The following is a 57,671-nucleotide window of genomic DNA, read 5'->3' on the forward strand; positions in this document are numbered from 1 at the left end:
CCAGCCAGAGCCTTCTCAATCCGTCCTTCCTGAATCAGGTAAATAGGCAGATAGGCGTGATCGCTCCCAACATCCAGCAACTTTGCCCCATCCGGCACAAAAGCAGCTACTCGCTCCAAGCGTTGGGAAATAGTCTTTTTTTGCATTGCTCACTCTTTTCTAAACATTCTTCTATTTAGTATATCATTTCTGTATCATCAAGTGAAATTATTTTGTTTTAGTCACTTGTACCTTCTATATAAATTAAGCTTCCCCATCAAATCGTTTAACAATTATAGAATAATGAGTTTTTTCTTAATAGCAAGAGGATTAAAGTAATCGCCTTCAACATTATAAGCAATATCCCACCTCTTATCGGCAGTGCATTTCCTCAAGGATAAATTTGAGTAAGAAACTTACTCATCTTCTGGAAACCACATTTTACCAGCTAGTTCCAAATAACCATAAGGAGCTTTTTTGTATAATCACCTTTTAAGTATAATTTCATTCGTCCTCGTCATCCAACTCCACTTCACCATGGATTTTGATGTATTCTTCATTCCTGCGGTCGTCTTCTTCCCAGATTGGGTCTCTCACATCGACCAAAAAGGGAATTTCTTCCAAACTCAGCTCATTAGCCTCTTCGTAACTCATCGAAAGGGTATCCTCATGCCGGTTTTTAAATTCCTCCACACTTAACCAGCTCTCTTTATCATCTTCGCTAATCTGACCATCAATGGCAGTCGCAATTTCAATCGCCATAATATAGAAGGCACGTTTATCAACAGTGAGAAGATCAAGGTGGGTAGAAGCTAAACGTAGACAGTCTCCTTTTTCTCGATAGTCTGTTGCTGGATTATCTTCAAAATCTAATTCAAGATTTTCATATACATGACTTCCAAATTCGTTGGTAATCCCTTCTTTCAACCGAACATTATTCCATCTACTATCATGCATCCACTTATTTAATTTTAAGTGAATAGTTGGGTCTGTTTTAAATGGGCGAGTATTTCCAAAATAAGAAAAATCTACTGGCTTACCATCTTTAGATTCAAACCACATTCTCTTCGCTAGTTCTAAGTAATCAAACGGAATTTCTTTGGTGTAATCACCTTTAATATAAATTCTCACTCATCTTCCTCATCGTCATCCAGCTCTACCTCTCCATGAATTCGGATATACTCCTCGCGCTTCCTATCCAATTCTTTCCAGAGTGGCTCATCAATGGCTTTCATAGCCTTTATCTCTTCTAAACTAATATCAACCGCTTCATCGTAGGTCAAATTCAACAGGTCTGCATGTTTCGTTTTAAATTCTTCAATACTCAGCCATGTTTCTTTGTCGTCTTCGCTGATTTGACCATCAATAGCAGATGCTACCTCAACCGCCATGATATAGAGAGCTCGCTTATCAACCGTTAGAATATCCTTATGAGTCGTGATGATTCGAAGATAGTCTCCTTTTTCTCGTCCATCACTTTCATAAGAATCTTCAAAATTTAAATTTAAATTTTCACGCTTAAAAGTCGCCCAAGAGTCTTTTCCTATTCTAAAATCAGCCATTCCCCAACGCTCATCATTTGAAGAAAATTTATCTAGAGTTAAACTCAAATAAAAATTTTCATCAAGTGCATAAGAAAAACCAACTTCCACACCTTTGCGTTCTTTGAACCACATTTTCCAAGGATATTCCATACAGACTTGGTAAATACTAGTTTCGTAGTTACCTTTAAGATATAGTTTCACTCATCTTCCTCATCGTCGTAAACTCGTTCGCCATGGATTTTGATGTATTCTTCACGAAGGCGTTCTTCCTCTTCCCATAGAGGGTCTCTTACTGGTATCATTGTCTTTAATTCTTCCAAACTAATTTCAACCGCTTCATCATAAGTCAGTGAAAGAACATCCTTATGATATTCCTTAAATTCTTCTACACTTAGCCAACTTTGCTTATCGTCTTCGCTAATCTGACCATCGATGGCAGATGCTACTTCAATAGCCATAACGTATAAAGCGCGCTTGTCAACCGTCAAAATATCTACATGAGTTGAGGCAATTCGAAGAAACTCCCCCTTTTCGCGGTCGTCGGAAATAAAGGCATTTTCAAATTCAAGTTCAATATCTTCATATTGCAAGGACAACCAAGGATTGCTCGGAATTATAAAAGGAGCCTTATCCCATCTTTCGTCAACTGAAGCCCATTTGCGCAACTCTGCTCCGAAATAAAAATCATCTTGCAGCATCTCATCATCACCAACGTTGGAGTAACTTATTTTCTTACCATTCCGTTCCTTAAACCACATCTTCCAAACTAGTTCTCTAGTAGTAAATGTTATTTTTTTAGCATAATCACCTTTGATATATAGTCGCATATTGTCCACCTAGTTCCCGTAATAAATTCGATAACCCTTAAAAATCCTATTAATTATCTCTTCCTTTGTACTTGTATCAAGTTTCCTTAGTTGTCGATTCGTATTTACCCAATCCTCTATAGATTTTCTTCCGGAAATTGTGTTTACTTCTATATATTCATCAAGCGAATACCCCGACTTTCCACTTCCAGATTGAACCTGGAACACTCCATCACCATTAGTACCACTAGTTGGCTCCCAATCCACACGAAGCTTCACTTTTCGATTTCCTACTCGGGCTTCAATTAGTTTACCACCCTTACCAGAAATGGTCTTACTCGTCGGTTTATTGGCCTGCCAGCTGTTATAGTTACTAGCTGCACTGAGGGTAACTCCTAAATTCGCTGTATCAATTTCATAAAGAGTTCTAGCAACTGACAAAGTCCCATCTACAACTAGGCCTTCTGCAGTAATATACCCTGCTTCTACAGCTGCTGCTGCTACTAGCGCCGAGCCACCTCCAGTTAGTGGAGCCCACTCCAAAGCAAAAGCTGCTCCTAGAGAAGTACCAGCATAAATACCAAGACCAGCTAAAATTTCTACTACTCCCTTAGCCAAGTCAACAGAATTAGCTTCAAAATTTTCTTGAATAAGTTCTTGGTATTTTTCATTGACCATTCTCGTATAAGCACTATCATACTTTCCATTTTTTAGTACAGAAAAGTTATCATCTTTTTGATAATGACGATCCTTATAAGCTCTAAAATCAAAAATATCAATTATATTGCCTTCATTGTCAATCTTTAGAGTATGATTATAATCATCAACAATCTTATCCCATTCTGAACTCGGTTTCCCCTTTAACTTTTCCTTGAGTTGACTACGATAATAGGCATCCCCTTCATCCGATAACATCATATTCCGAGAAGCTGCTCGAAGCAGTCTTTCTTTAGGCTCTAGATATTTTTTCTTCGAAATAGTCTGAATCTTCTGAGCCTTCATCTTAGCAAACCAACTCATATCTATTCCATCAGTAGAGTAATTACCCTCACTGTCTACCAATACCTGACTAAGCTGCGTCGCTCCTTGGATAGCCAAGCCCAAAACCTGCAGACTATCTGTGAAATACTGAGACACCTGAGCCACAAACCATTCCAGCTTGTCAATTTTTTCCTGAATTTCCCGAATACCGATATTTAGCTGGTTTTCCAGCACTGTCAGAGCATTCGTCTTGGACAGATTGTCAGCTAATTTCCCTGCAACGCCATCGCTAATCCGGCGAAGTATAGATTGATACTCTGCCAGCTGAGCTTGGGTTTTCTCCAACATCTCCTGTTTTGCTTCCAGCTGTTCTTTCAGCAAGTCAAGATCCAGTATTCCATACTCAGATACGGTGGAGTCAGCATATTTATAAGAATTCAGCTCCTCCTGAATATCATCAATAGCAGCTTGTAGCTTTTTGATAGCAGGAATTATAATTTCTGTAAATAAGCCCTTTCCCGCTGTATAAGCCGCTCCCTGCAGCTCACCCGACTCCAAAGAGGCAATCAAGTGATCGCAGCCACTAGATAGACGATCGGTCACCTGATTAGCTACCTGCAGGTTGCTAGTCATCGCTTGGATAAGCTGTGCTGAATCTGTTGCACTATATTTCACTCCCATGGCAGACTATTCCTTTCTTTGGTCAGTTTTTCTCGCTCTTCTTCAAGAGTCTTTCTTGTTTGACGACCGAGTTTTTCTAGTTCATCCATCTGAATATCCACATAGTTCTTAACCTGTTGGTTAAGATGCTGAGTCTCTGCTAAATCATGACTGAGGGCAGCAGTATTTTGCGGATACTCATAAAGTAGATTTTCCATTCGATTCGTCAAATATTGGAAATCCGTCGCAAAATTTACCAGAGAATCTTCGTATTGATGTTTGAGAGCCATAAATTCATCTTCTTTTTCGTCAACTTTGAGAATTTTTTCGTAAAGTGCTTGGCGTTCTTTTTCGCTTTTATCTACCTTCATTTTAACTCTCCCAGCGCTTAGCCTGCTCTATATCGCGTTTCTCAATTTTTGCAGCAATTTCTGGAAATTTATTGGCCTGAGTTAGGACAGCCGAACTGAAGTCACTGATAGCCTGCAGCATTTGATTGCAGGCTTGACAGCCAGCTTCCATTCCAGCAATCCCTGTTGTGTAGAAAAATTTGACTTGTTGATTTTGTGCATTGCTAGTATCAACTCCAACTAGCTCGCTAATAGCAGATCCAGCTGAAATAGTGCTTGATTTAATTTGTCCCATCCTTGCTTCTCCTTTTGTTTATGGAATTATCAACATACCTTTTCATTATATCACAATTCCTCAAAATCATAGGTTCTAAGACAAAAAAGAGGCTGGGACAAAAGTCCCAGACTCTCAATTGTCTTTGGATTGTAGAGCAAGACGCAGTGGTTGAGTGGGCTCTACTACGCTGATTTCATCAGCTTTTACAGCCCTACTCAACTATGCGGAGGTGGGACGACGAAATCGAATTCTAACGAATTACCGATTTCTGTCCCACTCTCTCGCCTTATTATGTTCAGCAAACTATCAATATAGTAGATAATTGCTCAATAGCCAGCGGTTGCTGAGCAACCACTCGGAGTTGGAACTATTTATAATGACTTGAAGCTCTTTAAATCTGAAACTAGATAGTAGAAAGAAAAGCAAAACATTAAAAATTTCGCACAGCCCCACCACACTTACTTGTAACTAGTCCTTCCACAAATTCATGGCATTGAGGAAATCATCCGAAACCGTTACATTCTGCGGATTGCTTGCTTCACGTTCCGCCCGTTTGGCTTCTACCTGAGCTGGGCTTGTAATGCCTTCTCGCCGCCAATTACGCAAGATAGCCTGAATATATTTCCAATTGGCCTTGCCATTGAAAACCGCTTCGCGTAAAGCAGCCTTGACCAGCTCTGGATTGGTTTGATCGTCCTTAATGGTCTTGGTTAAATCCTCAATTTCAAATGGAGTCAAAAGACGCCCCAGCTCCTGCTGGAAGGTTTCGACCAGTTCCTTGAGAAGATTGCCATCAGATGCCGGCCTTGACCCAGTAGGACTAGAAGTCTCCAAAAGCTCATCTAGCTTTTCTAAGGCTGGTGAAGCATCAAAAATCGCTTCAATTTCCCCATTCAGTTCGATGGTTCTGTACTGGAGCAAGCCTTTTTCTGTCAGATGGGACATGGAACGATTGACCTCGGATAAGGTCTTGCCAATATGCTCCGCAATCTGACTAGGCGCAAACTCCTCCAATGAAGTAGTATTTTGCAGATAGAAAAACTGCCAGACCAAAAAATCATCACTGGAATCAAAAATGTCTTTAAAATGCAAAAAGAGGGCACTTGGAAGAACCAAGTTGCCGTTTTTGTAAGCTGCTAAATAAGTCATAGTACCTCTTTATAAATAAGCAAAGAAGGATGCATCATTCTCTGGACTTTGCCAATCAAATGGCGTTTCTTGATAGACTGCATAATTGACCCAATTACTGAAAAAGAGAGCTGCCGCCAAACTCCAGCGCAGACAAGGAGTCGTATTTACATCATCATTCTTGAAGTAATTCTCAGGAATATGAGGATCCTTGCCCGCTTCCAAGTCACGGAAATACTCCTTGGCAAGGGTATCACGGTCGTACTCCATATGACCGAAGCTATACACCTCTCGCAAGTCTCGGCTCGCCAAAACAGACAGGCCCGTGTCTTCTCCCTCGGAGAGAATTTCTAGATTGGTCAGATTCAGAATGTCTTCCTTCAGCACCTCTGTATGCCTTGAATGAGGAGTGATAAATTCATCATCAAAACCTCTGAAAAGCAGATTATTGCTTGGAGTTGACTGCTCGTAAACACCTGAGAGTTTCTCTTCCATCTGGTGCTTATCCACGCCATAGCGGGCATAAAGGCCAGCCTGAGCCCCCCAACAGATATGTAAAGTCGAAAAGACATGAGTCTTGGACCATTCAATCACCTGCTGGAATTCCTCCCAATAGTCTACCGCCTCAAAGGGTAGATGCTCTACTGGCGCTCCTGTGATAATCAAGCCATCAAAGAAACGATGTTTAACCTCATCGAAAGTCTTGTAAAAGGTCTGCATGTGCTCCGCTTGGGTAGTCTTTGATGTATGAGAAGTCATATAAAGAAACTCAATGGTCAGCTGCAAGGGCGTATTGGCCAAATGACGCAAAATCTGAGTTTCCGTCACCATTTTCTGGGGCATGAGATTGAGTACCAGAATATTCAGAGGGCGAATATCTTGGTGGTCTGCCCGGTCATCATCCATGACAAAGATATTCTCAGAGCTTAAAATTTCAACTGCTGGAAGCTTCTTATCAATCTTGATAGGCATGAAAATATCTCCTTTTGTTTAATATACTCATTATACTCAAAGGAGATATAGTTTTCAATTATACTTTTTCTCTAACTAGATATAGTAATAAGCTATACCTTTAGTAGTGCATCAATACCTTGTAGTCATAATCGCCGATTGCTTCGCGGCCCTTAAGCTCATCCAACTCGATAAGGAAGGCACAGCCAGCAACGATACCGCCAAGACGTTCAATCATCTCAATAGTTGCCTTAACTGTCCCACCAGTCGCAAGAAGGTCATCGACAATCAGAACGCGTTGACCAGGTTTGATTGCATCCGCATGCATGGTCAGAGTATCTACACCATATTCTTTGGCATAGTCAGCTGAAACGACTTCGCGAGGAAGTTTACCAGGCTTACGAACAGGGGCAAAACCAACTCCTAATTCAAAGGCAACTGGACAGCCTACGATAAAGCCACGCGCTTCTGGACCAACGATCATGTCGATCTGCTTGTCAGTCGCATACTGGACAATTTCACGTACAGCGTAGCTATAGGCATTCCCATCAGCCATCAAAGGGCTAATATCACGGAAGAGAATGCCTTCCGTTGGGTAGTTTTCAATAGTTGCAATATAATCTTTTAAATTCATAATGTTCTTTCTTTCAAAAAATTTTTACTCTCTATTATACCATGTTTTATTTAAAAAGGCTCTAGCAGACTTTCAATTATTTTTAGATATGAAAGATTTGTAAAACAAGGAGGCCTTTCCCCTAGCAATCCATGAGATAGTCGTAAATCTCCTGCACAGTGCCCAGAGCCATAAGTTCTTGTTCTTTGACCAGGCGCTTGAGGTCTTGGTAAATGTGACTACTGTCAATTTCTTTCTTTTCAGCTTCCTTATTGACCGTCATGACGCCTTCCGTGATGCTGACAAAGCCCAGCTCTTCAAAAATCTGAATCATTTTGACCAAGAGAATAGGATCAATTTTCAGGTAAGCTGCCAGCTCCTTGAGTTTATAGCGAACATCAAACTCGGGGAACTGATAGATTGTCTTGTAAAGTTTAGCAAATTGCTCACGAGTACCATAACCGGTCAGATAGTATGGCTTGGCAATTTCATTCTTAAAGTAAATAGCTTCAAAATCCTGATACTGAAGAATCTTCTTCAAGACCTGCAAATTATCTGGCAGGTCATAAACTACAACTGCTCTGCTATTTGTCAAATCCGGCAATTCCTCTGTGAAACGCAAGACTGGAACCTTGTCAGGCAGTGTCGCATTTTTTCCGCGGATATTGAAAAGCTGAACGCCGTCCACACGGGCATCTACCAGCATGAGCTGGAGACTGGTCTGTCCATTCCATTTATTGACAGAGAGGCTGACAGCCAGCTCCAGATTCTTAGTCTGGGCAAACTCTGTCGCCAGGCTTCCTTGCCCAAAAGCTACTACTTCAAAAGATGCATCTGCCTGAGAAATTTTCAGTTTGAGATGGCTATTGCCAGCCCCCATAGTCCGTGCATTGTCCACTTTAAAGTCCTTGAGGTAAAAAAGTGGCTTCTTATTATCCATACCAAAAGGCGCCAGTTTTTCGAAGCTTTTGAGCGTATCCAGGGTCAGTTCTGGCAGATGCAGCTCCTCATCTAAATACAGAGCTGTTTTGCCAGTTAAATCCAAATCATTTTCTAAGATATACTCTGTCAAGATATCAGCAAGCTCCGCCAGCTTGTCTGCTTCAAGAGTCATTCCAGCCGCTCCAGCGTGCCCACCAAAGGCTAGAAAGAGATCACGGTGACTGTCCAAGGCCTCAAAAATATTGACCGCTTCAATACTGCGGGCGCTGCCCTTAGCGATTCCATCCTCAATATTGAGCACTATAACTGGCTGATGCAGCTCTTCCAGCAAGCGCCCAGCGACAATCCCTAGCACACCGGGATTCCAGCCTTCCTTGGCCAACACCTGCACTGGTCTCTTAGGGTCCAGCATGGTTTGTGCTTCTTTATAAATCTGCTGGACGATTTCCTTGCGCTCGTCATTTTTCTGGTTAATCATGAGAGCAATGTCACGAGCTTCTTCGTCGTCAAAGCCTGTCAAAAGCTCAATAGCTGGATTAGGATCATCCAACCGTCCCAAGGCATTGAGTCTAGGGGCAAGCTGGAAACCAACTGTTTCTTCATCCAGTTCATCTGGCTGAATACCAGCGATTTTGAAGAGCTCCTGAAGTCCCACTCGCTGGGTATTTTTGAGAACTGAAAGACCATATTTGACTAAGATCCGATTTTCCCCCGTCAGACTGACCATATCGGCAATGGTGCCAATGGCAACTAAGTCCAAAAGTTCGACTTGGACTTCTTCCAACAAGGCTGTTGCCAGCTTAAAAGCCACCCCACAGCCAGCCAGATGTTTGAAAGGGTAATCCGCTCCGCTATGTTCCGGATGGACGATCGCATAGGCATTTGGCAGCTCCTCGGGCATGGAGTGGTGATCCGTCACGATGACATCGACGCCGAGAGACTGGGCCAGCTCGATAGCTTCAAGTCCAGCCACTCCATTATCCACTGTAATAATGAGCGAGATGCCTTGATTTTCAATAAAATACTTGTAAACACTGCTATTAGGACCATAGCCATCCGTAAAGCGATTGGGCAGATAGACCTGACACTCAGCCCCCAGCTGCTCCAAGGCTTCCTTGACAATAGATGCCGAGGTCATGCCATCTGCATCATAATCGCCATAGATCAAAATCTGTTCGTAGTTCTCAATCGCTGCGCGAATGCGCTCCACTGCCCGCTCCATATCATGAAGGTCATAAGGGTCGTGAAGCTGGTCTAAACTAGGCTCCAAAAATTCCTGCAAGGCCTCTTCAGTCTGCACACCTCTTTGGTAAAGAAGACTGGCGGCTGCGGGTTCTAACCCAGCTTTCTTAGCCTTTTTTAAAAATTTTTCATCTGTAAAATTAGTGGCAAACTGCCAGTCATATTTTGAGCTAATCATGATAAGTGAAACACTTTCTCCGTTCAATCTTGTCTGAATATTATAACATGAAAAGACTGGTTCAACCAGTCTCAAACTTTCTATCTACGAGCAAGGCCCTCAAGCTCACTCATCTAAGTACAGCCCCTTAGCAACGCTTTGGTCAATAATTTCCTGAGCCAATTCCCAAAGAGCTTCAGAGGTTTCTTTGATAAAGGATTTCTTAGTGATGACCTGAGACTTGGTCAGTCCATGAGGGTTGTCATGAGGCTGAGCGACTTCCAAGTGATTGAGTAGGGGGACCAAAGCATCCATCACTCGGGCATATTTAGCTTCTATGCTATTGCCGGTCTCAAATTCCTGCCAAAGCTCTAAAAAGGAATCCTGCTGATCTGACGGCAGCTTGTCTAAACTAATTCTCAAGGACTCAAGCTCTCTATCGTAAGAATCGCTCTTGCCCACGTCGTCAAAGATAAAGGTATCGCCAGCGTATATTTCGCCCAAATCATGAATCAATAACATAGACAAGACTTTTTCCAGATTGACTTCTTAGGGGATATATTCTCGAAAGACTAGCGCCATAGGCGCTCCCTGCCAACTATGCTCCGCAGAATTCTCAAAACGATAGGCATACAAGGTCCGATTGTTGCGATGAGTGGCTTTCAGCTTTTCCAGCTCATTGGTAAAAGCCAGCTGCTGTTGTAGACGTTCAAACATAGGGAAAATTCTTTTGAAATGTTTTTATTATTATATCACAATATCCTCAATATGATTGTCAAGATTTGTCTGAAATATAAAAATGACAGTTGAAATAATTAGTGATATACTAAGACAATAAAGGTTAATTAATTGCAAACTTTGAAAGGAATAATAATGACCTATCTTTTAAAAGTAGAAGATTTTGTTAATATAGAAGAAAATAAGAGTTCCTTCGTTATCAATGATATGGTTGCTATTTGCAAGCGAAATAATAATCCCAATCGAGACTATTTATTTGTTAATAAATATCAAGCTAAGCATTATCCTGTTAAAGCCCATAACACGCTGCAGCTATTTTACGAACTCTATCGAGAAATAAAAAGGCAAATTCCTTCTGACAAGCGTATTTTGGTTGTTGGGTTTTCTGAGACGGCTACTGGAATCGCCCAGGCAATCATGCATATGGCCTTGGAAAATAAAGATCTGAAAACTGTCTTTTATTTACAGACTACTCGAGAAAGCATTAATACGGATATCCAAAATATCTCTTTCGAAGAAGAACATTCACATGCAAGCACACAAAAACTATATTACAGATCAGATATTCCTGACTACGATACTGTTTTGTTTATCGAAGATGAAATAACAACAGGAAATACAATTGTTAACTTTATTGAAAAATTTCAAAAAATTAAAGACGGTATTTCTTTTGCAGCCGCTTCTATATTAAACTGGCAAAATACAAAGAATCGTAAGATTTTTCAAGAAAAAGGAATCAAAAGAATATACCTAGTCAGTGGTAAAATGAGAGATAATACTCCTCTCATAGAGCTGAAAGAAACAACACTGGAAAAACCAAGACTAACTTCAGACGTTCACTATCATTTATCTGACAACCTCAATCCTCGAACAGGTCTCACTAAAGAAGAGTTTTTAGTCTTCCAAGAAACTGCTCTAAATCGATTGACTTCGCAAGTCTCTCGGAAATCTAAAGAAGAAACAATAGCCGTCATTGGAACTGAGGAAAACATGTGGTTACCAATTAGACTAGCCCAAGAACTTGATGCAGAGGTTCGCTCCACCACAAGAAGTCCTATTTCCCTCTCCAGTGAAGACAACTATCTTTTCCATAACGGCATAGCTTTGGCCAGTGCTTACGAAACGAATAGAATGACTTTCCTTTATGATATTGAACGTCATTATGACCAAATTATCATCGTCTATGAGGTTATGACTGATGCATTTCGAACAGCTCTTCAAAATAAACTGCAGCCCTTTAGTAAGCAAACATTAATTTTTGTTAAACAATAAGAAAGGCTTTTATGAATTTAGTAAAAACTAGTTACCCTGAATCCGATGTAACCATCCTCTTACAAGATGTGCGTGGAAAGGTTCCTGTATTAGACACTGCTGAAAGAGAAAAGTTAAATCAACAGGGCGTTCACTATTCCGAAATGCTACCTCTAGAATATGCCCCAACAGAGCGCTATATGAAAATCTATCAAGAAAGCCTCGCAACTCTTTCTTTTGAGACTGCTAACGCTATAGCAAGTCTTTCTGAAAAGATTTTCAAGAAAAAAGGAGAAAATCTTGTTTTAGTTTCCTTAGCAAGGGCAGGGACTCCTATAGGTATTCTAATAAAAAGGTACCTTCACTATAAGTATCAGCTTGATGTGCCACATTATAGTATTTCTATCATTAGAGGTAAAGGGATTGACATAGCTGCCATGAATATTATAGCCAACAAGCACCATCCTAAAGATATTCAATTCGTGGATGGTTGGGTTGGAAAAGGAGCAATAAATACTGTCCTAGAAGAAGCCTGCCAGAGGTTAGCAGAGGAAAATAAACTCTTTTCCGAACTTGATCCTACTCTAGCTGTACTCAGTGATCCAGCTTCGGTAACACCGCTTTATGGTACTCGTCAGGACTTTTTAATCCCTAGCGCTTGCTTAAATGCTACTGTCAGCGGCCTCGTCAGCAGGACGGTCAAATTAAAAGAAATGAGTGACGACGAGCTTCACGGAGCCGTTTATTATGCAGAAAACGAAGCTTACGACCATTCATTGGAATTCTTAGATAAAGTGCAATCCTATTTTGACCAAGTTCAATTAGATTATTTTAATCCTTCACAAGAAGAGCTCAATGAGGATTTCAAAGGATTGGACGAAGTTAAGAAAATCGCCCAATCCTACAACATTAGTGATATCAATAAAATAAAACCAGGAGTTGGTGAGACAACTAGAGTTCTGCTTAGGCGCCTTCCAGACAGGGTATTAATTCGAGAAAAGGCTAATCAAAAATACCTTAAACATATCCTTCAATTATGTGAAGAAAAGCAGATCCCAATCGAATATGTCAACTTACAGAAATATAATGTTTGTGGCATTATAAAGGAAGTCGCTGATTTATAGTTTATCTCTTGACAAAGACCATTTTATAAATATACAATGGTATCTATAAAGCAGGGGAGAGCAGACTTTAATAAGCTATCTCCAGTGATTTAGGAGGTACAAAGCAAACCATCTGCACTCTTCGTTTAACTTTTATACAAAGAAGACAAAAGATGTGACATTATAATCGTAGAAAGCAGGTATATTTCATGTCGACCAGTCTGCAAAATCTGCCCTTTGAACTTTGGCGTTCAATCACAGAACGAAAAGGAATACAAGCCACTTTCGCTCCTGTTTTTACACGATATATCGGGGTTGAAAATCAAAGTAAATATGATAGTGTATTAAAAACTATTTTGGTAAAAGCTCAAGAGGATTCAACTCACACTATTTACTTTGACGGCCAAATCCCAATGGATGCAGATTTTGATTTCATTAACAGCATAAAAAACGAGCTTGCTTCAATGGAAGTTAGTCAAATAGCCAGTCAGGATATTACACTCTTTGAAGATGCAGAGCTCAATCACCAATTTCTGATTTCTCTTGAATATATAACAAACCTTGCTATCCGTCAAGAAAATTTCCTGAATAACAGCGTGAGAAATAATTTTATATGCAAAATGCTACTCTATGCATACTTACATATTTTTAGCTTATCCTATCAAGATAGAGATTACCTTACAAACAAGTGCATCTACTATGGTAGTATTTCAAGACACGATATATATTTCTTGCTGTTACTAAATCGCTTTGGATTTGATGTCATTTATATCAATCCACTAAAAGATGATGAAAATTTTGCTCAAGTTGACTCTGATCAAATCAGTACTGTCCATAAAAACACTCAAATCCTGCCTATCCAAAGTTGGACAGAAAGAGCTAAAAATGGACAGATTATAGAGGAAAATCGTTCAATTACACTGGATATAGAAACACAAATTGAAGAACAGTTATTTACAAATTCTGGCATTTATAGGCCTTGGCAGTTCCGAAATGGAACGACAAGCCCCATTTTTTTCAATTCAACTTTAATTGATGTAGAACAAAATTGGAACGCACCTGCAAAAGTTCGGAATGGATTTAGGACCGTTGAGAAAACAGTCTATGTCCCACATTTCTTTTTTGAAATAGAGGGAGAATATAATCCAATTGACAAGTATGCCCGCTTGGTCAATATCTGCTCTTCGTCTGACAATACGCTCGTTTTAACATCCAATGGTGATGAACTGATTACTCACGAAATTAATGATTCCGATAAGTATCAGCTTATGTTTTGTCAACTCAGTAATGGAAGTTTTGATATTGAGGAGATTATGAAGCTCCCATTCTATCGCTATGCTCCTTATAACGATGAAACAGAAAAATTCCTTCTCAATAAGATTAACGAAACCATTGCTGATACTCGACTATTCAAACAACCATTGACAGTATCCAAAGAAGAAATATTAAACTTTGCATTGTTGATTCTACAGTTGGATAAAAGAGTAATTCGACTCATAGATAGCTTTGATTTTACTGGCTTTATACCCAAGATTGTATTTTTCTTGGAAGGCGAAACTCAGTTATCAAAAAATACTTGCTATGTCCTTGCCTATCTTGGAAAAATTGGTTTTGACATCATCATTTTTTCACCTGCCGGCTTATCTGATCTGAACTCTTATATTAATGCAGAGTACTTTAACACTATCAGATTAGATGTTATAAACTATGAGCAAAGTTTTCAAGCTATTCAACGAAAGCAGAAAAAACAAAATTTCTTCAGTAAACTTTTTAATTAAAGAAAGGAAAACAATATGCCTATCAACACAGGAAGTTTTGATTCGACTCCCCAAGAGATTGAATCAACTGAACTTGAACTTGCTAAACCAGAAGTCCTAGCTGACAATTTAGCCTATAAGCAGAAGCTGAGATCACTGCCTGAGGTTCAGAACCTCACCAATGAGATTGATATTACTAATGTCAACTCAATTATGGCTTTCGGTCAAAAACCGAGTGAAGGGATTTCTCAAATATCTGATGCTCTACTATCTTCTATGCGGAGAGTAGATGCAGAGGAAGCTTCTCGAATGCTCGTCCAACTCACTAAAATCATGGATAAATTCGATATTAAAGAAATTGAAAATCCAGAAAAAGCATCTGCTCTGCAAAAATTATTTGGTAAAATAAGGAATAATATTGATAAACTTTTTGCTAAATATGAAGATATGGGTAAAGAAGTTGATCAGATTTATACCATATTGAAGCAATATGAAGTTCAGATTCACCAAACCCAAGAAAATTTAGAAAAACAATATAAAACGAATGTGGCCTACTATGAAGAATTAGAAAAATATATTGTTGCTGGTGAGATCGCTCAAGAAGAAATTGAAGCGTACAGTAAGCAGGTCTTAGCTCGCACGGATATGACAGAACAAGAAAAACAAACTCAACAGCAAAAACTGAGCATGATTAAAGACATGCTCGCTCAACGAACTTATGACTTGCAAATTGCTGAAAACGTGGCCATGCAAACCTGTCCTATGATTCAGACCATGCAAATGTCTAACTTTAATCTGATGCGGAAAATCAATTCTTCCTTTATTATCACATTGCCAATCTTCAAGCAATGTTTGGTTCAAGCTATTCAATTAAAAAGACAGGAAATTCAAGCTAAGTCTATCAAACAATTGGATGAAAAAACCAATGAACTTCTAATTCGTAATGCACAAAATACTGCTAATCAATCTGTTAATATTGCTCGTATGGCTGGTGGAAGCTCTATTCAAATGGAGACTCTTCGTACAACTTATGAGACAATCAAAAAAGGAATTGAAGAAACCAAGCAGATCAATAATCAAATTGCTGAAAAACGAAAAAGTGATTCTATTGAGTTAGAACATATAAAATCTGACATGGCTGAAAAAGGTTTTATAAGCGGTCATTGATATCACTTAAGATATGGTAGCAAAAACTCTTACTTGGCTTCCCTTAAGCTAAAGAGTTTTAAAAATATTATGATTCAGAAAGGAATATCTATATGGATTTCACTCATTTAAACTCTGGCAGCTCTGCTGCTCCTCTTAACCTCTCTAAAGGGAGCGTTTTAGATTTAACAAAGCAGGCTCCTGCATTAAAAAATTGTATTCTAGGTGGCGGATGGGATATGGCTGTTGCTGGACCCACTGCTGACCTTGACTTAGCTGCCTTCTTAGTTGAAGAAAACGGCCGCGTTGCACAAGTACCAAATGATGTTATTTTCTTCAATAATATGTCTGCAGCTGGAATTCGTCTTGAAGGTGATAACCGTACTGGAGAAGGCGAAGGCGACGATGAACGAATCCAAATTAATCTTGATGCAATTGAACCTCGAATTAAGAAAATTGTCTTCTTCATTACTATTTTTGATGCAGTCACTAAACGTCAGACTTTTGGCATGATTAAAAATGCTTTCGTCCGCCTCCTAGATGCCGATAATAACGAACAGGAAATCTGCCGCTATGAATTGAGTGACAGTTATTCTGCTGATACTTCTGTAACAGCTTGTTCCCTTAGTCGGACAGCTAATGGCTGGGCCTTTGAAGCAATCGGTGAGGGAGCTATCGCTGACCTCAACCAACTCTTGTCTCGCTATATGTAATTAAGAAAATAGAAAGGAAAATATTATGGGACTTTTTGGTAAATTATTCGGTGGAGATGAGCAACAAACTCAAGCTCCTGCTGCTAACACACCTATTCAAACTGCCAGTACGGAAGGGCGCGAAGTTACACTTGATTTAAATAAAGGAGGCATGCTTAACCTTGCAAAAAATGACTTCCTTAATCTTTCTAAAACGGATTTCTCTTTAGAAAATATCCGAGTATCAGCAGGATGGGATGTTAAGACAAGTTTCTTTGGCTCCGACTTCGACCTTGATCTTTGCGCCTTCCTTCTTGATGCTTCTGGTCATTTGACCCGTTCAGTTAATGGTCTTGTCTATTTCGGTAAAAAGAAATCTCAAGGTATTCAGTTAGATCATGATAACCTTACTGGTGCTGGTGACGGTGATGATGAAAACATGTTTGTGAATTTCAATAATATTCATCCAGATGTGGCTCAAATCGTTGTAGCAGTTGTTATCTATTCCGGTAAAAATCGCAAACAATATTTTGGCCAAGTAAAGAATGCCTACGTTCGTTTAGTTGATCAGGCACAACGTCCTGAAAAAGAAATCGCTCGCTTCAATTTATCAGAAGATGGTGGTAAAGCGACGGCCGTTAAATTTGCTGAACTTACACGCACTGTCAATGGTTGGACTTTCAAAGCAGTTGGAGAATACCTAAACGCTTCAATCCAAGACATTGAAAAATCTTACCGTTAATCAGAAAGGAATCTCTCATGGCTATTAATTTCACCTCACTTGGCGGACCTGCCAACCCTACTCCAACACCCACTGAAGTTGCTCCTACAACGGGAGGTGTATCTCTTGATTTAGAAAAAAATACTATCCTGGACTTAGCTAAAGCTGCTCCAGGCCTTACAAAAGTTGACTTATGCGCTGGTTGGGATATCTCTGCCGGCGGTGCCGATTTTGACCTTGATATTTCTGCTTTCCTATTAAATGAAGCAGGTAAAATTACTTCTGCTAGTGATGTCATTTTTTATAATAACAAAACTGCTCCTGGGATTTACTTAAATGGTGATAACCGTACGGGTGCAGGAGATGGTGATGATGAAGTTATCAGTTTGGATTTAGCTACTCTCTCACCAAGTATCCATAAAATCATTTGTGCTATTACCATCGATCAGGCTATCGCCCGCCGCCAAACTTTCGGCATGGTTAATAATTCCTATGTTCGCTTAGTTAATGTCGAGAACAATTCTGAACTTTGTAAATTCCAGCTGAAAGATGATTATTCGACCGATACAGCTGTTGTCTTTGCAGAACTCGTAAGAGATGGTTCAACTTGGGCTTTCCACACCATCGGTGAAGGAAAACAGGCTGATTTAAATGGTATAGCTGCACTCTTTAGCTAAAGACAAACAGTAGCCATATCAAGTTTTATTGACATGCGAAAAAGAGACTGAACACTATTGTCTCAGCCTCTTTATTTTTAGAAAGGACAAATAAACCAAATGAATAACTTTAAAGGGCTAAGCTCAGCTGAGGTTGCAGCAAGTAAATCAGCTCATGGTGACAATAAACTTTCCAGTAAAGAAGCCAATTCACTTCTCTCCATTTTTATTGAATCATTTAAAGACCAGTGGATTTTGATTCTACTTGCAGCCTTAGGTCTCAAAATTATTTTCAATTTTATCGGTATGATTTTTCCAGGTATTGGCGAGGCAAATTGGTACGAAGCAATTTCCTTAATTTTCGCCATTCTCCTGTCAACAGGATTTTCTGCCATCTCACAATATCAAAATGAGCAAAAGTTCAATACATTACAAGAAGAAGCTAGCAAAACTAATGCTAAAGTCTATCGTGATGGTAAACTTAAAGAAATTTTAGTAGATGATATTGTCAAAGGGGACCAAATTCTACTTCAAACTGGTGATAAAATTCCTGTTGATGGTATTATTCTTTCTGGGGAATTAAAGGTAAATCAAGCTGTCTTGAATGGAGAAAGTGAAGATGCTACAAAAATCGCTTTAGGTGATCATGTAGAACCAGATAGTCAGGACCTCTTTACAGAATTAAAAATTTTCCGTGGAACTGTCGTAACATCTGGTGAAGCTGTTATGGAAGCAACTGATATTGGTGACCATACTGTTCTTGGAAGCATCAATACCTCTCTCCAAGAGGATGGAAAAGATTCTCCATCAAAAGAGAAATTGAATAAACTAGCAGAAAATATTGGTGTTCTTGGATACAGTGCTGGTGCTGCTTACTCTGTCATCAATCTTATTCTTGGTTTACTCGCTTTAAATACCGCAAATAATTTGAACCTTTCATCTATTTTCTTATTAGTCATTGAAACAATCCTCTTTGCAGTGACTATCATTATCATGGCTGTTCCAGAAGGGTTGCCAATGATGCTGGCTCTTGTATCTTCTATGAATTCAGGCCGCTTGTTAGCTCAGAATATTCTAGTTCGTCATCCTGATACTATTGAAACAGCTGGTTATATGAATATCCTTTTTAGCGATAAAACTGGAACAATTACAGAAGGGAAACTATCTGTTGTTGATTTCTTCCTTGGCGATGGAACTCTTTATGAGACAACTGATGAGAGTTCTGCTGCTGATTTCTCTAGTATGTCTGAAAAGTTACTCAAGCAAGTTATTCATGGTATTGGTTTGAATAATGACGCTAATGTTGCAGACGGTATAGCTGTCGGAAGTAACGCAACTGACCGTGCTCTTTTAGATTTTCTAATCAACCGTAATCTCTTAGATTTCGATACAAACACTATTGCTGAAAAAGAACAGTTTAATTCTGCTAAAAAATATGCTAGTGTTACAACTAAGTCAGGCGAAATTTACATCAAAGGAGCACCAGAATTTATTTTAGACGATTGTCATTTCTATCTTGATAAAGACGGAAATAAGACTGCTTTTACTGCAGCTGATAAAGATAAATTCTCTGCACTCTCTTTGGAACAGGCTAATCGTTCTATGCGTCTTCTTGCTATTCTTAAAAAAGAAGGCTCAGATAAAATCTTGATTGCTATTGTATGTATTCGAGACAATGTAAGAGATTCTATTAAACAAACTGTTGAAACAATGAACAAAGCTGGAGTTCAAGTAGTTATGGTTACAGGAGACCGTAAAGAAACAGCTATTGCCATTGCTAAAGAAGCTGGAATTGTTACCAGTGATACAGATTTAATCCTAACTCATGATGAGCTAGAAAACCTCTCTGACGAAGAATTAAAAGCGCAACTCCCTAATATGAAAGTAGTAAGCCGCGCCTTACCTATGGATAAGAAGCGCTTAATTGAAGCAGCACAAGACCTTGATATGGTTTGTGGTATGACTGGTGATGGAGTAAACGACTCACCTGCTCTTAAAGCTGCTGATGTTGGTTTCTCTATGGGAGACGGAACTGAGGTTGCCCGTGAAGCCTCTGATATTGTTATTTTAAACAATAGTTTGACGTCTATCGAAAAAGCTGTGCTTTACGGCCGGACAATGAGCAAATCAGTTAGCAAATTCATTATTTTCCAGCTGACAGTTAATGTAACTACTATTGCTATGTCTCTTCTCTCTCCTCTTTTTGGTCTGAAAGAGCCATTTACAATCATTCAAATCCTTTGGATTAACCTTATCATGGATACACTAGCTGCTTTAGCATTTGGTGAAGAACCTACCCTAGATCGTTATATGAATGAAAAACCAGTGGCTAAAAAAGCTAATATCCTAACAAAGTATATGAAGTCTGCTATTGGAGTTGCTAGCATTTTCATTACTATTGTTTGTCTTGCTATTCTTAAAAATGTAGCTGGTATTCAAGATTTTATTACTAATGGAAGCGGAAACTTTGAAATGGTAACTACCTTCACTTTTACTGTATTTATCTATGCGATTATCTTCAATTCCCTCAATACTCGCAGTACCGGACTTAATGTTTTTGAACATATTTCGGAAAACAAAAAGTTCTCTATTGTTATGATTTCTATTGCTATCGCCCAATCTTTAATCATTCAGTTTGGTGGGCAGGTCTTCAACACAGTTCCTATGGATATTGAACACTATATTGTAGCTCTTGCTATTGCTGTTCTGATTATTCCTATAGACTTTATTCGAAAAGCTCTTACAAAAAATAAATGTTAGTTATAGAAAGGCTGAAACACTAGTGTTTCAGCCTTTACTTATCGGCTCTTTTAGTGAAGTGACTATGAATACTTCATGAACAGGGAAAATTTATCCATGACAATAATCTACTAGATTCTTTATAAATGCTTCCAAGACTAGACTTATCGGCTCTTTTATAGTAAGATTGGTATAGTTTGATGAATTACACACTTTGATAACTAAAATTTATTCTCTTAAGTCATTTAAGTTTGACCAAAAATTTAAGATAATCAATCTAACTTTAATAAGCTTTAAATATAACTGCTTGAAATTAAAAAAGAAATTTTTGTTTTCTATTAAAATTTTACACCTATCAGTCCCAAAAAAGAGAGGAATATTATGCTTTTTGCTACTGATTTAGATCGAACCATCATTTATTCTAATAAGTTTGTTGAAAATTATCAGACTGTGTCTTGTGTAGAACATCTAGCCGGACGTGAAATCTCCTATATGAGCCATAGAGCATTGGAATTATTGGCTCAAGTCAAAACTCGCTGCGATATCCATTTGGTTCCAATTACAACTCGCTCGCTAGCGCAGTTCTCACGCATTATCCCCCTACAAGACTGCCCTTATGCTGTTGTTGCTAATGGCGGAATCATTCTGCATAAAGGTCAACCTTTAAAAGTCTGGCAGGAACACATCGAAAGAACTCGACAAATACAAGCTTTAGATTATCCTAAAATCTTAGACATTTTAACTAAATATCAAAAATACTTAACTAGAACTCCATCTTTGGTTGACAATTTATTCTTTTTTACTAAAGTTACCGAAGATCAGGATATCGTTCAAGAGTTTATCTTGCCAAGTCTTGAAAAAAATTTAAAAAATTTAGAATGGACTTTCACTCTTCAAGGGCTTAAACTTTACATCATCCCTAAAGAAATTTCTAAAGAAAACGCTCTTTCTTTTTTACAAGACTATCTTAAAGAAGAATTTCTTATTACTTCGGGTGACGGAAAATTAGATGCTGGATTCTTATCTTTGGGCGATATAAAAATGATACCAAAGAACAGTGAAGTTTACCAGCTTATCGATAATAAAGATGACTATATGATAGTTAATCAAGGAATAGAAGGCGCTGAGGATATTCTTTCAGTAGTCCTCGAACAAAAACTTAAAAGTGTTGAATGGAAGATTTGAATGAAATTTACTTATGATTCTATACCCCTATTTAAAGAAGGATGCCAATTTAATCAAAATTCCCCTAAAGATTTATTGCAATATGCAATAGCTGGACTTCTTTATATGCCCGCTCATCGAACTCAGATAGTTGATGAAATCATTGCCGGCCTCCATCCTTGCTGTAGCTCAATCTGTCTAGATCTAGAAGATTCTATCGGAGATGGAACTGTTCACCAAGCTGAATCACAGCTCTTTGAGACTTTAGACAAACTGAATCAAGCCTTGGAAACTGGCCAGTTAGATTTTGATTCGCTTCCTTTAATTTTTATCCGAGTCCGTTCTTCCAAACAATTTAATCAGATGCTCGAACACTCTTCTCCTGATATTTTTAGATTAGTTTCTGGATTTAATTTTCCTAAATTTGATTCCACTACTGCTGCTGCCTACCTTCAAGTTTTCGACAATTTTAGCAAAAGAACAAATCAAACATTTTACATAATGCCAATTCTTGAAAGCGAAAGCATCATGAAAAAGAATACCCGAATGGAAGAACTTCTTTTTATATCAGAGTTATTAAAACCCTATACAGAGAAAGTTTTAAATATCCGTGTGGGAGCAACTGATTTTAGTAATATTTTCGGTATTCGTCGTAATGTTCACCAGACTATCTACGATGTTAAACTTATTGCTGACTGTCTAACAGATATCTTAAATATTTTTTCCGCAGATTATATCTGTTCAGGACCAGTATGGGAATACTTTAATAGCCAATTTCAAGACGGGAATTGGGCTCATGGATTGAAAAAAGAGCTAGAGTTAGACAAACTTAATGGATTCATTGGAAAAACTTGCATCCATCCTTCTCAGCTAAGCCTTATTGCTGAGAATAACATTGTTAGTTTAGAAGACTACCAAGATGCTCTGACCATTCTTAATTCGAATCAACAACAGATTGGTGTATCAAAAGGATATAAAGAAAACAGAATGAATGAAATGAAGCCTCATAGCAAATGGGCAAAAAAAATTATCCAGTTAGCTACAGTCTATGGAATAGCTGAAGGAGATAATTCACTGAAATCGTAGAAGGACATACAAAAGTGTTCAGCCCAACTTTTTATTTGACTTGAATTGTCAAATTAAGTGCACAATTTTACCATAAAATACTTCATAAGGAGTTTTCCAGTTGAGACACTTTCATGGTCTATTATTTAGTTTGTCTTCCCACAACTGAATGGTGTGCTCGTCAATGAATGCTAAATCACTCCCTTTGGGAAAATATTCTCGTAGTAATCCATTGGTATTCTCATTAGTCCCTCGTTGCCATGGCGCATGAGGGTCTGGAAAATAGACCTCTACCTTTAATTTGTCAGTCAAGTCTTGATGATTCGTGAATTCTTTTCCTCTATCGGGAGTGACGTTTTTTTTCGGCAAGGGCTCCAACATTTGCACCATAGCCTCTATGACAAGTTTGCTTTTCTTAACAGCTACCTTCTTGATTTTAAGAAAACGAGAATAACGGTCAGTTAGAGTCACTAAACAAGCTTTTCCAGTTTTCCCTGCAACCGTGTCTGCCTCCCAATCACCAATCCTAGTTAGCTTGTTTGCTTCTTCGAGTCTTTCATGAATGGTATGAGAAATAGGAATTTTCCCTCTGTTTTCAACATGACCTTTCGTATGACGTGTTTTCCCACGGTGACGGAGTTTGCGAATCACACCACGAGCACCATGTGAAAGCTTGTAGTCAAAGTGACCGCTATAGATGGCTCTATAAATCGTTTGATAACTAATAACAGATTTCCCATATTCTAGACACAAACGGCCTTCTATTTCTTTAGGAGACCATTGGCAATCGAGAAAAAGGTGCTCGACGGTATTGCTTAAATGATGATCTATTTCAAGCTTTCTCTTTCGCCCACAGTGTGATTTTGCAAGTTTATAAGATGCTTGTGCTTTGTTGGGAGAATAACTTCCTGATTTTGAATGTCGCTTCCACTCCCGACTAATGCTGGAAGAATGACGATGAAGTAATTTTCCAATTTGAGAAAAGTTTAGTCCTTTTGTACGGTAAATCAGAATACTTTCGCGCTCATCTATGATAAAATGGTGATAGCTCATAAGATTTTCTTTCGTAACTAGTTCGTTCAATTCTATTTTACTAGAAAATCTTATGAGTTTTTATTGTACACTTATATTGTATATTCAAGATATAAAGAAATAGTAACTATTCATCTTAAACATACCAAATTCTTTAGCGATAAATTTAACCCTTCCTTCGCCAGCGGATCACTAATTCTGAAGTCAGATGAGTCAGGATAATCGTCAGAAGGAAGACCCAACGGCCCTTTTCCCACTTGGTCAGATGCTGGAAATTAAGAAGAAAAAAAGATAACTCAATGAAGATGGGATGAAGGAAGAAATAAAAGATACTTAGGTCTTTTAAATGTCTCCAGTTTTTTTCTTGCTTCCATCTAGTTTTTAACAGCCAATTGAATAAGAAAAAACTAAACGGAATAAGAGCAAAGAAAAAGTTTTTATCTAATCCCTGCCTGAAGTAAATCAGCACTCCTTCTGCTACTAGCAAAAGACTTGATAGCAGAAGTAAAATCCTGCATTTTTTGTGTAATAACTCTATATGTCTATAATCAGCTAGAAAGTAGCCTAAATAGATAAAAATAGGCGTATAGAAGAGACCATTTCTGCTAGTAAAAAATAGCTTAGCATAAGCATCATACCAGTCTGTTAGAAGACTAGGAGCCAGATAGGCGTGATAAGTCTCAATGGCACCTAAGGCATATAGAACCAGTAAAAGGACAAATGTTTTCTTGGGGCCTAATTTCTTATATAAAAAATGGACCAACAGCAAACCTAAGAGAAAGGCAGGAATATACCAAAGCTGATAGCATAAACCGATATACAAAAGCCCAGCCAATAAGGCTAATGGAGCATAATGTTTCGGAAGTGGCAAGGTCCAAAAATAGGCCAAGGCATAAGGAACATAAATCCCGCTCCACAAAAGATACTGCTTCAAAACACGCTTAATATAGAGCTTCATTTCCTGCTTCTTAGCCAAGCTGGATTTAAGCATAAAAGCTGATGAAATCAGGAAAAAGGGCACTGCCATACGACCAAACATACTTTTCTGAGTAAAATGCAGGACTTCATTCTCAAAAAGCCTCTGACAATGCACCAAGATTACCAAAATTGAAGCCAGATACTGAAACAAACTGAGCATGGCGTAGTTGACCGGCTGCTCAGGCTCTCTGACATTTCTTTCTGCCATAAATAGTTCTCCCTAGGAAGATTGTGTTAATAAATAGATTTAGTGCTTGCTCAGCCAAACATGCTGAAAGGCAGCGATGTCCCGATAAGGTGATTGGTTGCAGACAGCCAGCTCCATCTCAAGCATCTTTTCAGCCCAGTCAGGGGCCGTTTTGTAGTCATTGGATTGCAGCCCGTAAAAAATCCGTACTCCCTGATAATCCTCAACTTCTAATGGCAAGCCTGAGATAACTTCCTGAACCTGATAAACCTTAGCAGCTCCCATGCTGTGGGTTTGATATTCCTGACCCGCTAAAAGATGCTGGGCCTTCTCTGTATCATTTTCAAAAACCACCGTATGCATAATGCGTCCAACCTCGTGATGCTTGACCAGAGAAATTTTGCCGTCCTTTTTTAAGAGGCGGGAAAATTCTGTCAAATAGAGAGCAGGGGCAGACACATACTCTAAGACATTATGACAAACGATGACATCAAAAGACTGGTCTGGTAAGGTTTGCAAAAGATCCAAGCTACCTTGCAATTGCTCATAAGAAAAGTCCTGCTTGCGCTCAGCAATCATTTCTGAGTTGGGCTCGATGGCGGTCACTTGGTTCTTTTCCGCTAGAAAATCAGCCACAATCCCAAAACCGCTACCGAAATCTAGGATTTTCTGGCCCTTCAGCGTCTCTAGAAAGGCAAAAACAATATCATACTGAAGTTTGCCCCAAGGTGCCTGCAGATGTGCCTTGTAAACTTGTAGATTAGCTGTCATAAAACCTCACTTATAGTTAAACATATTGGCTGCCATCTTGTCGGCCATTCTTGGAAACAGTGTATACAGCTTGTGGGCTAGATTGAGAATGCCAGGTAAATTGATTTCCCGCTTCTTTTTGCCAAAGGATTTGACAATTTTTCCTGCTACAAAGTCTGGCTCTAGCATATACTTGTCCACTGCTTTCACATAGGAACCATCAGGATCTGCCTGATCGAAAAAGGCTGTTTTGATAGGACCGGGATTAACTGTCGTGACATAGACCCCAAAAGGCAGAAGCTCCAAACGCAGGGCATTGGAAAAACCAATAGCAGCAAACTTGGTCGCTGAGTAAAGACTGGACTTGCTACTGGCAATGAGGCCGGCCATACTAACGATATTGACGATATGTCCTTGACCTGCCTGCTTCATGCGAGCTCCAAAGATACGGGACAGGTTCATCAGGGCAAAGGTATTGACCTCAAACATGGCCTCGATATCGCTTGAGCTGATTTTGTCAAATTCTTCAAAAATCCCATAGCCAGCGTTATTGACTAGGACATCGACATGACCGTACTGGCTGTCAATCCGCTCAGCAAAGCTCTCCAAAGCCGAGCTGTCTGTAATATCCAGCTCCACTAGGTCAAGATTGTCTTTTTCTCCATAGAGTTTTTCCAGCTTGTCCTTGCTCCTTCCAACCAAAATCAGTCGGTCATGGGGCAAGAGCTTAACCATTTCCTGAGCCAGCCCACCGCTAGCTCCTGTAATAATGATGGTACGCATTGTTATGCCTTTCGTCTTGTTAATATCAATGAAATCTTTTTCCAGCTAAATAGTCAGCATAAGCTTGATCAATGACCGGAGCAAAAAGATGATAATCCTCCCAGCTACCTAAAAATTCCAAAGGTAGGTCGTACAAGTCATTGACTACAAATTCAGAATAATCCTTCATGTACTGATGTTCATAGTAGTTGTTCACAAAATCCTGAAAGTCCTTTTTGACATCCATTGTTCCCAATTTGCCATCACACCAGTCTAAAAGATAATCCACACCCAAAGTATGCTCGTCTTTGACACTTTGGAGTGATGTTTCTTCATCAGGAGTCATCATTTCCTTTGCGTCATGCTGGATTAGCCAAGTCACGAAGAAACCAATATGATTCGCAGCCCAACGATGAATCTCTCGGTAATCATCTTGTGTCAATTCCTCATTTTGTAATTGGTAGCTGTGAAGATAGTTGGTTAAGGCATCCTCAACATACCAATCAGCTTTATCCAATAAACGATTTTCAACTGCCATCCTATATTTCTCTCAATGAAACTGTCCTAAATTGGAAAACTATAACTCCACCTCTTCCAAGTCCTTAACCACATGGACCTTTTCAAAGACAGCGCTGGCATCGCGGCGCATTTGGCTAATGTCCTTAGCTAGAAAGCGAGCACTGATATGATTGAGCAGGAGACGCTTGGCACCGGCTTCCTTGGCTACTTCTGCAGCTTGCATATTGGTCGAATGGCCATGTTTACGAGCCATTTTCTCATCTCCCTTGCCATAGGTCGCTTCATGAACCAGCACATCTGCCGCCACAGCCAAGCGAACACTTGAATCGGTCTTTCTTGTGTCACCCAAAATAGTAATGGTCTTACCCGGTCGAGGGGCTGAGATATAATCAGCCGCGATGATTTTGGTCCCATCATCTAGGACGATATCCTGACCATTCTTGACCTTACCAAAGAGGGGACCAAAGGGAACACCCGCCTCGCGCAGCTTGTCCGCATCCAGCGTTCCTTCCAAATCTTTCTGCATGACCCGATAACCCACACAGAAAATCGTGTGGTCTAGCTTATCCGCATAAACAGTGAACTTGTCCGTTTCCAGAATCTTGCCCAGACTGTTTTCATCAAACTCATGAAAATCAATCCGATAAGGCAGACGGGAACCAGACACGCGCAGGCTTGTCATCACAAAATTCTTGATACCGACTGGGCCATAAATTTCCAAATCCGTTTGCTCTTCATTAGCCTGAAAGGAGCGACTGGATAAAAAGCCCGGCAAGCCAAAAATATGATCGCCATGCAGATGCGTGATGAAAATCTTGCTGATTTTGCGCGGTTTAATCGTTGTCTCCAAGATCTGGTGCTGGGTACCTTCACCGCAATCAAACATCCAGACCTCATTGATTTCCTCCAAAAGCTTGAGGACAAGACTGGACACATTGCGAGCCTTGGAGGGCTGACCGGCTCCGGTTCCTAAAAATTGTAATTGCATGTTATTCTTTCTAAATGATATAAATCATGGCAGAGCGATTCTGCGAGTGATAGTATTTTCTGCCAGCATAGGACTGGGCTAGCTGATTAACTTCATCTTGATTGTAGCCCAGAACTCTTTGGCTGCCATCCGCCAGCTGCTGCCAATCGGTCAAAGCAGTCAGCGCCTGACTTTCCACGACTTGAGACTCAGGTCTGAGAGGTGCCATTTTTATTCTCCCAGCTTCTTCGTAAACCAAGTACTGTGGAAAGACTTGGGCGATTTCGAAAAGCAAGTCAGCTGTTACCGGCTCTGGGTTTTCAGGGAAGACCAAGCCGATTTCCTCGCTCTCATAGCAAAATCCGTAGGACTTGCCAGAAAGATTGAGGCGGACAAAAGGCTTGCTTTCCACAAAGCTAGGCTCCGCATTCCATAAGTCCAGCGCTTGGCTAATTTCTAGAAAATAGGCTGTAGCGGCTTCTGGACTTTTCTTTTGATAAAGCTCAGCAAAGTACGCATTGATAACGCTGGGCGGCGGTGTGATAAAGCTACGCTTCTGCTCTTCTGTCAGATCAGCCAATACTTGCTCTAAGTAGACCCTGTCTAGGCTAGTAAAACCGCCGTATTTCAGGGCCAAATCTATATAATCAGTCATAAAATTCTTCCAGTTTCCATTTATTTTTCTCGGCAATCCAGCCTGAAATAGCTTCGACGTCGTCTATGTATTCTCGATGTCCGATAATTGCGACTTTCTCTAAATCATGAATCTTGTAGGCCTTAGCCGGCGCTACCTTGATGGTAAAAGGCAAAAAGAGCTCTTTCATCCGCTCCAGCAGGACTTGCTGCAAAAGAGTTCTGCTATTGTCCGCCTTAGCCGAAATCAAAGAATAAGGAGTCAGGGTCGGGGTGAAATCCTCTGCCTTATCCGCTTTGTTATAGAGAGTCAGCCGGGGAATATCCAGCATATCCAGCTCTTTCATGATGTCAAGGACAGTCTTTTCATGCTCCTCATGATGAGGGTCACTAGCATCAATAACATGGACCAGCAAATCGACATTTTTACTCTCTTCCAGTGTGGATTTAAAGCTAGATACCAGCTCTGTCGGCAAATCCTGAATGAAGCCAACTGTGTCTGTCAGAGTGACATTGAGCTGGCCACTGAGGTTGATGTTCTTAGTCGTGGCATCCAGCGTCGCAAAGAGTTCGTCCGCCTCATACTGGCTCTTACTGGTCAAGCAGTTCATGATCGTAGACTTGCCAGCATTGGTATAACCGATGAGACCGATTTTGAAAATGCTGGACTCTAGCCGCTTTTCACGAACGGTAGCCCGATTTTTCTCCACAGCCTTTAGCTGGCGTTCAATATCATGAATCTGATTGCGGACACTGCGTCGATTGAGCTCCAGCTGACTTTCACCAGGACCGCGAGAGCCAATGCCACCTGCCTGACGACTGAGCATAATGCCCTGTCCAACCAAGCGAGGGAGCAGGTACTTGAGCTGGGCTAGATGCACTTGCAGCTTGCCCTCATGACTCCTAGCCCTCATGGCAAAAATATCCAAAATCAGCTGCATACGGTCAATGACCTTGACCCCCAAGCCTTCTTCTATATTAACATTTTGCCGAGGTGTCAGACGGTTATTGACAATGACGGTCGAAATCTCTTCGGCATCAACCATCTGTCGGATCTCTTCTAACTTACCAGAACCGACAAAGGTCTTGCTATCATACTTTTCTCGCTTCTGGCTATAGGAGCCGACTACCTCAGCTCCAGCAGTCTTAGCTAGACTTTGCAGCTCCTCCATGGATAGGTCAAAATTCTCCGTGTCTGGTAGTTCCACACCGACCAGAAAGACACGCTCTGTTTTTTTCTCTGTTTCTATCATTTCATATCCTTACTAAGACTTGGTCAGCCAGTTACTTGTCCAAAAAACTCTTGATGTCTTCCATAACCTGCTCTTTGTAGTCTGGATTTCCCACCTGGTAAAAGCTCACGGCCATCCGATTGCGAAACCAAGTCAGCTGTCGCTTGGCGAAACGGCGGGTATTCTGTTTGAGCTTGTCCACGGCCTCTTCTAGACTCATCTGACCTTCAAAGTAGGGGAAAAGTTCCTTGTAGCCGATTCCTTTGCTGGCTTGACTAGTTGGAGCATTCTCAAACAGACAACGGGCTTCTTCTAAAAGTCCGGCTTCTATCATCAGATCAACCCGCTGATTGATTCGGTCATAAAGGCGTTTTCGCTCATCATCTAGGCAAATCAGCAGGGCCTCATAGTCTGGCTGGCTGTTTTCTAGCGAACCTCCTAGATGAGCAATCTCCAGCGCCCTCATAGCCCTGCGCCGATTTATCTGAGGAATCTCGATACCCAGCTCTGCTATTTTCCCAAACAAAGCCTCATCTGACCAAGTATCCAGCTGCGACCGATAGGCCAGAATCTCCTCGTGCGAAACAGAGCCGCCCAGATGATAGCCTTCGAGCAAGCTCTGGATATAGAGCCCTGTGCCACCGCAAATGATGGGAAGCTGACCTTGAGCCTCAATCTCACGAATTGCTTGAGACGCCTCAGTCACAAAATCATAGGCCGAGTAGCTTTCTATAACCTCCCGCACATCCAGCAGATGATGGGGGATACCCTCCTGCTCCTCAGGGCGAATCTTAGCCGTGCCAATATCCAAGCCACGATAAACCTGCTGGCTATCCCCGCTGATGATTTGACCATTGAAGCGCTTGGCTACCTCGATACTCAGAGCCGTTTTTCCAACTGCCGTCGGCCCCACTATCACAATTATTTTGGTTTTCATCTTTTTTCCTTGAAAAAATTTTAATTTTTCGTTACTATTAATTATAACATAAATAATAAAAGTTCAGAAAAGGAGAAATCACATGGCTAAAGGATTTGGAAAAGGCGTTCTTACAGGTGTAGCAGGTACCGTCGCTGCTCTTGCTGGTGCAGTCTATGCCTTTAAGAAAAAGTCATCGAACCTGAGGAGCAAAAAGCAGCTTTCATCGAAGAAAACCGTAAGAAAGCCGCTCGCAAACGTGTAGCACACTAAGCCTGCACATTTTACAAAAGAGAGTGGGACAGAAATCGGTAATTCGTTAGAATTCGATTTCGTCGTCCCACCTCCGCACAGTTGAGTAGGGCTGTAAAAAGCTGATGAAATCAGCGTAGTAGAGCCCACTCAACCACTGCGTCTTGCTCAACATTCCAAAGACAATTGAGAGGCTAGGACTTTTGTCCCAGCCTCTTTTCTTTTGTAGAAAACAGCAATCAGGATAACTACTACAGCTAAAACAATTAATCTTTTACATCAGTCTCTTTCTTAGATGGCCGAATGCCATGAGAGCTAAAGATATAATTGCTTAAGAGCGAAAATACTAACAAGCCAAGCACAAAAAACAAATCATAAGTGGGCTCAGAAGACAGGGACACGAAGGGAATTGCAAGACACAAAATTGTGACATAAAAGATTTTCAACTGCTTGATATAAAGCCAGAAGAGTTCAATGCTCCGACTGCCACTGATCTGCGACTTAGACTTACTTTTCGCGTACCAGATGATAAAGGCTTCCGCATAACAGAATAGACTTAGCAAAAAGACCATGCTCCCAAAGCGAATCTGCAGTAGAATTCCCACTGCTAACAATAAGATAAAACCTAAGCTCGTAGCAACTACTGCTCGCCTAGTATTAGTCATAAAATCAACTCCTTTAAAGGATAAATTCAAAGAATGTCTTTAACAGTTTTTTTCTTTTTATTCTCAAGTAATCAAAAAATCAATCCTTATTTCTATGATGAGAACTAAAAAATATAAGCAAAACCATTAAAAACGAGACAATTAGGCCTACCGTAGTTTGGTTTAAAAACGGATAATTAAAAAATAAATAATTACAGAGTGTTAATAATAGACCTCCTGCCGTTAGCACAAAAGATATAAGCAGAGAAATTTTAAAAAACAATTTCTTTTCCATATTAGTGACCTCTTTTTTACTTGTATATTCCATCAGAAAAGCGAAACTACTTTTCTAAAATAAACTAAAATAGACAACAGCTAGTTTAAAGTCCTCTTTTTCGGATAATCCGATAAGTCATCAGACAGCAGAGGAGCGTGAGAGAGAGGCGGATAATGATCACGCTGACACCATTTGCGGTAAAATCATTGAAGAAAAATCCTTTGCTATTGGAAAGTTTCAATAAGATTCCTTCCGTTCCATCGGTTGAAATTGAAAAAATAGTTAGTATCTTATTCATCAGACCATCTCTGAAAATATTCATCAAAAAGTCTGGGGCCAAGAACATCCCTACAGAACTTGCAAATGTTGCTAAAGGCGACTTTGTCAAACTAGATATGAGGACCATCCTACCAATAATGAAGAGTAAACCAACAAACTGGAATAGAATAAGGCGAATCAACAATTCTAAGAGATTCATATGGACAGGGAATTGCAAAATATTATAAATGGTCGAAATCCATTCCAAATTCATCTGGACGCTGGTATCCCAACCACTCCAACCGAAGTAGGTCCCAAACACTAGCAAAATAAGGCTATTAACAAGGACAAATGTAAAGGTAGCAATTCCAAAAACAGATACAATTTTTGCAATTGTTAACTGGTTGCGACCATATTTGGTTGTTAGAAGCAATGAATCCATCTTTCTTGCTCGATCACCTGAGAAAACAGAGCAGCAAATATAGATTACAAATACCACCATTAAACTAAAAGCTGCATTTAAGGTATTAAACAACTTATGCCAAGGAGCAAAATTTCCCAGCTTTAACGTTTTTAAAGGGAAATGAGACTGCAGCTCTTCTTGTGACTTGAGGCTAATCCGGTCATAATGTAAGACATCGTCAGATTTATAAGTATCTGTTAAAATTTCTTGAGAATTCGATACGAGGCGATCAATGGCATACCAGGAAAACATATCATACAAATCATTCTGTTTGAAATAGGGCATATTCGCTGCATAGTCATTAACGATTTTATCCATTAACTCATCAGATAAATAATCAGTATGCTCTTCAGCAATCTTTTGTTTGATCACAACTGCTTGTTTCCCATGTATTCGATCAGCTGAAGATCCACTAATCTGCCCATCATTAAAAAAATTTGCATAAAACAATCCAGCTAAAACCAGTATAATAGCCAGTACTGCACCTAAAACTGACTTCTTTTTTAGTAATTTTTTCAATTCAAAAGGAACTAATGCTATCATCCATTTGCCTCCTCTCTAAAGTAATAGATATACAAATCTTCCAGACTTGGAATCACCCGCTGCGCCCCTTCGACAAGACTATCACTGCTAATAACCCGTAAGACGATACCGTCTGGTTCTATCCGCTCATTCACAATTACATAATCCCTTGCAAAACGCTGCCACTCACGTTCGGAAACACGAAATTCCCAAACTTGCCCCTCGATAAGTGAAAGAAGTTCCTTAGCACTACCTCTTTCCACAAAATTTCCATCTTTTAAGATTAGGATCTCCTTGGCTATCGCCTCTACGTCCGATACGATGTGGGTAGATAAGAGGATGATTTTATCAGCCGATAGCTCACTGATAATATTTCTGAATTTCACCCTTTCCTTGGGATCCAGTCCCACTGTTGGCTCATCTAAAATCAATATTTTAGGATTATTGAGAAGTGCCTGCGCAATGCCCAGTCTTTGCTTCATACCACCTGAATAGGAAGCAATCTTCTTTTTCCGAACATCGTATAAACCAGTAAGTTTCAAAAACTTATCGCTCTCTACTCTGGCTTGTTTCTTCGTCATACCCTTAAGAGCGGCCATATATAGAAGGAAATCGAGCCCCGTAAAGTTATGATAATAAGAAAAATCTTGTGGCAAGAATCCAAGATACTGGATATACTCTTCTGTATGTGATGCCCCATCACACTTTATCCTTCCTTGGCTCGGCTTTATGAGATCACAAATGATATTCATCAGGGTCGTCTTACCCGTACCATTTGCCCCAAGCAAACCATAAACTCCCTCAGTAAATTCGCAGGAAATATCTTTGAGCACAGACTTAGAGCCATAGCTCTTACTAATGCCTATCATTTCTAACTTCATAGATGCCCTCCATTCCAAAAAGCGCCATTAGATATAGCAAATCACCTTTTTCCAAAAATCACAAACATTATTATACTGTTATTATAACATAATTTTTTGATTAAAAGTTTTTTTTAATTAGACTTCAACCATTTGCAAAGTCAATCTTAACCTGCTTAGATTATAGCGCACTTTCTCCAAATAACAAGCCGAAAATCATAAACAGTCTGCATTTCATCCTAAATGGTCATTTGAAGAAAAAAACACAGCACTTGCTGGAAGCAAATGCTGGTTTTACTAAAATAATAAAATTTAAATTACAAAGAGCATAAGAAAGAATTGACCAGCAGGATATTCCGTATCGTCTTCTTGGAAAAATGCTATAAGAAATATTCTTAGAAAATATCACGAAAAAGTAAGACAGAGAGAGTATAGTGATAGACTGTTCAATTTTAGCAAATCTAATTTGTTTTATGTTTTCTACTAGCTACCTTGGCATATTTTATTCCCCAAATAAGTAGAATAAGTAAGATAAATAATAGAATAGTGGATATCAGAGCAATTAATTTTTGAAACTCATCACTAATCGTTATTAGTCTGTAAGAACTAAATATAAACAGAGCCAAGGTCAAAATAGTAAAGAAAATTTGGTTTGATAAGATGTCGGAACTACTTTCTTTTTTTATTTGGTTCATAAAATAAAGATTCAACACAAGATTGCTCACAAGTATCAAATAAAAACAAATCTGAACTAGAAGCGATACTTTAAAAATCTGGTTACTTAAAATCATAACGAATAAAGCCAGGCTAGGAAGCTGGGCAGTTAAAAATCGCATTAGATATGTATTGCTATATAATTTCTTCATTTCTTGTCACTCCTAACAATTAAATAACAAAAAACCAGACAACAGTTTGAATTTAAGTTATATTTGTCTCTAAACAAGGCATTTATCTTAGTGCCTTCGTATTCTTAAACCCTATATTAATTATAGCACTTTTAAACAGGTGTGGCACTAAAAACCTTAAATTGTCTTTTTTTACTCATAAACAGTTATTGTTACTCTCATTGAGTTAAATCAAGTTGTAAATCTAATCATTCGCAATCTAATAAATTCATTTTATCTCCAACTCTTGTCTAAAAGAGTAATCATGACTAGTGGTTCGCAGAGAAACATTGGGATAGTGGCTGATAATATTTTGAACATTGGAGAGACCAAGCCCTCTATTTTCTCCTTTAGTGCTAAAGCCCTTTTTAAAAATAGTATCGGAAGGGATAGAAAACTCTTTTATTGTATTCTCAACAATAAAAATCTGTCTACCTTCCTGCTCTAAAAAGGCAAAAGAAACCACTGGATGACTAGTCTCCACTGCTGCTTCCATAGCATTATCAGCCAGTATGGAAACAATCGTAATAAAATCAAGCAATTCCATTCCTTGAGGTTTAATTTCTTGCGGAACTTCCAAGCCAATTTCTATTCCCTTGCTCTGAGCTTCTAGAAATTTTGCTGACAAGACGCTCTTGAGAGCATCATTGTGGATATTGGACAGACGACCCAAATCATATTTAGATTGGTTGAGCGCTTGACCTGAGTCTTTAAGGACTTGGTTATAAATCTGCTCGATGGCTGGTAAATCGTGCGTATCAATTCCCAACTTCAGACTCCTTAAAATATTGATGTAATCATGCCGAAAACTTCGCAACTCATTATAAAGTTCTTCAATGTGCTGACTGTAATCGGACATATTTCTCAACTGTAACTCTCTTTGTTCACTTAACTGCTGTTGAATTCGCTCTCGCAAATTACGGTCTAGGATATTTACCGAACTGAGAAAGAGAATAATATAAATTATCACAATAAATTTTCTATATGGCAAATTAACCACATTATGAGTTATTTCTAAATAAGAGAAAAATTGTACAAATACAATATAAAAAACCATGGATATATTAAGGAAAATGACTAGGTGTTTATCAGCCTCATTTAATCTAAATTCTCCTAACCGCTTAAATTTATAATGTAGTAAACTTGGGATCCATAACGATAGTAAACTAGCTACAAAAGCCGTAATATTTAAAATAAGCTGTTCTTCATTTATTAGTTGGTTATATTCCAAACCGAAAATAGGAATAACAAAAAAAGTTAATATACGATATAGAAGATTCCAAAGAACAACTGGGAAAAGACCATAAAAGATAGATAACGTTATAGGAATAGAACTCGGTCTAGTTAATAATAAAGAAAAAATTAAAAAATAAACTGGAAGATCTAAGTAAGTTAAAAAAGTTTCACTAAATAAGACAAAAAGCAGAAGATTAAAAAATATATAAATAAAAGGTATTAAGACGTACTTAATCCATGTCAACTTAATTCCACTGATACGTGAAAATAAGAAAGACAGAGCTATCATTTCGAAAACAAGTAAAACAACTTGTATTATTCTTGGCATAATTCCTCTCCTACTTCTATCATATGACTTCCCTACTGCCTTAAAGCTGCCCGCAATCCTTTCATCTTGAGGCGTGATACATAGCAACTAGCGCCATTAGGAAAATAGGCTATGTTTTCTATCTTATCCAGCTGAGAGATATTCGCTGGATTGACCACATAAGAGCGATGACACCGATAGAGACGCTTGTCCTGCTTTGTAATCTCAGAAAGCTGTCCGTAAAATTCGATCCGCTCTTTCTTGGTATAGAGAACGAGTCTATGAGGCACTTCTGATGTCTCAAAATAATAGATTTCACTAAAAGGCACCTGAAAATCTGATTTGGAATTTTCAAAGACAAAAGTTTCTTCAGCTTGAAAACTGTCCTTTCTCTCATAAAGATAGGCTAGGTCCTGCTCAATCTGCTTGATAAAATCTTCCTCAGGCAAACCTTTATCAATAAAGTCAAAAGCTGATACCTGATAGCGAAAAGTCAAGGGCATAAATTCTGAGTGAGTCGTCACAAATACAATCAGAGCATAGGGATCCAACTTGCGAATCTTTCCTGCCACCTCTAGTCCCTTCTGCGTCTCTTGCTTAATCTCAATATCCAAAAAGAAAATCTGATGACTCCCCCGTTCCCTTACTGCATCAATCAGCATGTCCGGCTTGCCGTAGATTTCTAAAAACTGGCATTCCCAGCCATTCTTTTCCAAAATTCCCTTAATGGTTGACTCCATATAGGCTTGTTGCTTAAGATCGTCTTCTAATACAAAAATTTTCATCTTATTTTCTTCCTTCCTGAGACCAGCGCTTGATGAGACTGGATAAATGACGCCTTGAGCAGACAATATCTCCTAAGTCAGACTGCTCAAAAAACAAGCTTTTACGCTCTCTATCAAATCCTTGAACCTTGGCTAAATTGACCAGTGTTTGACGATTACAGTGAACCAGCGAATCAGGATAGAGGTTAGCCAGCTCAGTCAGAGAAGCCCTAAGGCTGTAGTTGCCTTGTCCAGTCACGATGAGAACGACGTGCGACTTTTGAGGATGGGACTGGATATAGTAAATTGTCGAAAGATCCAGCTTTCGAAGGGTGTTGCCGTCTTTGATTACGATAGTAGCCATTGTCTACCTCCTTTGCTCTAGCATAGCACAGGTTGCATCGCCAATGACTCCCAAATCCTAAATGGTAGCTGAGAAGTCTTAAATGGTCCAAGAAGTACTAAGTAAAAACTTACTTGTTAGGTAAGTTTTTATGATCTATTATTTCAGTCCGATATATTGGTGTCAAACATTTGTACGAACTATTACTTTTTCTTTTTCTGTGGGAAAAGGGGCATGCCCAAAGCAGCAATCTTTTCAGCCGGGACCTTCATGCCTTCTTTGATCCATTTGGAAAGCACCGAAACAACCGCAGAACTCCAGAATGAATTCATATAGGAATTAGCTGTCTTTTTCCCACCTTTGCTACGTTTTTCAAGGAAATCAAAGACCGCCTGCGTCAGCAACTTTTCAAAATTATAATCAATGGCCAGACTAATAACACGCGCTTCCTTCTTGGCTTCCTTAAAAAGAAAAAGCCAAATCTGGTACATTTCTGTCTTGAAATTAAACTGCTCCAGTTTATCGACAATTCCTTGAACCGTATTTTTGAAAATCCCCTCTAGAATTTCTTCTTTAGAGCTATAGTTCCGATAAAAGGCTGCGCGCGAAACTCCAGCCCGTTCGACTAACTCAGAGATGGTAATCTTTTTCAAATCTTTCTTCTCTAGCAGTTGCATCAGAGAAATTTCCAAGGATTCCTTTGTAATTCGATTGGATTCTTGGTTATAAGTTTTTAAATTTGCGAGGGATTTTTCTGATATTTTCTTTTCCGCCATAACAATTTCTTTCTTCCTGTATCAGCTGAGAATTAGGGCTTTATATCAAAGCATCTTCATGTTATAATTGTAAGAAAAGACATGTTTTTTGTCAATGTATAAAACTGATAGACCAGGAGAACCCAAATGACTTGGAAAATTGTTGCCGATTCTGGCTGTGACTACCGTGAGATTGCAGATCTAGCCAACCAGACAACTTTTGAGAGTGTGCCACTGACCATTCAGATTGATAACGAGATTTTTGTGGATAGCGCTCATCTCGATATTGATGACATGATGGAAAAAATGTACGCTACTTCAACCGCTTCAAAATCAGCCTGTCCAAGCCCTGATGACTATCTCAGAAGCTTTGAAGGAGCTGAAAATATTTTTGTCGTGACGATTACAGGCTCCCTTTCTGGTAGCCACAATAGCGCCCAGCTAGCCAAAAAGCTCTTCTTAGAAGAACATCCAACAGCAAATATCCATGTCATTGATAGCCTTTCGGCTGGTGGCGAGGTTGATCTGATCGTCAAAAAATTGAACGAACTCATCAAAGAAGGCCTTTCTTTCGAGCAAGTAGTGGAAGCCATCTCCCACTACCAAAAAAACACAAAGCTTCTCTTTGTGCTGGCCAAGGTAGATAATCTGGTCAAAAATGGTCGTCTCAGCAAGCTAATCGGTGCAGTTGTCGGCCTCCTCAATATTCGCATGGTGGGCGAAGCCAGTGATACTGGTACTCTGGAGCTTCTTCAAAAAGCTAGAGGGGCTAAAAAGGCTCTGACTGCTGCAGTGGATGAAGTTCTGAAAGCTGGATATAAGGGCGGCCGCATTATCATTGCTCATCGCAATAACGAGAAATTTTGCCAGCAATTTGCGGAAGTTATCAAGGAAAAATTCCCAGCTGCCGACATTTCATTCCTACCAACTTCTGGGCTTTGCAGCTTTTACGCAGAAGAAGGCGGCCTCTTGATGGGCTACGAAATTTAATTATCTCCTTTTGAGCTGAATATCTCTATTCAGCTCTTTACTTTTTCGATTTAATTCGTTAAAATAGAAGAAAGAAAAGGAGTGAAAGTCATGGCAAGAGGACGAGGTGTCGCCAGCCCCCAAGATAAGGAGGCAATGCGACTCATTTCTAAAAAGATCAAAACTTTATTGAAGGAAAAGCAAATCAAACAAATTGAACTTTCCCGAGGAACAGGAATTCCAGCCAGCACTCTTACTGGCTATATCAAAGGAAATTCCCTGCCTGTCCTAGAAAATATGCAAAAAATTGCAGACTTCTTTGATATGGATGTTCAAGAGCTGGATCCTCGCTATTTATCAGTTCATAGCCCTACATCATTTTCGCTAGAGTTCGCAGATGTTTTCCAAGCCCTAGACCAGACCCACAGACAAGCTGTAACAGACTTTGCTAAAAAAGAGCTGGAAAATCAAACGACTGAGGAAAGATTAAAAGACGACTATTTTCCTTACAAGGTCTATGAGAGCTATCAGACTTTCTTGAACAAGCCCGAACAAGCTGACATCGTCTGGTTAGACAAAGAGCTTGACTATGATATTGCCCTCTGGATTCGGACAGATTCGCTGGAACCCAAGTATCCACAGGGATCTGTAGCACTTGTCAAGAATACACATTTTGAATTTGCAGGCGCTATCTATGCCATTGATTACGACGGGCAAACCATTTTGAAAAGAGTTTTCAATGACCCAACTGGCATCCGCCTCATCTCTCTCAATAAAAAATACAGCGATAAATTTATCCCGCATCAAGAGGAACCCAAGGTCATCGGCCGTGTCATGGCCGCCTTCATGCCCTTAGATTTATCAGACCAAGCACAAAAGAGGCTGGGACAAAAGTACCTAGCCTCTCAATTGTCTTTGGATTGTCGAGCAAGACGCAGTGGTTGTGTGGGCTCTACTAGGCTGATTTCATCAGCTTTTACAGCCCTACTCAACTGTGCGGAGGTGGGATGACGAAATCGAATTCTAACGAATTACCGATTTCTGTCCCACTATCTATCATCAATTATTTTCCAAGGTAGTATTCAGAAACCACGTTCAATTTTTCGTCGAATTCGAATACCAATGGTGGGAAGTTAGGGATTTCCACATCCATGATTTCGTCATCTGACAATTGTTTGATGTGTTTTACAAGGGCACGGATTGAGTTACCGTGAGCTCCTACAAATACGTTTTTACCATCTTTAAGAGCTGGAGCGATTTTATCTTCCCAGAATGGAAGGGCACGTTCCAAAGTTACTTTCAAGTTTTCAGCATCTGGAATGACTGAGTCGTCAAGTGAAGCGTAACGACGGTCAGTGTGAGCTGAGTGCTCATCGTCACGATCCATGTTTGGAGGCAATACATCGTATGAACGACGCCAGATGTGAACTTGCTCATCACCAAATTGCTCAGCTGCTTCAGCCTTGTTTTTACCAGTCAAACCACCGTAGTGACGCTCGTTCAAGCGCCATGATTTTTCAACTGGAACCCATAGTTGGTCAGCTGCTTCAAGCGCCAAGTTTGTTGTTTTAATCGCACGTTTCAAAACTGAAGTGTAAGCTTGGTCAAATTCGATACCTGCTTCTTTGATCAATTTACCAGCGTCGATTGCTTGTTGTGTACCTTTTTCAGAAAGATCTACGTCAGCCCAACCAGTGAAGAGGTTAGCTTTGTTCCATTCAGACTCACCATGGCGAGCAAAAACCAATTTTACCATTAGATGGATTCTCCTTTTATTTTCCGGGGTCTACCCCGTTTATCTATTCTATTTTACAAAATTTTCTCTCAAAAATCTAGTCTCAGCGGGATATTTGTGAAATTTTCCACTTGCTAAACCTCTTGAGAAAATTAATTCTCACTCAAGACTTCTAGCTAGCCACTTGTTCTTGCTGGGCACACTCTGGACAAATGCCATAAACGACCATCTGACTCTTAGTAATTTGATAACCAGTCTGCTCTGCTGCTTCCTGCTGAACATCTGGTAAATCCAAGTCCATATCTGCAATTCGACCACATTTTTCACAAATGACATTGAGGTGCTGATGCCCCATAAAATCATAATAAGTCGTCGTGTCATTTCGGACTTTGAGCTCAGAGACAAAGCCTTCATCAATCAATACTTTTAAGTTATTATAAACAGTCGCCAAGCTCATATTAGGAAATTCAGGCAAGAGGGCTTGGTAAATCATCTCTGCACTAGGGTGGTCATGACTGCTGATAATAAAAGCAATCACAGCCTTTCTCGTCTCCGTGATTCGAACACCTTTCAGCCTCAGATGTTTAATCACTTCTTGGTAATCTTTTTTATGCTCCTCATTCATCTTCTCTATACTCCATCTACATTCATTTCTAGCTTATTTCCATTATATCATGACAAAGAGGGATTTTCTATTAAGAATGATTGTAAATAAGAAAAATTATTAACCCACCTAATAGACCTATTAATTTTAATTAAGTAGATTTTTGCCTCAAAGCACGATATGATAGAGATGTTAACAAACATGTAAGCGCTTAAATTATTTGACATGTCAGCTTTATAGTAACAAATTCTGTAGCCAATCTTCTGCTATTTTACCTGCCCTGCAGGAAACATGCAGGACAACTATTTGGGTACAGCTGGTTTTCTATCACTTTTTAGAAAAAATTATATAAATGAGGATATCATTATGAAAAAAACACCAAATCGCTGGTTAATTTTAGCAGCAGCTATCTTAACCAACCTTTCTTTAGGTGCTGGATACGCCTGGTCTGTTTTTCAAAAAGCGCTGCTGGAAGCCAATGCTAGCCAAGGATGGGTACAAGCTCAGACCTCTCTAGCCTTCAGTATCTCTTTTGCAATGGTCCCAATCGGCATGATTATTTTCGGACCTAAAGTCGATTCATTAGGCCCTAAGAAATTTGTCTTTCTAGGAGGAATTCTCTTTGGTGCGGGTATGTTTGCTACAGGATTTGCAACTTCTCTTCCTGTACTCTACTTGACATACGGGGTTATCCTTGGTCTCGGTATCGGATCAGCCTATGGCGCTTCAACTTCTGTCGCTACCAAATGGTTCCCTGATAAAAAAGGTCTCGCGGGTGGTTTAACCGCAGCGGGCTTTGGACTTGGACCACTAATCATCGGACCACTTGCCAAAACTCTCATCGCTTCAATGGGCGTCTATTCTACATTTAAAGTTCTGGGTATTGCCCTGCTTGTCGTTATCTGCTGCTCTTCACTTGTCATGGAAAAAGCTCCTGCAGCTGCTCCTGCAGCAGGAAGTTCTGCACCGACAGGAAAAACCCACAAAGAAATGCTACGCGAAGGCAACTTCTGGTTGCTGTGGCTCATTTACATTTTAGGTGCTACTGGTGGTATGATGATTATCGGTTCAGCAGCGTCTATCTCCGACCAATATAAACTAGTTGGAGAGGCAACTCTATTCGTTATGCTGGTTTCTATTGCCAATACTTTTGGACGGATCTTCTGGGGAGCTGTATCGGACAAAATCGGCCGCTATCCGACCGTAATCGCCATGTTTGGCGCTGTCGCTGGTGGCTTGGCGCTGACCGCTCTCTTTAAAGGGGAAGGAAGCATTCTTGCAATCTTAGGCGTCATGCTTGTCGCCCTGTCTTTCGGTGGCTTCCTTGGATCTTTCCCAGGTATTACAGCTGAAAATTGGGGCGTGGCTAATGTCGGCACAAACTACGGCTGGATGTTCACAGCCTATGGTGTTGCAGCTATTGCCGGACCACAGTTGGGTGCTCGACTTGCCCAAGCAAACAACGGAGACTATTCAATGGCCTTCTACATCGTTATTGGTATGGCACTCCTTGGTATCGTCCTACAATTGTTCTATATTTCTAAATCAAAGAAAGCTTAAATCTAATACTAACTCTGGGCTAACCCAGAGTTTTTCTTTTGACAAAGAAACTCTTAGCCAGCAGAAAGTGAAAAGAGCTTTCCTGACTAACATAAAGAGAATGGGACAGAAATCGGTAATTCGTTAGAATTCGATTTCGTCGTCCCACCTCCGCACAGTTGAGTAGGGCTGTAAAAGCTGATGAAATCAGCGTAATAGAGCCCACTCAACCACTGCGTCTTGCTCGACAATCGAAAGACAATTAAGAGGCTAGGACTTTTGTCCCAGCCTCTTCTTTTTAACGGAACGATTCTAGATCAACGGTCAGCACTTGGCCGTCTCGGACAACCTGTCGTCCTGCAATATAGACATCCTGAACATCGCTACCTTTGACTGCGTACACTAGGTGGGAAAGCATATTTTCCAAAGGATAAAGATGAAGTCGTCCCTTAGGCTGAATGGCAATGAAATCGGCTTGCTTACCCGTTTCCAGACTGCCGATTTTGTTCTCCAAGCCCAGCGCCTTAGCTCCTTCGATGGTCAAAGCCTTCAAGGCCTGCTCAATTGTAAACTGGGTCGCATCTCCCGCCCGCATCTTCTGGAGGAGGGCAGCTGTCCGCCCTTCCTCAAACATGTCCAGATTATTATTGGAAGCGACAGAGTCTGTAGCTAAGCCAACGGTCACCCCAGCGGCTAGTACGTCGGTCACCGGAGCTACTCCAGAAGCCAGCTTGAGATTGCTGATAGGATTGTGGGCGATGCTGACTGGAGAAGCCGCTAAATCCGCAATCTCTGACGGATTCAGTTCAACTCCGTGAGCAAAAACGGCTGGTTGCTCCAAGTAGCCTAGCTCTTTCAAGAAAGCCAAAGGCCGTTTACCATAGCGCTGCAGGATGATTTTATTTTCTTCCTGTGTCTCCGCTACATGGATATGAAGCTTCAAATCCAGCTCACGAGCTAGCCCAAGACTGCCCTTGAGCAACTCTTCGTTACAGGCATAGGGTGAATGTGGCGCCACCATGACCTGAAAATCTTCATCATCATAGGAGCGGATTTTCTCAATAATGACCCGAGTACGTGCCAGAGTCTCTTCTGCTGTTTCCGCCTCTGAGCTAAAGAGTGTTGGTGAGAAATAGCAGCGCATACCAGACTGCCGCACAGTCTGATAAATCCGGTCAATATCCACTCCCTTAGGATTATACATATCATTAAAAGTCGTTGTTCCTGACTGCAGCATTTCAGCCAGAGCCAGCTGAACAGCCTGGGTCGTTAGATCCGCTGTGAATTGACTTTCTGCTGGCCAGATATAGTCCTCCAGCCATTCATGCAGATTGCTATCGTCACGAATCCCACGCAACAAGGTCATGGCTGAGTGCGTATGGCAGTTGACCAGACCTGGCATGAGCCATGCTCCTTCATAATCCACCAGCTCGCTACACTGTTCTAGCCAAGCCTCGTCATAGGGACCACAATAGGCAATACGTTCATCCTCCACAACCAGCAACCCGTCCCGGTAAACATGAAATGCGCTGTCACAGGTCACCAGATTGACATTTGTATAAGCTTGCATCCTTGCTCCTTCTCATTTCGTTTTAGCTATTATAGCAAGCCTAGTAAACTAGCGCAAGAATTTTCTAAGATTATTTAAAATAAAGATAATCAGGATTGGGAGTCATATAATACAACTCTCCTTTAGAGAAAATCAGATTAATCTTATGTTGCTTATAGCTATATAAAATATAATCACTCTCCAACTGATAGTCTTGGCTCAAGCTAGCTGCCTGTGCAATATCCACTGCTGTTACATAGAAAGCCTTTGCCTGTTCTTCCGTCACATGCTGACCTTGATAGAGTTCTTTTATATTTTCTAACTCCTGAGCTTTAAAAGTGTCTTTAAGGTAGTTCGGATCCTTTATGACGGCCTCCGGCTCGCCAAGAACCTTTTTGACTTGCTCCTCTGTATAGCCTTTGAAATCAGGCGTTTGAGCGCTAAATCCTCCCTCAAAAGAACGATAATAAACCTTGGCATTGCCTGTTGCATAAATCTTGTCTTTATTGGCAGACTGCGCATCTTGAGGCAAGCCATCTGTCACTTCATCTGGCGAACTTGTCGCCTTGCTCTCAGAAGCTGGAGCACTAGATGATGAGGTCTGACTGCTCTTTCCTCTTTCTTGCTGATTAGAGCCTGTATCCTTGCCTGCTTCCGCTTTCTTTGGTATTTTTCCTTTTTGCACAGAAGAGGCTTCAGACCTTGGCACCCTTTTCCTTGGATAATAGCAAGATGTCAAAGCCATAACAGCTGCAAGCGTGGTTAAAAAGGTTATTACTTTTTTAAAATTCATAGCTCCCCCCATTTCTTAGCTACATTATATCATATTTTAAGTTGAGCAGGAGGATCATCCCGATTTTTGCTGCCTTGCTTAACAAACAAGTGTTGTGTCTTCTAGACAGCTAAGAGAAATAGTTGATATACGAGTTAGAAAGCTTGATACAGTTTACATAAAAGATAGAAGCTAACGTCGTTAAACTTTTAAACAAATTATCTTCTTAGCTTTGCCCCTTTCTTGCCCTCGAACATAAAAAGCCTACTGTACAAGCTAGAACGCTTGATACAATAGGCTTTTAATTTTTGTCTTATTTAACAGCGTCTTTAAGAGCTTTACCTGCTTTGAAAGCTGGAACTTTAGAAGCTGCGATTGTGATTTCTTTACCAGTTTGTGGGTTGCGACCTTTACGTGCTGCACGCTCACGAACTTCAAAGTTACCAAAACCAATCAATTGAACTTTTTCACCTTTTGAAAGGTATTCTGTAACTGCTGCAAATACAGCGTCAACTGCTGCTGCTGAATCTTTTTTAGTCAATTCTGTAGCTTCTGCTACTTTTGCGATCAAATCTTGTTTGTTAGCCATTTAACAAATCCTCCAATTTTTTCTGGGTTAATAACCCTAACAGATATTATCATATCTAAAAAAAGCGTCTAGGTCAAGTCTTAAGCAGATATTTTACAAATAATTTACTCTATTTGTAACGAACTAGAACAGCCCAAGCATTTTCTCCAGTGTGAGTCTGAATAATGGAACCTGTTTCTAAGACAGGGATTGGTTTTTCAACAAATTCCTGCAACTCTGCCTTCATTTGATTGGCAAATTCTGGTCCACCTGCGTAGGAAATGCCAATTTCTTCAATTTCCTTCTCTTTCAGAGACTCTTTTAAATCATCCAGCCATTTCTTAAAGGTTTTAGCGCCTCGGCCTTTGACAATAGGAGTCAAGGTATGATCTGTCATCTGCATGACGACACGAATATTTAAGAGCGAGCTAATCAGACCAGTCACACGACCGATGCGGCCACCTTTGACCAAATTTTCTAAGGTTGATACACCGATGTATAGCTCTGTCTTGGCTTTGACTTCCTCAAGTTTTTCTAAAATCTCCTCCAAAGTCGCTCCAGCTTTTGCCATTTTGGCAGCCTCAACGACTTGGAATTTCATAGCTTGGTCCGTGAAAGAACTATCGACAACTGTTACATCTGCCTTGGCTAAGGTAGCACCCTGACGAGCTGCCTCTACGGTGCCAGATAAAGCATGAGACATGTGAATAGAGATAATTTGGACATCTTCTGCTGACAAATCTTCGAAAACTTCTGCGAATACTCCAACCGGTGGCTGGCTAGTCTTAGGCAGATTTTTACTAGACTTCATCAACTGAAGGAATTCTCCCTCTTTCAAATTTGCATCCGAGTAGACCACACCGTCAATCATGACTGTCAAAGGAACTATTGTAATATTCAAATCTTTTGCTAGTTCAGGCTCAATCGTAATCGAAGAGTCTGTCACAATTTTAATTTTTGCCATATTTTCCCTACTTTTATCCTATTATTGAGTCTATTATACCAAAAATCCTAAGTTTTTGTGAATCAATCTTAGCTTAATCCATAAATCTCAGAAAAATAAGAGCCTTCTAAGTCAAACACTACTTAGAAGACTCTTAATGATTTGGTTAAAGCACTAGCCAAATCTTACACAAAGAGATGCCCTTCTAAGCCTCATCATCTTTGCGCTTGTGACCAAGAATCATGAATCCTAGACCCGCAAGAAGAGCACTTGTCGTCACTCCCGCGATTGAAACTGGAGCAGTGCTACCTGTATTTGGTAAGGTCGCTTGTTTAGTCTTATCTCCTGCAGAAGTTGAAATGGTTGGCTTATCATTTGAAACAGGTTTGCTTTCAGGCTTCTTCTCTAACTGATCCGTTTGAACTTTATCAGCTGAATCAGTCTCTTGAGCTGGCTTCACTTCTGGAGTCACTGGTGAAACCGGACTTGGCTGTGGTTGTGGCTTCGGAACCGGTTGCAGTTGCGGCGCTGGCTCCGGCTGTGGTGCTGGTTCCGGTTGTGGCTGCGGTTGCGGACTAGGAGCTTGCTTAGCTTCAAAGGCCCATTTACCGATGAAGGTTAAACTTGTTTCCTCTTCCACTTTTTCGTAGCCCACGAATTTCCAAGTACCATTTGCAACAGCCACTTCTACAGGCATTGGTGCTTCTGGAACAAAAGCAATCGCTACTGAAGAGCTTGTCGTATATGTTCCACTTTGTGGAAGTAGACTCAATACTTCTGTTGGCAAGTTATTGTCTGCCGTAGCACTTTCGAAGCGGTAGGTTACTTTATAGGTTTCAGTTACCAGTGCAGGCAAAACATTAACTGGTACAGGAACTTCAGTAGAAGAACCATCTGGATAATCAACACGAACTGTACCGCTATAAGTACCTGGTTTTGTAGTATCTATTTGACCCGCAGGTGTGATATCTACTACCTTAGTGCCAGCTGGAAGGCTTGGCAAGTTCGTCACATTATCGGTCAAGTCTGGTGTTTCTCCAACCTTGATAGTTTCTTCCGTTACTTGAGGCGTATAAGTTTCAGCATTTGTCGGATTCGCCTTGAATTCCCATTTCCCTACAAACTCTACATCAGCCTTGTTGACAACGGCGCTAGCTGCGTCATAACCCTTGAAGGTCCAAGTACCATCGTTCACAGTATCTGTGTAGGTCGCTTGCGCTGGTTGCTGAGCGGAAACAGTATTGCCATTCACATAAGTTGCACTGTCGCTTGGAGTCAATGCTGCGATGGCTGCTGGAAGAGCTTTATCTGCTGTGGCGCTCTCGAAGCGGTAAGTAGCTTGATACTTGTTGGCTTCAAAGGTCCATTTTCCTACAAACTCTACATCTGCCTTGTTGACAACGGCGCTAGCTGCGTCATAGCCCTTGAAGGTCCATGTGCCATCGTTCACACTATCTGTGTAGGTCGCTTGCGCTGGTTGTTGAGCGGAAACAGTATTACCATTTTCATATGTTGCACTGTCGCTTGGAGTCAATGCTGCGATGGCTGCTGGAAGAGCTTTATCTGCTGTGGCGCTCTCGAAGCGGTAAGTAGCTTGGTACTTGTTGGCTTCAAAGGACCATTTCCCTACAAACCCTACATTAGCCTTGTTGACAACGGCGCTAGCTGCGTCATAGCCCTTGAAGGTCCATGTGCCGTCGTTCACAGTATCTGTGTATGTGGTTTGAGATGGTTGCTTAGCCGAAACAGAGTCACCATTCACATACGAATCACTATCGCTTGAAGTCCATGCGACGATGGCTGCTGGAAGAGCTTTGCCGGCAGTCGCGCTCTCGAAACGATATGTTGCTTGGTACTTATTAGGCGCAAATTCCCACTGACCAACAAAGGTAACATCTGCCTTATTGACCACTGCGCCAGCTGGAATATACCTCTTAAAGGTCCAGATACCATCGTTCACTACGTCTGTGTAGGTAGTCTGGATTGGCTGCTTAGCAGAAACTGCAACACCATTCAGATAGGTCGCACTGTCGCTTGGAGTCAAGGCTGTGATGGCTGCTGGAAGTTGCTTACCTGCTGTTGCGCTCTCGAAGCGGTAAGTAGCTTGGTACTTGTTGGCTACAAATTCCCATTTACCGACAAAGGATACATTGGCCTTGTTGACAACGGCGCTAGCTGCGTCGTAACCCTTGAAGGTCCATGTGCCGTCGTTCACACTATCTGTGTAGGTGGTTTGTGATGGTTGCTTAGCGGAAACAGAGGCACCATTCACATAGGTTGCACTGTCGCTTGGTGTCAATGCTGCGATGGCTGCTGGAAGTTGTTTACCTGCTGTTGCGCTCTCGAAGCGATAAGTAGCTTGGTACTTCTTGGCTTCAAAGGCCCATTTTCCTACAAACTCTACATCAGCCTTGTTGACAACGGCGCTAGCTGCATCATAGCCCTTGAAGGTCCATATGCCGTCGTTCACTGGGTCTGTGTAGGTCGCTTGCGCTGGTTGCTTAGCGGAAACAGAGGCACCATTCACATAGGTTGCACTGTCGCTTGGTGTCAATGCTGCGATACCTGCTGGAAGTTGCTTACCTGCCGTTGCGCTTGCGAAGCTGTAAGTAGCTTGATACTTATTAGCTTCAAAGGCCCACTTACCTACAAACTCCACATTTGCCTTGTTAACAACGGTGCTAGCTGCGTCGTAACCCTTGAAGGTCCATGTGCCGTCGTTCACAGTATCTGTGTAAGTAGTTTGTGATGGTTGCTTAGCTGAAACAGAGGCACCATTCACATATGTTGCACTGTCGCTTGGTGTCAATGCTGAGATGGCTGCTGGAAGAGCTTTATCTGCTGTCTCGCTCTCGAAGCGGTAAGTAGCTTGATACTTGTTGGCTTCAAAGGTCCATTTACCTACAAACTCTACATCTGCCTTGTTGACAACGGCGCTAGTTGCGTCATAGCCCTTGAAGGTCCAAGTGCCGTCGTTCACAGTATCTGTGTAGGTCGCTTGCGCTGGTTGCTTAGCGGAAACAGTATTGCCATTTTCATATGTTGCACTGTCGCTTGGTGTCAATGCTGAGATGGCTGCTGGAAGAGCTTTATCTGCTGTCGCGCTCTCGAAGCGGTAAGTAGCTTGGTACTTGTTGGCTTCAAAGGCCCACTTACCTACAAACTCCACATCTGCCTTGTTAACAACGGCGCTAGCTGCGTCGTAACCCTTGAAGGTCCATGTGCCGTCGTTCACACTATCTGTGTATGTGGTTTGTGATGGTTGCTGAGCTGAAACAGTATTACCATTCTCATAGGTTGCACTGTCGCTTGGAAGCAGCGTGGCGATACCTAATGGAAGTTGCTTACCTGCCGTTGCGCTTGCGAAGCTGTAACTTGCTTGGTACTTGTTGGCTTCAAAGGTCCATTTACCTACAAATTCAACATTAGCCTTGTTGACAACGGCGCTAGCTGCGTCGTAACCCTTGAAGGTCCATGTGCCGTCGTTCACAGTATCTGTGTAGGTCGCTTGCGCTGGTTGCTTAGCGGAAACAGAGGCACCATTCACATATGTTGCATTGTCGCTTGGGGTCAATGCGGCGATGGCTGCTGGAAGAGCTTGACCTGCTGTCTCGCTCTCGAAGCGGTAATTTACTTGGTACTTATTGGCTCTAAATTCCCACTGACCAACAAAGGTAACATCTGCCTTATTGACCACTGCGCCAGCTGGAATATACCTCTTAAAGGTCCAGATACCATCGTTCACTACGTCTGTGTAGGTCGTTTGGATTGGCTGCTTAGCAGAAACTGCAACACCATTCAGATAGGTCGCACTGTCGCTTGGAGTCAAGGCTGTGATAGCTACTGGAAGATTCTTCCCAGCAGTCGCACTTTCGAAGCGGTAACCTGCTCGATACTGGTTTTCCTTAAATTCCCATTTGCCTACAAAATCCACATTAGCTTTGTTGACAACGGTGCTATCTGCGTCGTAACCCTTAAACGTCCAAGTACCGTCATTCACGGTATCTGTGTAAGTCGTTTGAGCGGGTTGTTTAGCTGAAACTGCTGCGCCATTCACATAAGTTGTACTATCATTTGGAGATAAGGCCGTGATAGCGGCTGGGAGATCTTTCCCTGCGGTCGCACTTTCGAATCGGTAAGCTACTTGATACTGATTCGCCTTAAACTCCCACTTACCAACGAAAGCTAGATCAGCCTTTTTCACAGTCTTACTCTTAGCATCGTAACCAACAAAAGTCCAGATACCGTCGTTCACATCATCTGTATGCGTCGTTGTAGTTAGCTCTTCTGGTATAACTTTTTGTGTATTGTAGTAAGTTGAGGTGTCTTTTGGTGTTTTCTTCTGGATAAAGTCAGGTAAAGAAAGTCCAGTCGTCCCACTTTCAAAACGATAGCTTACATGGTGGGGTCTAGGCGTTACTTCCCATATACCAGTATATATCACGCGCTTGCCATCATAAGTCGCATTCTTGTGATCATATCCCTTGAAGGTCCATATGTAATCTTTTTCAGCTTCTTCTACTGATTCTTTAGCCGGTTGTTTAGCTACAATTGTGTCACCAACCTTGTAAGAGGTCTCATCTTTCGGAAGCATGTCCAAGATACTTTGTGGCAATGGAACACCTGCTTTAGATGATTTGAATACATATTCTGGATTAGGAGTGGGGGCCCATCTTCCAACAAAAGTCCGTCTTCCTACTCCAATAATGACTTTTTCTTTATCATATCCTTCGAATTTCCAAGTCACCTTATTTGCTCTATCAACATAAGTCGTTTCACTTGGTTGCTCAGCATCTACTTCTGTAAGAAACAGGCCGCCCATCTTATAATCAGTTGGATTTTTCGGAGTCAGCTTGGTGATATGATCTGGTATTGCAATATCAGGATTAGTTGATTGGAACTCATAGTCGACACCATTTGGCTCAAAGCTCCACGTTCCAGTTATGGTTTTGACTTTCGTTCCTGCAATAGCTTTTCCATATTTAGCTGTATCAAAACCATGGAAAGTCCAGGTACCAGTTGGAACACTTACTGTAGTTGGCTCAAGTTGAATCACATCTTTGTAATCGTCCGCTTGAGCTACAAATTCACTAGCAGCTGGAAGCATTGAGCGAATTTTATTGGGCAGAGGATAGATCGGAGTTGAGTTCTTAAATTTATATTCTACTCTGTAGGTAGTATCAGTCTGTTTTGCAGAATCCTCAGGCAATTTTCCTTTAGAGGAAGTGTCTCCAGACTCTACTTCTTTTGAAGGAATCTTATCCTTTCCCAAGATGATTCTCGATTTTTTATTACGAAGTCCCGAATTAACGAAGGTTACCAGATTTCGGTAAACTTTATCAATTTCTTCTTGCTTTGTAGCAGTTTGAAGTACGCTATCAGCCGCTGACATCAAATCATTAAGGATTTCTAAACTTTCATCTGTTTTCCCTGAAAAATCCTTGTTGCGCAACTCTTTAAGATAGTTCTCTAAAGCACTCTTCTTCAGACTGACGTTAGCAGAAGGCAGCTGGGCAGTTCCTTCTGTGGATGGCTGGACAGTTTCAGCAACTGATTGAGAATTTCTAAAAGCAGGTGAATCTGTCACTTGGTTTGTCTCTGCTACAGTAGGTGTTGCAAAGTTTAAGATGGCTTGATTGCCCTCTTTATTCTCTGCATTTACTGACGCAGCTGCCATTGTTGAAGTCGTCTCTTGATTCTCTATTTTTGTTGTTTCAGACGCTCCTTCTGAGGTTTGATTATCTGACTTATTTCCCACTTGCGCTGTAGATTCAAGCTCATCTGCGTGGACTGTTTGATCCACTCCAGTCGCAGTGGGTGCAAACAAAAATCCAATCGCAAGGGATACAGTAGCAACTGATAATTTGCGGATTGAATATTTTATCTTTCTATCCTGAAAAGACATCCTTTCCTCCTCTTTTACATTCTTGACAACTATTATAGCATAAATGGTTGTAATTGCATATTATGAGAGCCTATTCTTCATGTTTCGGATTTCTTATGGAATAAACATTCATCATAAGTAAAAATAGGTATTGACTATATCTCCATTTCTGTTTACTTTTTGTTAGGTACGAAAAAAGATTGAAAAATCACAAAGGAGCCTCTTCAATCTTCTTGATTTCTTTCTATTGCAGGGAATATTCGAGACGCTGGTAAGTTACACTATTGGGCATTTGTAGACACCCTCTCAGTCCTCTGCTGCAAAACCATCATTTCTAATCACATACCGCTCTATGATTCCATTATCGTCAAAGAGAACTCCGTGGAGGACTCCGCCATAAACAGCTCCGCCATCCATACCAATCTTACCATCCTCAGTCATCCAGAGTTGGTCAGTTCCTGGCGTCTCATGCAAGAGATAAAATGTCGGTGTATGACCAAAGACGATCCTTTTGCCAGTCTGATTACTGCCTTCGTGAAAAGGCGAGCGAATCCAAACCTTTTGATAATCACTGGTCTCTCGCCAGTCTTTCAGTTCCAAATCTAGGCCAGCATGGACAAAAATGTACTGCTCCGTCTCCAATAGGAAAGGCATCTGACGAATAAAGTCGACTAAATCGGCCGCCTCCGTCTTGACACCTTCTGCATCCGCCACCCCATCGACAGGAGCATTGAGAGGTCGACCCAGAAGCGAATTAATCGTCGTATCTCCGCCATTGCGTCGGTAGTGGTCATAAGACTTTTCAGGATTGTCCAGCCAGGTCAGAAACATATACTCATGATTGCCAGAAAGACAGATAGCTCCTTTCTGATCCACTAAATCCTTGACCCGCTCCAAAACTGCTCGGCTGTCCTCGCCACGATCCATCAAGTCGCCTAGAAAGACTAGTTGGCTGCGACCGTCCCAATGCTGGAGCAGCTCATCAAGCATACCAGACTTGCCATGGACATCACCGATTGCAAAATATTTTGTCATAGTCGCCACTTTCTAAAGGAGACCGAAACACTTGTGTCTCAGCCTCGCTTGTTTATTTTTTTAATAATTCTCTAGCCTGCGTCAAAGCAGCCTCCGTCACATCTTCGCCAGCCAGCATCTTAGCAACTTCCTGAACACGCTCGTCAGACGTCAGCAGGCGCACCGTTGAGACGGTCGAATTCTCATCCGAAATCTTCTCAATAAAGAACTGATAATCGGCAATCGCAATGACCTGCGGCAAATGGGAAATGGCCAAGACTTGCCCATTGGAGCCAATCTTATGAATCTTCTGAGCAATAGCCTGGGCCACTCGGCCAGAAACGCCTGTATCCACTTCGTCAAAGACAATGCTGGTCTTGCCTTCCTTACGAGAAAAGGCAGATTTGATAGCCAACATGAGGCGGGAGAGTTCCCCGCCAGACGCAACCTTAACCAGAGGTTTGAAATCCTCGCCCGGATTGGCCGAGATGTAAAACTCTACTTGCTCATTGCCTTCACGGTTAAACTTTCCCTTAGTGAACTGCACTTTAAAGCGCGCCTTTTCCATGTAGAGATCCTGCAGCTCCTGCTTGATTTCTGCTTCCAGCTGGGTTGCTAGACCATGACGGGCCTGACTCAGCTCCTGGGCCAACTCCACCAGCTCTCTCTCCAAGAGCCTCAGCTCTTTGTCCATATCCTCTGAGGACAAGTTGCTACCAGTTAAAAGGCTGTATTCTTTGGAAATCTGAGCAAAATATTCCAGCACATCATCTACTTGGCCGCCGTATTTACGCGTGATGCTGTTAATCAAGTCTAAGCGACTCTCCACCTGCAGCAGCCGATCTACGTCAAAATCCAGTCCATCTAAAATGTCTTCTAGGCGCTTGCTAACGTCCTCTAAGACATAATAAGTCTCTGACAAGCTACCTGAAAGCTCCTTGTAAGCCGGATCGTAATCCTCGATAGACTCAAGGTCATTCATCGCTGAGCGAACATTGGCCAGACTGGAAAATTCTTCATTATCCAGCATGGTATAGGCGTTCGTCAGCGTATCGGCAATGAGCTTGTGGTTGAGCAAACGATCTCGTTCCTGATGCAGGGCAGTATCTTCACCGCTTTTGAGGGCTGCGCTCTCAATCTCCGCCATCTGAAACTCCAGCATCTCAATTCTGGCCTTATGCTCCTGCTGATTTTTCTGCAAAGTTAGGACTTGCTTGCGCAGGCTTCGATAGCGGTCAAAGGTTTCCTGATAGCGGCTCTTGAGATTTAAAAAGTCTGCTGAGCCAAACTCATCTAGCATGGTGATATGAAGCTGAGGTCTCATCAGCTCTTCCTGATCATGCTGACCATGGATATCCACCAAGTGCTGGCCGACAGCTTTTAGAACAGACAGATTAACCATCTGGCCATTGATACGGCTGACGCTGCGGCCGTTTTGCAGAATTTCCCGACGGATAATCAGCTCATCGGTCAGCTCCCAGCCTTGCTCCTCAAAAATCTCTCGCAAAGCTCTGCTATTTTCAAGCGAAAAAAGCCCCTCTATCTCAGCTTTGGGCGCTCCATGACGAATAACATCCGTCGTCGCACGGCTGCCCAGCATCATGTTCATCGCATCAATAATAATAGACTTACCGGCTCCGGTTTCCCCGGTTAAAACCGTCATACCTTGCTCAAAATTAAGGGAAATTTCCTCAATAATGGCAAAATTTTTAATCGAAATTTCTAATAACATAGACTTTCCTACCAATTATTGATTTCAGCCGTGAGTTTTTGGGCTGCACTTTCACTCACTGCAACGACTAAGATACTGTCATTATCCGCAATGATGCTGAAAATTTCCTCAGAAAATTCTTTACTCAGGTGGCGTTTGACCACCGCTGCACTCCCTGGCACTAGATTGAGATTGAGCATATTTCCTAGGTTTTGACAGGCCAAAATATTATTTTCTGCCAACTTCAAACTATTGGTCGCTGTTTTGGGAAGCTCATAGATATAGGTATTATCTTTAAAAGGGATTTTTACAATCCCTAGCTCCTTGATGTCTCGTGAAACCGTTGCCTGTGTCGCTGTAATACCAGACTCCCTGAGATGTTCCACAATTTCCTCTTGGGTACCAATCTCAAACTCGTTGACAAATCGTCTGATTTTCTCTAATCTATCTTTCTTCTTCATCTTTAAATTCCTTGTGGGCTGCCTCTACAACAGCGACTAAGTCTTGCTCCAAGTCATTTTTCGGCTGCTCGCTTTTCTCCAGAAAGGCTAAAAACTCAACATTGCCATGCCCACCTTGAATCGGAGAAAAATCTAAACCTTTGACTGAAAAACCTGATTCTACCATAAATGCTGTCACGGTTTCCAGCACCGCCAAATGAACTTTCTTGTCCTTGATAATCCCCTTCTTGCCAATCTGCTCGCGGCCAGCCTCGAACTGAGGCTTAATCAAGGCCACGACTTGACCTCCCTCCTCTAAAATCTGATAGAGGGCCGGCAAAATCAAGCTGAGCGAGATAAAGCTGACGTCAATGCTGACAAAGCTGGGCTGAAATTCGAAATCAGCTGGCTCGGCATAGCGGAAATTAAACTGCTCCATGCTGACAACCCGTTCGTCTTGGCGGAGTTTCCAAGCCAACTGGTTGGTTCCGACATCAACAGCATAGACTAGTCGTGCTCCCGCCTGCAACATGACATCGGTAAATCCTCCAGTTGAAGCTCCGATATCCAAGGCCACTCGGTCTGCCACCGAAAGCCCAAACACTTGCAAAGCCTTTTCTAATTTCAGGCCGCCACGACTGACATACTTGAGTTTTTCTCCCTTGAGCTTGAGCTCTGTTGCATCATCGATTTTTTCACCCGGTTTATCAAAGCGCTCTCCATTAGCAAGCGCCACAACTAGGCCTGCCATCACTCCGCGCTTGGCCTGTTCTCGGGTCTCAAAGAGGCCTTGTCGATAGGCCAGTACATCCACTCTTTCCTTAGCCATCCAGTCTCAAACTTTCTATTATTTTTTGAATTTCTTCAGCTGAAAAATCACTTTCTGTTTCTAGTTGCTCCAGCAGGCTTTTTGCTTGTTCCAGTGTTTCATCGAAAAAGGCTCTGGCTCCATCTAAGCCCAGCAGGGCTGGATAGGTCGATTTCTCTGCTACCAGATCCTTCTGCGGTGTCTTGCCAATCTGATCAAAACTGGCTGTCACATCTAAAATATCATCCCGCACCTGAAAAGCCAACCCCAAGAGTTCTCCCGCTTGACGGAGCTTCCCTAGGACCGATTGACCAGTCTGAGCAATGATACCCGCCGCTACAAAAGGATAAGCTAAGAGCTTACCTGTCTTATTAGCATGAATGGTCTGGAGCTGGTCCATAGTCAACTTGCGACCTTCGCCCTGCATATCCAAAACCTGTCCGGCTACCATACCAAAGGATCCAGCCGCTAGAGACAGCTCTGCTATCAGATCCACCTTGACCTGACTAGGGAGCTCTGCCATTGCCACCAAACCATAAGAATCCAAAAAGAGGGAATCGCCCGCCAAAATGGCCATATCCTCTCCAAATTTCTTATGGCTGGTCAGACGCCCACGGCGGTAGTCATCATTATCCATAGCTGGCAAATCATCATGGATAAGGCTGCCGGTGTGAATCATCTCTAGAGCTGCTGCCACCTGAAAATGGGCGGGAGTTAATTCCAGACCAAAGCCCTCCAGCAACTCCAAAAGCAAGAGAGGGCGAATCCGCTTACCACCAGCCTCGATAGAATAGAGAATGGTCTCAGTCAAATCCGCTGACACTTCCTTGCTCTGATAAAATTCTTGAATCGTCAGGCCAATTTGCCTGATTTTACGCTCTCTTGTCATTCTATATCCGTTTCTGTACCGTCCGCCTGCATGACCTTGACCA

The 57,671-nt window shown here is 41.1% G+C and carries 51 protein-coding genes and 4 pseudogenes (2 of these 55 cut by a window edge); 14 read left to right on the forward strand and 41 right to left on the reverse strand.

Features of this window, described 5'->3' with window-relative positions; translation table 11 throughout:
- From I872_RS05320 to I872_RS05375, 12 genes and pseudogenes are all read right to left on the reverse strand, one after another.
- Positions 1-146, reverse strand: partial view of a tRNA (adenine(22)-N(1))-methyltransferase gene (locus I872_RS05320; protein ID WP_015605120.1) — the 5' portion only. 544 nt of this gene lie to the left of the window's left edge; only the first 146 of its 690 coding nucleotides appear in the window; the start codon lies at positions 144-146; its stop codon lies beyond the left edge, outside the window.
- Positions 147-483: 337 nt separating this feature from the next.
- The gene (locus tag I872_RS05325) at positions 484-1,110 is read right to left on the reverse strand and encodes a hypothetical protein (protein ID WP_015605121.1); all 627 of its coding nucleotides are present in this window, start codon (positions 1,108-1,110) and stop codon (positions 484-486) included.
- Positions 1,107-1,724, reverse strand: a complete 618-nt coding sequence (locus I872_RS05330; RefSeq protein WP_015605122.1) for a hypothetical protein — start codon at positions 1,722-1,724, stop codon at positions 1,107-1,109. The genes I872_RS05325 and I872_RS05330 overlap by 4 nt, the downstream gene beginning before the upstream one ends.
- Complete coding sequence (locus I872_RS05335) at positions 1,721-2,350, reverse strand: hypothetical protein (protein WP_015605123.1); 630 nt, start codon at positions 2,348-2,350, stop codon at positions 1,721-1,723. The genes I872_RS05330 and I872_RS05335 overlap by 4 nt, the downstream gene beginning before the upstream one ends.
- Positions 2,351-2,359: 9 nt before the next feature.
- On the reverse strand, positions 2,360-3,991 hold the full coding sequence (locus I872_RS05340; protein ID WP_015605124.1) for a T7SS effector LXG polymorphic toxin: 1,632 nt from the start codon (positions 3,989-3,991) through the stop codon (positions 2,360-2,362).
- The gene (locus tag I872_RS05345) at positions 3,982-4,341 is read right to left on the reverse strand and encodes a hypothetical protein (protein WP_015605125.1); all 360 of its coding nucleotides are present in this window, start codon (positions 4,339-4,341) and stop codon (positions 3,982-3,984) included. Before I872_RS05345 ends, I872_RS05340 begins: the two co-directional genes overlap by 10 nt.
- Before the next feature lies 1 nt (position 4,342).
- The gene (locus tag I872_RS05350; RefSeq protein WP_015605126.1) at positions 4,343-4,615 is read right to left on the reverse strand and encodes a hypothetical protein; all 273 of its coding nucleotides are present in this window, start codon (positions 4,613-4,615) and stop codon (positions 4,343-4,345) included.
- A gap of 450 nt (positions 4,616-5,065) precedes the next feature.
- Entirely contained in the window at positions 5,066-5,746 is a 681-nt protein-coding gene (locus I872_RS05355; RefSeq protein WP_015605127.1) for a DnaD domain-containing protein, read from the reverse strand.
- A gap of 9 nt (positions 5,747-5,755) precedes the next feature.
- The gene (metA, locus tag I872_RS05360; RefSeq protein WP_015605128.1) at positions 5,756-6,697 is read right to left on the reverse strand and encodes a homoserine O-acetyltransferase MetA; all 942 of its coding nucleotides are present in this window, start codon (positions 6,695-6,697) and stop codon (positions 5,756-5,758) included.
- A 100-nt stretch (positions 6,698-6,797) separates the two neighbouring features.
- A complete protein-coding gene (locus I872_RS05365) occupies positions 6,798-7,310 on the reverse strand; it encodes an adenine phosphoribosyltransferase (RefSeq protein ID WP_015605129.1) in 513 nt (170 codons plus the stop codon).
- A 121-nt stretch (positions 7,311-7,431) separates the two neighbouring features.
- Complete coding sequence (gene recJ / locus I872_RS05370; protein ID WP_015605130.1) at positions 7,432-9,651, reverse strand: single-stranded-DNA-specific exonuclease RecJ; 2,220 nt, start codon at positions 9,649-9,651, stop codon at positions 7,432-7,434.
- Positions 9,652-9,756: 105 nt separating this feature from the next.
- Positions 9,757-10,347 (reverse strand): annotated as a pseudogene (locus I872_RS05375) (HD domain-containing protein).
- Between the two features lie 156 nt (positions 10,348-10,503).
- Between I872_RS05375 and I872_RS05380 the strand changes: the two are divergent.
- The 10 genes from I872_RS05380 (at position 10,504) to I872_RS05425 (ending at position 22,683) form a co-directional block, all read left to right on the forward strand.
- A complete protein-coding gene (locus tag I872_RS05380; protein WP_015605131.1) occupies positions 10,504-11,640 on the forward strand; it encodes a phosphoribosyltransferase domain-containing protein in 1,137 nt (378 codons plus the stop codon).
- An 11-nt stretch (positions 11,641-11,651) separates the two neighbouring features.
- On the forward strand, positions 11,652-12,743 hold the full coding sequence (locus I872_RS05385) for a cysteine protease StiP family protein (RefSeq protein ID WP_015605132.1): 1,092 nt from the start codon (positions 11,652-11,654) through the stop codon (positions 12,741-12,743).
- A gap of 188 nt (positions 12,744-12,931) precedes the next feature.
- The gene (locus I872_RS05390) at positions 12,932-14,500 is read left to right on the forward strand and encodes a YceG family protein (protein WP_015605133.1); all 1,569 of its coding nucleotides are present in this window, start codon (positions 12,932-12,934) and stop codon (positions 14,498-14,500) included.
- 15 nt (positions 14,501-14,515) lie between these two features.
- The gene (locus tag I872_RS05395) at positions 14,516-15,646 is read left to right on the forward strand and encodes a toxic anion resistance protein (protein ID WP_015605134.1); all 1,131 of its coding nucleotides are present in this window, start codon (positions 14,516-14,518) and stop codon (positions 15,644-15,646) included.
- A gap of 92 nt (positions 15,647-15,738) precedes the next feature.
- Positions 15,739-16,338, forward strand: a complete 600-nt coding sequence (locus tag I872_RS05400; protein ID WP_015605135.1) for a TerD family protein — start codon at positions 15,739-15,741, stop codon at positions 16,336-16,338.
- A gap of 25 nt (positions 16,339-16,363) precedes the next feature.
- Complete coding sequence (locus tag I872_RS05405) at positions 16,364-17,059, forward strand: TerD family protein (protein WP_015605136.1); 696 nt, start codon at positions 16,364-16,366, stop codon at positions 17,057-17,059.
- Positions 17,060-17,076: 17 nt separating this feature from the next.
- A complete protein-coding gene (locus I872_RS05410; RefSeq protein WP_015605137.1) occupies positions 17,077-17,715 on the forward strand; it encodes a TerD family protein in 639 nt (212 codons plus the stop codon).
- Positions 17,716-17,814: 99 nt separating this feature from the next.
- Positions 17,815-20,454 carry a calcium-translocating P-type ATPase, PMCA-type gene (locus I872_RS05415; protein WP_015605138.1) on the forward strand — a complete coding sequence of 880 codons (2,640 nt, stop codon included), beginning with the start codon at positions 17,815-17,817 and terminating at the stop codon, positions 20,452-20,454.
- Between the two features lie 360 nt (positions 20,455-20,814).
- A complete protein-coding gene (locus I872_RS05420; protein ID WP_015605139.1) occupies positions 20,815-21,618 on the forward strand; it encodes an HAD family hydrolase in 804 nt (267 codons plus the stop codon).
- Positions 21,619-22,683, forward strand: coding sequence for an HpcH/HpaI aldolase/citrate lyase family protein (locus I872_RS05425; protein WP_015605140.1), 1,065 nt, complete (start codon positions 21,619-21,621; stop codon positions 22,681-22,683).
- A gap of 48 nt (positions 22,684-22,731) precedes the next feature.
- Here the strand turns inward: I872_RS05425 and I872_RS05430 are convergent.
- The 9 genes and pseudogenes from I872_RS05430 to miaA form a co-directional block, all read right to left on the reverse strand.
- Positions 22,732-23,715: pseudogene (locus I872_RS05430) on the reverse strand (IS30 family transposase).
- 145 nt (positions 23,716-23,860) lie between these two features.
- Positions 23,861-24,880, reverse strand: a complete 1,020-nt coding sequence (locus I872_RS05435) for an acyltransferase family protein (protein WP_015605142.1) — start codon at positions 24,878-24,880, stop codon at positions 23,861-23,863.
- A gap of 39 nt (positions 24,881-24,919) precedes the next feature.
- Positions 24,920-25,630: a class I SAM-dependent methyltransferase gene (locus tag I872_RS05440; RefSeq protein WP_015605143.1), complete on the reverse strand. Its 711-nt coding sequence runs from the start codon at positions 25,628-25,630 to the stop codon at positions 24,920-24,922.
- Positions 25,631-25,636: 6 nt separating this feature from the next.
- Positions 25,637-26,392, reverse strand: a complete 756-nt coding sequence (locus tag I872_RS05445) for an SDR family NAD(P)-dependent oxidoreductase (RefSeq protein ID WP_015605144.1) — start codon at positions 26,390-26,392, stop codon at positions 25,637-25,639.
- Positions 26,393-26,417: 25 nt separating this feature from the next.
- Entirely contained in the window at positions 26,418-26,909 is a 492-nt protein-coding gene (locus I872_RS05450) for a DUF7832 domain-containing protein (protein WP_015605145.1), read from the reverse strand.
- A 39-nt stretch (positions 26,910-26,948) separates the two neighbouring features.
- Complete coding sequence (gene rnz, locus I872_RS05455) at positions 26,949-27,878, reverse strand: ribonuclease Z (RefSeq protein ID WP_015605146.1); 930 nt, start codon at positions 27,876-27,878, stop codon at positions 26,949-26,951.
- A 10-nt stretch (positions 27,879-27,888) separates the two neighbouring features.
- Entirely contained in the window at positions 27,889-28,512 is a 624-nt protein-coding gene (locus I872_RS05460; protein WP_015605147.1) for a hypothetical protein, read from the reverse strand.
- Positions 28,505-29,743: a GTPase HflX gene (hflX, locus tag I872_RS05465; RefSeq protein ID WP_015605148.1), complete on the reverse strand. Its 1,239-nt coding sequence runs from the start codon at positions 29,741-29,743 to the stop codon at positions 28,505-28,507. The genes I872_RS05460 and hflX overlap by 8 nt, the downstream gene beginning before the upstream one ends.
- Before the next feature lie 31 nt (positions 29,744-29,774).
- Positions 29,775-30,659 carry a tRNA (adenosine(37)-N6)-dimethylallyltransferase MiaA gene (miaA, locus tag I872_RS05470; RefSeq protein WP_015605149.1) on the reverse strand — a complete coding sequence of 295 codons (885 nt, stop codon included), beginning with the start codon at positions 30,657-30,659 and terminating at the stop codon, positions 29,775-29,777.
- Positions 30,660-30,741: 82 nt separating this feature from the next.
- On the opposite strand from miaA, the pseudogene I872_RS10920 reads away from it, so the two are divergent.
- Positions 30,742-30,911, forward strand: a pseudogene (locus tag I872_RS10920) (DUF3042 family protein).
- 245 nt (positions 30,912-31,156) lie between these two features.
- On the opposite strand, the gene I872_RS05475 reads toward I872_RS10920, so the two are convergent.
- From I872_RS05475 to I872_RS05515, 7 genes are all read right to left on the reverse strand, one after another.
- Positions 31,157-31,555, reverse strand: coding sequence for a hypothetical protein (locus I872_RS05475; RefSeq protein ID WP_015605151.1), 399 nt, complete (start codon positions 31,553-31,555; stop codon positions 31,157-31,159).
- Positions 31,556-31,914: 359 nt separating this feature from the next.
- Positions 31,915-33,075, reverse strand: coding sequence for an ABC transporter permease subunit (locus tag I872_RS05485; protein WP_015605153.1), 1,161 nt, complete (start codon positions 33,073-33,075; stop codon positions 31,915-31,917).
- Complete coding sequence (locus I872_RS05490) at positions 33,072-33,935, reverse strand: ABC transporter ATP-binding protein (protein WP_015605154.1); 864 nt, start codon at positions 33,933-33,935, stop codon at positions 33,072-33,074. Before I872_RS05490 ends, I872_RS05485 begins: the two co-directional genes overlap by 4 nt.
- Before the next feature lie 1,092 nt (positions 33,936-35,027).
- Positions 35,028-36,362, reverse strand: coding sequence for a sensor histidine kinase (locus tag I872_RS05500; RefSeq protein ID WP_015605156.1), 1,335 nt, complete (start codon positions 36,360-36,362; stop codon positions 35,028-35,030).
- Between the two features lie 32 nt (positions 36,363-36,394).
- A complete protein-coding gene (locus tag I872_RS05505) occupies positions 36,395-37,126 on the reverse strand; it encodes a response regulator transcription factor (RefSeq protein ID WP_015605157.1) in 732 nt (243 codons plus the stop codon).
- Between the two features lies 1 nt (position 37,127).
- Positions 37,128-37,469, reverse strand: a complete 342-nt coding sequence (locus I872_RS05510; RefSeq protein WP_015605158.1) for a LytTR family DNA-binding domain-containing protein — start codon at positions 37,467-37,469, stop codon at positions 37,128-37,130.
- A gap of 182 nt (positions 37,470-37,651) precedes the next feature.
- Entirely contained in the window at positions 37,652-38,224 is a 573-nt protein-coding gene (locus I872_RS05515) for a TetR/AcrR family transcriptional regulator (RefSeq protein WP_015605159.1), read from the reverse strand.
- Between the two features lie 126 nt (positions 38,225-38,350).
- Here I872_RS05515 and I872_RS05520 point away from each other — a divergent pair, with 126 nt between their 5' ends.
- Both I872_RS05520 and I872_RS05525 read left to right on the forward strand, forming a co-directional pair.
- On the forward strand, positions 38,351-39,193 hold the full coding sequence (locus I872_RS05520; RefSeq protein ID WP_015605160.1) for a DegV family protein: 843 nt from the start codon (positions 38,351-38,353) through the stop codon (positions 39,191-39,193).
- 90 nt (positions 39,194-39,283) lie between these two features.
- Positions 39,284-40,054: pseudogene (locus tag I872_RS05525) on the forward strand (XRE family transcriptional regulator); the annotation flags it as partial.
- 181 nt (positions 40,055-40,235) lie between these two features.
- Here I872_RS05525 and I872_RS05530 read toward each other — a convergent pair.
- Both I872_RS05530 and I872_RS05535 read right to left on the reverse strand, forming a co-directional pair.
- A complete protein-coding gene (locus I872_RS05530) occupies positions 40,236-40,928 on the reverse strand; it encodes a phosphoglycerate mutase (RefSeq protein ID WP_015605162.1) in 693 nt (230 codons plus the stop codon).
- A gap of 151 nt (positions 40,929-41,079) precedes the next feature.
- Complete coding sequence (locus I872_RS05535; RefSeq protein ID WP_015605163.1) at positions 41,080-41,532, reverse strand: Fur family transcriptional regulator; 453 nt, start codon at positions 41,530-41,532, stop codon at positions 41,080-41,082.
- A gap of 345 nt (positions 41,533-41,877) precedes the next feature.
- Here I872_RS05535 and I872_RS05540 point away from each other — a divergent pair, with 345 nt between their 5' ends.
- Entirely contained in the window at positions 41,878-43,071 is a 1,194-nt protein-coding gene (locus I872_RS05540; protein WP_041826897.1) for an L-lactate MFS transporter, read from the forward strand.
- 277 nt (positions 43,072-43,348) lie between these two features.
- On the opposite strand, the gene I872_RS05545 is transcribed toward I872_RS05540, so the two are convergent.
- The 11 genes from I872_RS05545 to I872_RS05595 form a co-directional block, all read right to left on the reverse strand.
- Entirely contained in the window at positions 43,349-44,620 is a 1,272-nt protein-coding gene (locus I872_RS05545; RefSeq protein ID WP_015605165.1) for a TRZ/ATZ family protein, read from the reverse strand.
- Positions 44,621-44,690: 70 nt separating this feature from the next.
- Positions 44,691-45,392, reverse strand: coding sequence for a DUF4947 domain-containing protein (locus I872_RS05550; protein WP_015605166.1), 702 nt, complete (start codon positions 45,390-45,392; stop codon positions 44,691-44,693).
- 292 nt (positions 45,393-45,684) lie between these two features.
- Positions 45,685-45,960, reverse strand: coding sequence for an HU family DNA-binding protein (locus I872_RS05555; RefSeq protein WP_005589527.1), 276 nt, complete (start codon positions 45,958-45,960; stop codon positions 45,685-45,687).
- A gap of 109 nt (positions 45,961-46,069) precedes the next feature.
- A complete protein-coding gene (locus I872_RS05560) occupies positions 46,070-46,903 on the reverse strand; it encodes a DegV family protein (protein WP_015605167.1) in 834 nt (277 codons plus the stop codon).
- Between the two features lie 184 nt (positions 46,904-47,087).
- The gene (locus I872_RS05565) at positions 47,088-52,787 is read right to left on the reverse strand and encodes an SHIRT domain-containing protein (RefSeq protein WP_015605168.1); all 5,700 of its coding nucleotides are present in this window, start codon (positions 52,785-52,787) and stop codon (positions 47,088-47,090) included.
- A 285-nt stretch (positions 52,788-53,072) separates the two neighbouring features.
- Positions 53,073-53,801: a metallophosphoesterase gene (locus I872_RS05570; RefSeq protein ID WP_015605169.1), complete on the reverse strand. Its 729-nt coding sequence runs from the start codon at positions 53,799-53,801 to the stop codon at positions 53,073-53,075.
- 52 nt (positions 53,802-53,853) lie between these two features.
- Positions 53,854-55,512, reverse strand: coding sequence for a DNA repair protein RecN (gene recN / locus I872_RS05575; protein ID WP_015605170.1), 1,659 nt, complete (start codon positions 55,510-55,512; stop codon positions 53,854-53,856).
- Between the two features lie 8 nt (positions 55,513-55,520).
- On the reverse strand, positions 55,521-55,952 hold the full coding sequence (locus tag I872_RS05580; RefSeq protein ID WP_015605171.1) for an arginine repressor: 432 nt from the start codon (positions 55,950-55,952) through the stop codon (positions 55,521-55,523).
- Positions 55,936-56,760 carry a TlyA family RNA methyltransferase gene (locus I872_RS05585; RefSeq protein ID WP_015605172.1) on the reverse strand — a complete coding sequence of 275 codons (825 nt, stop codon included), beginning with the start codon at positions 56,758-56,760 and terminating at the stop codon, positions 55,936-55,938. The genes I872_RS05580 and I872_RS05585 overlap by 17 nt, the downstream gene beginning before the upstream one ends.
- Positions 56,753-57,628 carry a polyprenyl synthetase family protein gene (locus tag I872_RS05590; RefSeq protein ID WP_015605173.1) on the reverse strand — a complete coding sequence of 292 codons (876 nt, stop codon included), beginning with the start codon at positions 57,626-57,628 and terminating at the stop codon, positions 56,753-56,755. The genes I872_RS05585 and I872_RS05590 overlap by 8 nt, the downstream gene beginning before the upstream one ends.
- Positions 57,625-57,671, reverse strand: partial view of an exodeoxyribonuclease VII small subunit gene (locus I872_RS05595; RefSeq protein WP_015605174.1) — the end only. It continues 166 nt past the right edge of the window; the window shows 47 of its 213 coding nt (coding positions 167-213); its start codon lies off the right edge, out of view — the gene reads right to left on this strand; its stop codon occupies positions 57,625-57,627. Before I872_RS05595 ends, I872_RS05590 begins: the two co-directional genes overlap by 4 nt.

It is taken from the genome of Streptococcus cristatus AS 1.3089 (genome assembly GCF_000385925.1).
In the GTDB taxonomy this organism is placed as follows: domain Bacteria; phylum Bacillota; class Bacilli; order Lactobacillales; family Streptococcaceae; genus Streptococcus; species Streptococcus cristatus_B.

What these genes read in the sequence shown, in the direction of transcription:
- I872_RS05335 (WP_015605123.1), bottom strand. Translation starts at nt 2,350, where the DNA reads ATGCGACTATATATCAAAGGTGATTATGCTAAAAAAATAACATTTACT.
- I872_RS05340 (WP_015605124.1), bottom strand. Translation starts at nt 3,991, where the DNA reads ATGGGAGTGAAATATAGTGCAACAGATTCAGCACAGCTTATCCAAGCG.
- I872_RS05345 (WP_015605125.1), bottom strand. Translation starts at nt 4,341, where the DNA reads ATGAAGGTAGATAAAAGCGAAAAAGAACGCCAAGCACTTTACGAAAAA.
- I872_RS05350 (WP_015605126.1), bottom strand. Translation starts at nt 4,615, where the DNA reads ATGGGACAAATTAAATCAAGCACTATTTCAGCTGGATCTGCTATTAGC.
- I872_RS05355 (WP_015605127.1), bottom strand. Translation starts at nt 5,746, where the DNA reads ATGACTTATTTAGCAGCTTACAAAAACGGCAACTTGGTTCTTCCAAGT.
- metA (WP_015605128.1), bottom strand. Translation starts at nt 6,697, where the DNA reads ATGCCTATCAAGATTGATAAGAAGCTTCCAGCAGTTGAAATTTTAAGC.
- I872_RS05365 (WP_015605129.1), bottom strand. Translation starts at nt 7,310, where the DNA reads ATGAATTTAAAAGATTATATTGCAACTATTGAAAACTACCCAACGGAA.
- recJ (WP_015605130.1), bottom strand. Translation starts at nt 9,651, where the DNA reads ATGATTAGCTCAAAATATGACTGGCAGTTTGCCACTAATTTTACAGAT.
- I872_RS05380 (WP_015605131.1), top strand. Translation starts at nt 10,504, where the DNA reads ATGACCTATCTTTTAAAAGTAGAAGATTTTGTTAATATAGAAGAAAAT.
- I872_RS05385 (WP_015605132.1), top strand. Translation starts at nt 11,652, where the DNA reads ATGAATTTAGTAAAAACTAGTTACCCTGAATCCGATGTAACCATCCTC.
- I872_RS05390 (WP_015605133.1), top strand. Translation starts at nt 12,932, where the DNA reads ATGTCGACCAGTCTGCAAAATCTGCCCTTTGAACTTTGGCGTTCAATC.
- I872_RS05395 (WP_015605134.1), top strand. Translation starts at nt 14,516, where the DNA reads ATGCCTATCAACACAGGAAGTTTTGATTCGACTCCCCAAGAGATTGAA.
- I872_RS05400 (WP_015605135.1), top strand. Translation starts at nt 15,739, where the DNA reads ATGGATTTCACTCATTTAAACTCTGGCAGCTCTGCTGCTCCTCTTAAC.
- I872_RS05405 (WP_015605136.1), top strand. Translation starts at nt 16,364, where the DNA reads ATGGGACTTTTTGGTAAATTATTCGGTGGAGATGAGCAACAAACTCAA.
- I872_RS05410 (WP_015605137.1), top strand. Translation starts at nt 17,077, where the DNA reads ATGGCTATTAATTTCACCTCACTTGGCGGACCTGCCAACCCTACTCCA.
- I872_RS05415 (WP_015605138.1), top strand. Translation starts at nt 17,815, where the DNA reads ATGAATAACTTTAAAGGGCTAAGCTCAGCTGAGGTTGCAGCAAGTAAA.
- I872_RS05420 (WP_015605139.1), top strand. Translation starts at nt 20,815, where the DNA reads ATGCTTTTTGCTACTGATTTAGATCGAACCATCATTTATTCTAATAAG.
- I872_RS05425 (WP_015605140.1), top strand. Translation starts at nt 21,619, where the DNA reads ATGAAATTTACTTATGATTCTATACCCCTATTTAAAGAAGGATGCCAA.
- I872_RS05435 (WP_015605142.1), bottom strand. Translation starts at nt 24,880, where the DNA reads ATGGCAGAAAGAAATGTCAGAGAGCCTGAGCAGCCGGTCAACTACGCC.
- I872_RS05440 (WP_015605143.1), bottom strand. Translation starts at nt 25,630, where the DNA reads ATGACAGCTAATCTACAAGTTTACAAGGCACATCTGCAGGCACCTTGG.
- I872_RS05445 (WP_015605144.1), bottom strand. Translation starts at nt 26,392, where the DNA reads ATGCGTACCATCATTATTACAGGAGCTAGCGGTGGGCTGGCTCAGGAA.
- I872_RS05450 (WP_015605145.1), bottom strand. Translation starts at nt 26,909, where the DNA reads ATGGCAGTTGAAAATCGTTTATTGGATAAAGCTGATTGGTATGTTGAG.
- rnz (WP_015605146.1), bottom strand. Translation starts at nt 27,878, where the DNA reads ATGCAATTACAATTTTTAGGAACCGGAGCCGGTCAGCCCTCCAAGGCT.
- I872_RS05460 (WP_015605147.1), bottom strand. Translation starts at nt 28,512, where the DNA reads ATGACTGATTATATAGATTTGGCCCTGAAATACGGCGGTTTTACTAGC.
- hflX (WP_015605148.1), bottom strand. Translation starts at nt 29,743, where the DNA reads ATGATAGAAACAGAGAAAAAAACAGAGCGTGTCTTTCTGGTCGGTGTG.
- miaA (WP_015605149.1), bottom strand. Translation starts at nt 30,659, where the DNA reads ATGAAAACCAAAATAATTGTGATAGTGGGGCCGACGGCAGTTGGAAAA.
- I872_RS05475 (WP_015605151.1), bottom strand. Translation starts at nt 31,555, where the DNA reads ATGACTAATACTAGGCGAGCAGTAGTTGCTACGAGCTTAGGTTTTATC.
- I872_RS05485 (WP_015605153.1), bottom strand. Translation starts at nt 33,075, where the DNA reads ATGATAGCATTAGTTCCTTTTGAATTGAAAAAATTACTAAAAAAGAAG.
- I872_RS05490 (WP_015605154.1), bottom strand. Translation starts at nt 33,935, where the DNA reads ATGAAGTTAGAAATGATAGGCATTAGTAAGAGCTATGGCTCTAAGTCT.
- I872_RS05500 (WP_015605156.1), bottom strand. Translation starts at nt 36,362, where the DNA reads ATGCCAAGAATAATACAAGTTGTTTTACTTGTTTTCGAAATGATAGCT.
- I872_RS05505 (WP_015605157.1), bottom strand. Translation starts at nt 37,126, where the DNA reads ATGAAAATTTTTGTATTAGAAGACGATCTTAAGCAACAAGCCTATATG.
- I872_RS05510 (WP_015605158.1), bottom strand. Translation starts at nt 37,469, where the DNA reads ATGGCTACTATCGTAATCAAAGACGGCAACACCCTTCGAAAGCTGGAT.
- I872_RS05515 (WP_015605159.1), bottom strand. Translation starts at nt 38,224, where the DNA reads ATGGCGGAAAAGAAAATATCAGAAAAATCCCTCGCAAATTTAAAAACT.
- I872_RS05520 (WP_015605160.1), top strand. Translation starts at nt 38,351, where the DNA reads ATGACTTGGAAAATTGTTGCCGATTCTGGCTGTGACTACCGTGAGATT.
- I872_RS05530 (WP_015605162.1), bottom strand. Translation starts at nt 40,928, where the DNA reads ATGGTAAAATTGGTTTTTGCTCGCCATGGTGAGTCTGAATGGAACAAA.
- I872_RS05535 (WP_015605163.1), bottom strand. Translation starts at nt 41,532, where the DNA reads ATGAATGAGGAGCATAAAAAAGATTACCAAGAAGTGATTAAACATCTG.
- I872_RS05540 (WP_041826897.1), top strand. Translation starts at nt 41,878, where the DNA reads ATGAAAAAAACACCAAATCGCTGGTTAATTTTAGCAGCAGCTATCTTA.
- I872_RS05545 (WP_015605165.1), bottom strand. Translation starts at nt 44,620, where the DNA reads ATGCAAGCTTATACAAATGTCAATCTGGTGACCTGTGACAGCGCATTT.
- I872_RS05550 (WP_015605166.1), bottom strand. Translation starts at nt 45,392, where the DNA reads ATGAATTTTAAAAAAGTAATAACCTTTTTAACCACGCTTGCAGCTGTT.
- I872_RS05555 (WP_005589527.1), bottom strand. Translation starts at nt 45,960, where the DNA reads ATGGCTAACAAACAAGATTTGATCGCAAAAGTAGCAGAAGCTACAGAA.
- I872_RS05560 (WP_015605167.1), bottom strand. Translation starts at nt 46,903, where the DNA reads ATGGCAAAAATTAAAATTGTGACAGACTCTTCGATTACGATTGAGCCT.
- I872_RS05565 (WP_015605168.1), bottom strand. Translation starts at nt 52,787, where the DNA reads ATGTCTTTTCAGGATAGAAAGATAAAATATTCAATCCGCAAATTATCA.
- I872_RS05570 (WP_015605169.1), bottom strand. Translation starts at nt 53,801, where the DNA reads ATGACAAAATATTTTGCAATCGGTGATGTCCATGGCAAGTCTGGTATG.
- recN (WP_015605170.1), bottom strand. Translation starts at nt 55,512, where the DNA reads ATGTTATTAGAAATTTCGATTAAAAATTTTGCCATTATTGAGGAAATT.
- I872_RS05580 (WP_015605171.1), bottom strand. Translation starts at nt 55,952, where the DNA reads ATGAAGAAGAAAGATAGATTAGAGAAAATCAGACGATTTGTCAACGAG.
- I872_RS05585 (WP_015605172.1), bottom strand. Translation starts at nt 56,760, where the DNA reads ATGGCTAAGGAAAGAGTGGATGTACTGGCCTATCGACAAGGCCTCTTT.
- I872_RS05590 (WP_015605173.1), bottom strand. Translation starts at nt 57,628, where the DNA reads ATGACAAGAGAGCGTAAAATCAGGCAAATTGGCCTGACGATTCAAGAA.